At 42.6% G+C, this 57,671-nt stretch carries 44 protein-coding genes (2 of these 44 cut by a window edge); 8 read left to right on the top strand and 36 right to left on the bottom strand.

All coding sequences use genetic code 11. From position 1 onward, the window contains the following. Both T357_RS0107375 and T357_RS0107370 read right to left on the bottom strand, forming a co-directional pair. On the bottom strand, positions 1 to 1,816 hold the 5' portion of the coding sequence (locus tag T357_RS0107375) for a GLUG motif-containing protein (RefSeq protein ID WP_031550404.1). 1,445 nt of this gene lie to the left of the window's left edge; only the first 1,816 of its 3,261 coding nucleotides appear in the window; it begins with the start codon at positions 1,814 to 1,816; the stop codon falls past the left edge of the window. Next, positions 1,800 to 4,349, bottom strand: coding sequence for an MMPL family transporter (locus T357_RS0107370; RefSeq protein WP_031550402.1), 2,550 nt, complete (start codon positions 4,347 to 4,349; stop codon positions 1,800 to 1,802). Before T357_RS0107370 ends, T357_RS0107375 begins: the two co-directional genes overlap by 17 nt. Before the next feature lie 386 nt (positions 4,350 to 4,735). Here T357_RS0107370 and T357_RS0107365 point away from each other — a divergent pair, with 386 nt between their 5' ends. Continuing rightward, entirely contained in the window at positions 4,736 to 5,599 is an 864-nt protein-coding gene (locus tag T357_RS0107365; RefSeq protein ID WP_031550399.1) for a YitT family protein, read from the top strand. Between the two features lie 452 nt (positions 5,600 to 6,051). Here the strand turns inward: T357_RS0107365 and T357_RS0107355 are convergent, their stop codons facing one another. After that, a complete protein-coding gene (locus T357_RS0107355) occupies positions 6,052 to 6,999 on the bottom strand; it encodes a transketolase family protein (RefSeq protein ID WP_031550394.1) in 948 nt (315 codons plus the stop codon). 3 nt (positions 7,000 to 7,002) lie between these two features. Then, the gene (locus tag T357_RS0107350; RefSeq protein ID WP_031550391.1) at positions 7,003 to 7,854 is read right to left on the bottom strand and encodes a transketolase; all 852 of its coding nucleotides are present in this window, start codon (positions 7,852 to 7,854) and stop codon (positions 7,003 to 7,005) included. Between the two features lie 457 nt (positions 7,855 to 8,311). Between T357_RS0107350 and T357_RS0107345 the strand changes: the two genes are divergently transcribed. Further along, positions 8,312 to 10,051 (top strand): autotransporter outer membrane beta-barrel domain-containing protein, encoded by a 1,740-nt coding sequence (locus tag T357_RS0107345; protein WP_049962332.1) that lies wholly within the window; start codon positions 8,312 to 8,314, stop codon positions 10,049 to 10,051. Positions 10,052 to 10,149: 98 nt separating this feature from the next. Here the strand turns inward: T357_RS0107345 and T357_RS0107340 are convergent, their stop codons facing one another. The 7 genes from T357_RS0107340 to T357_RS0107310 all read right to left on the bottom strand — a co-directional run bounded on the left by T357_RS0107340 (position 10,150) and on the right by T357_RS0107310 (position 19,936). Beyond that, positions 10,150 to 11,367 carry a hypothetical protein gene (locus T357_RS0107340; protein ID WP_031550384.1) on the bottom strand — a complete coding sequence of 406 codons (1,218 nt, stop codon included), beginning with the start codon at positions 11,365 to 11,367 and terminating at the stop codon, positions 10,150 to 10,152. Between the two features lie 17 nt (positions 11,368 to 11,384). Beyond that, a complete protein-coding gene (locus tag T357_RS0107335) occupies positions 11,385 to 12,170 on the bottom strand; it encodes a response regulator (protein WP_049962331.1) in 786 nt (261 codons plus the stop codon). Positions 12,171 to 12,187: 17 nt separating this feature from the next. Continuing rightward, a complete protein-coding gene (locus T357_RS0107330; RefSeq protein ID WP_049962330.1) occupies positions 12,188 to 16,429 on the bottom strand; it encodes a hybrid sensor histidine kinase/response regulator in 4,242 nt (1,413 codons plus the stop codon). Next, positions 16,426 to 18,597, bottom strand: a complete 2,172-nt coding sequence (locus T357_RS0107325) for an HD-GYP domain-containing protein (RefSeq protein ID WP_031550376.1) — start codon at positions 18,595 to 18,597, stop codon at positions 16,426 to 16,428. Before T357_RS0107325 ends, T357_RS0107330 begins: the two co-directional genes overlap by 4 nt. A gap of 169 nt (positions 18,598 to 18,766) precedes the next feature. Then, positions 18,767 to 19,156 (bottom strand): C-GCAxxG-C-C family protein, encoded by a 390-nt coding sequence (locus tag T357_RS0107320; RefSeq protein ID WP_031550373.1) that lies wholly within the window; start codon positions 19,154 to 19,156, stop codon positions 18,767 to 18,769. Beyond that, the gene (locus tag T357_RS0107315) at positions 19,156 to 19,749 is read right to left on the bottom strand and encodes a 4Fe-4S binding protein (RefSeq protein WP_031550370.1); all 594 of its coding nucleotides are present in this window, start codon (positions 19,747 to 19,749) and stop codon (positions 19,156 to 19,158) included. Before T357_RS0107315 ends, T357_RS0107320 begins: the two co-directional genes overlap by 1 nt. Continuing rightward, positions 19,736 to 19,936 carry a 4Fe-4S binding protein gene (locus T357_RS0107310; RefSeq protein ID WP_029201945.1) on the bottom strand — a complete coding sequence of 67 codons (201 nt, stop codon included), beginning with the start codon at positions 19,934 to 19,936 and terminating at the stop codon, positions 19,736 to 19,738. The genes T357_RS0107315 and T357_RS0107310 overlap by 14 nt, the downstream gene beginning before the upstream one ends. A 152-nt stretch (positions 19,937 to 20,088) precedes the next feature. Between T357_RS0107310 and T357_RS20815 the strand changes: the two genes are divergently transcribed. Then, on the top strand, positions 20,089 to 20,433 hold the full coding sequence (locus T357_RS20815; RefSeq protein WP_081828083.1) for a winged helix-turn-helix transcriptional regulator: 345 nt from the start codon (positions 20,089 to 20,091) through the stop codon (positions 20,431 to 20,433). Here the strand turns inward: T357_RS20815 and T357_RS0107305 are convergent. Both T357_RS0107305 and T357_RS0107300 read right to left on the bottom strand, forming a co-directional pair. Beyond that, the gene (locus T357_RS0107305) at positions 20,362 to 20,829 is read right to left on the bottom strand and encodes a TetR/AcrR family transcriptional regulator (RefSeq protein WP_049962329.1); all 468 of its coding nucleotides are present in this window, start codon (positions 20,827 to 20,829) and stop codon (positions 20,362 to 20,364) included. The two genes, T357_RS20815 and T357_RS0107305, sit on opposite strands and share 72 nt — an antisense overlap. Next, positions 20,820 to 21,824, bottom strand: coding sequence for a Gfo/Idh/MocA family protein (locus T357_RS0107300; RefSeq protein WP_031550364.1), 1,005 nt, complete (start codon positions 21,822 to 21,824; stop codon positions 20,820 to 20,822). Before T357_RS0107300 ends, T357_RS0107305 begins: the two co-directional genes overlap by 10 nt. A gap of 348 nt (positions 21,825 to 22,172) precedes the next feature. On the opposite strand from T357_RS0107300, the gene T357_RS0107295 reads away from it, so the two are divergent. Both T357_RS0107295 and T357_RS0107290 read left to right on the top strand, forming a co-directional pair. After that, positions 22,173 to 24,137: an FAD-dependent oxidoreductase gene (locus T357_RS0107295; RefSeq protein WP_031550361.1), complete on the top strand. Its 1,965-nt coding sequence runs from the start codon at positions 22,173 to 22,175 to the stop codon at positions 24,135 to 24,137. A 171-nt stretch (positions 24,138 to 24,308) separates the two neighbouring features. Beyond that, positions 24,309 to 25,433: a helix-turn-helix domain-containing protein gene (locus T357_RS0107290; RefSeq protein WP_155991301.1), complete on the top strand. Its 1,125-nt coding sequence runs from the start codon at positions 24,309 to 24,311 to the stop codon at positions 25,431 to 25,433. A gap of 119 nt (positions 25,434 to 25,552) precedes the next feature. On the opposite strand, the gene T357_RS0107285 is transcribed toward T357_RS0107290, so the two are convergent. The 17 genes from T357_RS0107285 to yfbR form a co-directional block, all read right to left on the bottom strand. Continuing rightward, on the bottom strand, positions 25,553 to 25,900 hold the full coding sequence (locus tag T357_RS0107285) for a cupin domain-containing protein (RefSeq protein WP_031550356.1): 348 nt from the start codon (positions 25,898 to 25,900) through the stop codon (positions 25,553 to 25,555). A gap of 278 nt (positions 25,901 to 26,178) precedes the next feature. Further along, entirely contained in the window at positions 26,179 to 26,718 is a 540-nt protein-coding gene (locus T357_RS0107275; RefSeq protein WP_031550352.1) for a flavodoxin family protein, read from the bottom strand. 528 nt (positions 26,719 to 27,246) lie between these two features. Next, a complete protein-coding gene (locus T357_RS22325) occupies positions 27,247 to 28,182 on the bottom strand; it encodes an MBL fold metallo-hydrolase (RefSeq protein WP_031550346.1) in 936 nt (311 codons plus the stop codon). A 145-nt stretch (positions 28,183 to 28,327) separates the two neighbouring features. Further along, the gene (locus T357_RS0107260; RefSeq protein ID WP_197027312.1) at positions 28,328 to 28,471 is read right to left on the bottom strand and encodes a hypothetical protein; all 144 of its coding nucleotides are present in this window, start codon (positions 28,469 to 28,471) and stop codon (positions 28,328 to 28,330) included. A gap of 192 nt (positions 28,472 to 28,663) precedes the next feature. Then, positions 28,664 to 28,948 (bottom strand): hypothetical protein, encoded by a 285-nt coding sequence (locus tag T357_RS0107255; RefSeq protein WP_330373097.1) that lies wholly within the window; start codon positions 28,946 to 28,948, stop codon positions 28,664 to 28,666. A 388-nt stretch (positions 28,949 to 29,336) separates the two neighbouring features. Beyond that, positions 29,337 to 30,503, bottom strand: a complete 1,167-nt coding sequence (locus T357_RS0107250) for an iron-containing alcohol dehydrogenase (RefSeq protein WP_031550337.1) — start codon at positions 30,501 to 30,503, stop codon at positions 29,337 to 29,339. A 17-nt stretch (positions 30,504 to 30,520) separates the two neighbouring features. Continuing rightward, a complete protein-coding gene (locus T357_RS0107245) occupies positions 30,521 to 30,895 on the bottom strand; it encodes a MerR family transcriptional regulator (RefSeq protein ID WP_031550334.1) in 375 nt (124 codons plus the stop codon). 97 nt (positions 30,896 to 30,992) lie between these two features. Further along, the gene (locus tag T357_RS0107240) at positions 30,993 to 31,850 is read right to left on the bottom strand and encodes a DUF3737 family protein (RefSeq protein WP_031550330.1); all 858 of its coding nucleotides are present in this window, start codon (positions 31,848 to 31,850) and stop codon (positions 30,993 to 30,995) included. 282 nt (positions 31,851 to 32,132) lie between these two features. Continuing rightward, positions 32,133 to 32,624: a DUF6672 family protein gene (locus T357_RS0107235; protein WP_044916397.1), complete on the bottom strand. Its 492-nt coding sequence runs from the start codon at positions 32,622 to 32,624 to the stop codon at positions 32,133 to 32,135. Next, the gene (locus T357_RS0107230; RefSeq protein WP_031550322.1) at positions 32,617 to 33,720 is read right to left on the bottom strand and encodes an ABC transporter permease; all 1,104 of its coding nucleotides are present in this window, start codon (positions 33,718 to 33,720) and stop codon (positions 32,617 to 32,619) included. Before T357_RS0107230 ends, T357_RS0107235 begins: the two co-directional genes overlap by 8 nt. Beyond that, the gene (locus tag T357_RS0107225; protein WP_031550320.1) at positions 33,717 to 34,787 is read right to left on the bottom strand and encodes an ABC transporter permease; all 1,071 of its coding nucleotides are present in this window, start codon (positions 34,785 to 34,787) and stop codon (positions 33,717 to 33,719) included. The genes T357_RS0107230 and T357_RS0107225 overlap by 4 nt, the downstream gene beginning before the upstream one ends. 13 nt (positions 34,788 to 34,800) lie before the next feature. Further along, a complete protein-coding gene (locus T357_RS0107220) occupies positions 34,801 to 36,387 on the bottom strand; it encodes a sugar ABC transporter ATP-binding protein (protein WP_031550317.1) in 1,587 nt (528 codons plus the stop codon). A 163-nt stretch (positions 36,388 to 36,550) separates the two neighbouring features. Beyond that, the gene (locus T357_RS0107215) at positions 36,551 to 37,843 is read right to left on the bottom strand and encodes a DUF3798 domain-containing protein (protein WP_031550314.1); all 1,293 of its coding nucleotides are present in this window, start codon (positions 37,841 to 37,843) and stop codon (positions 36,551 to 36,553) included. A gap of 282 nt (positions 37,844 to 38,125) precedes the next feature. Continuing rightward, on the bottom strand, positions 38,126 to 39,220 hold the full coding sequence (locus T357_RS20140; protein WP_049962328.1) for a polysaccharide deacetylase family protein: 1,095 nt from the start codon (positions 39,218 to 39,220) through the stop codon (positions 38,126 to 38,128). Between the two features lie 67 nt (positions 39,221 to 39,287). Beyond that, positions 39,288 to 40,187 (bottom strand): L,D-transpeptidase, encoded by a 900-nt coding sequence (locus tag T357_RS20135; protein WP_049962327.1) that lies wholly within the window; start codon positions 40,185 to 40,187, stop codon positions 39,288 to 39,290. Positions 40,188 to 40,288: 101 nt separating this feature from the next. Then, entirely contained in the window at positions 40,289 to 42,763 is a 2,475-nt protein-coding gene (locus T357_RS0107195) for an amidohydrolase family protein (RefSeq protein ID WP_031550297.1), read from the bottom strand. 122 nt (positions 42,764 to 42,885) lie between these two features. After that, entirely contained in the window at positions 42,886 to 43,488 is a 603-nt protein-coding gene (gene yfbR / locus T357_RS0107190; RefSeq protein ID WP_031550294.1) for a 5'-deoxynucleotidase, read from the bottom strand. Positions 43,489 to 43,762: 274 nt separating this feature from the next. Here yfbR and T357_RS0107185 point away from each other — a divergent pair, with 274 nt between their 5' ends. Beyond that, positions 43,763 to 44,239 (top strand): hypothetical protein, encoded by a 477-nt coding sequence (locus tag T357_RS0107185; protein ID WP_031550291.1) that lies wholly within the window; start codon positions 43,763 to 43,765, stop codon positions 44,237 to 44,239. Positions 44,240 to 44,306: 67 nt separating this feature from the next. On the opposite strand, the gene T357_RS0107180 is transcribed toward T357_RS0107185, so the two are convergent. From T357_RS0107180 to T357_RS0107155, 6 genes are all read right to left on the bottom strand, one after another. Beyond that, on the bottom strand, positions 44,307 to 44,660 hold the full coding sequence (locus tag T357_RS0107180; protein WP_031550289.1) for a hypothetical protein: 354 nt from the start codon (positions 44,658 to 44,660) through the stop codon (positions 44,307 to 44,309). A gap of 1 nt (position 44,661) precedes the next feature. Further along, positions 44,662 to 45,951: a replication initiation protein gene (locus T357_RS0107175; RefSeq protein ID WP_031550286.1), complete on the bottom strand. Its 1,290-nt coding sequence runs from the start codon at positions 45,949 to 45,951 to the stop codon at positions 44,662 to 44,664. Positions 45,952 to 47,307: 1,356 nt separating this feature from the next. Beyond that, positions 47,308 to 48,528: a coiled-coil domain-containing protein gene (locus T357_RS0107170; protein ID WP_031550283.1), complete on the bottom strand. Its 1,221-nt coding sequence runs from the start codon at positions 48,526 to 48,528 to the stop codon at positions 47,308 to 47,310. Positions 48,529 to 48,642: 114 nt separating this feature from the next. Further along, complete coding sequence (locus T357_RS0107165) at positions 48,643 to 49,473, bottom strand: ParA family protein (RefSeq protein WP_031550280.1); 831 nt, start codon at positions 49,471 to 49,473, stop codon at positions 48,643 to 48,645. A gap of 1,234 nt (positions 49,474 to 50,707) precedes the next feature. Continuing rightward, on the bottom strand, positions 50,708 to 52,066 hold the full coding sequence (locus T357_RS0107160) for an MATE family efflux transporter (RefSeq protein WP_044916393.1): 1,359 nt from the start codon (positions 52,064 to 52,066) through the stop codon (positions 50,708 to 50,710). After that, positions 52,053 to 55,157 (bottom strand): amino acid adenylation domain-containing protein, encoded by a 3,105-nt coding sequence (locus T357_RS0107155; protein WP_031550273.1) that lies wholly within the window; start codon positions 55,155 to 55,157, stop codon positions 52,053 to 52,055. Before T357_RS0107155 ends, T357_RS0107160 begins: the two co-directional genes overlap by 14 nt. 265 nt (positions 55,158 to 55,422) lie before the next feature. Between T357_RS0107155 and T357_RS0107150 the strand changes: the two genes are divergently transcribed. Next, entirely contained in the window at positions 55,423 to 56,274 is an 852-nt protein-coding gene (locus T357_RS0107150) for an SDR family NAD(P)-dependent oxidoreductase (RefSeq protein WP_049962326.1), read from the top strand. Between the two features lie 3 nt (positions 56,275 to 56,277). Next, on the top strand, positions 56,278 to 57,671 hold the 5' portion of the coding sequence (locus T357_RS20130) for a carboxylesterase family protein (RefSeq protein ID WP_049962325.1). 532 nt of this gene lie beyond the right edge of the window; 1,394 of the gene's 1,926 nt are visible here — the first part of the coding sequence; it begins with the start codon at positions 56,278 to 56,280; its stop codon lies beyond the right edge, outside the window.

Below are 57,671 nucleotides of genomic sequence, written 5' to 3'. Positions count from 1 at the left end.
TTTTCACGTTTATGTTTATGCCGTTTGAAATGCCTGTAAGTGTTCCTCCCAAGGACGAACTGAACTTTGAAAGACCTGCGGAGGCATTATCCATATCCCCGAGAGAATCAAGAATATTGCTGACTGATGCATTGAGAGCTGCGCTCCTGCGATTAAAATCAGTCTGCACAGTTCCATTTGCAATCAGCTCCCGTTGCCTGCGGAGACCCTCAAGCATAGTGCGGGTGGCTCGTACATTACCCAAAAGACGGTTAATTCTGGTGGCACCTTCGTTAACCCTTGCCTGTCTTGCCTCCGGTACTTCGGGAAGAAGATGGTTCTGTGCTTCAGCTACAAATGCACTGCTGTAATTAAGATCCTCCCGGAGCTGGTTATTCTGGGCTATAAGTGCATTCTTTTCTGCATCAGACATTGAAAATGCATATGCAAGATCGTCGATGGAAGCGCTGAGATTATCTGACATCCGGCTTAAGTCATCCAGACTGTCATCCAGATAGTCCATATCACCGCCTATGTCTCCGACAGCATTAAGCAGTATATCGGTAGTCGAATTAATGGTTTCCGCAAGCTCGTCGAAACGCTCCAGGGAAGCATTGTACATAGTATTTGTTGAGTTCTTGACTTCCGTAAGGGTTCTGGAAATCCCGTTCAGGCGGTCATAGGTGCTGTTGGTCATACCCTCTGTTGTGTTCAGAGTATCTGTCACCAGGACGCTGATCTGATCTATCTCATCAGAAAGAGAAGTTAGCACATCCTTTGAGAAATCCACCGTGATCTCCGGCTGCTGTTGACCTGCGATTCCTCCGGTATCCTTACGCCCGAAGACGGATCCTTTGTTTACTGAGTTTTCGATGGCTCCGCCGTTTCGCCCGGTGATGCCACCGGTATTGTAGCCGATATGGCTATAGCCTGTGTCCCCGGTAGATTCACAGTTCCGTATGGTTCCTGTTCTCAGGTTATATCCCGCAATGCCTCCGGTATCCACCCTGTTCTTGAAATTCTCAACATTGTTAATGTTTTTGGTTATAAGGATATTTTCCAGGATATCCTTGATATCCTCCGTGGAAACGCTGCTCTCCCGAACCGAAGTATTGACTCTTGCGGAGCTGCTGCAATCCTCGATGAGTCCTTCGTTTCTTCCGGCTATAGCTCCTGTAGCATTGTCTCCCTCAAGGCTTCCGGAAACATGACACCCACGGATCACGCCTGTGTCGCCGTTTAATGCAGATAGTATACCGGTCGTGGTCTTTCCGCTCACGTTGCTTTTCACGGTAATGTTTTCCACGAGACCGTAATTCTCTGAAACAAAGGCCGCAGTTTTATCACGCTCCGAAGTGACAACAGAGGAGAGTTCCAGATTCTGTACTGTTCCTGCGGGACCGATAGTGCGGAGCATGGGATTTCCGGATCTTACATTTAAGATCTTATGGTCATTTCCCAGAAAGGTTCCGTTAAAGTAGGAAATCGTTGGAAAAGTCGTTTCATCCGAAAAATCCAGATCCGTGTTCAGGTTAACGGTTATACCGTTGGACCAGACATTAGCCCTGCACTTTTTTGCAAAGCTTTTGTAGTCCTCCATGGAATTTATGATGATGGTATCCTTATTCTCTGAGTCAGTATTTTCAGAGCCGGTACTTATGGAACCGTTGTTTATGGAGTCATCTTTATCGGAACCAGTATCAATGGAACTTACTTCCGTGGTCTCCGGAGCGACTGTCTCAGCCGCATATATCATTCCGGGTGTATTCATCAGCACCGCCGGGATCATCATACAGAGGAGGGCTGTCTTCATTATTTTTTTACTGTTTTTCTTCATGATCAAGATACTCCTCTAAATTCTGTCCTTCATTATCAGCAAGTTTCTGTATATCTCCGGAAATGATGTTGGCCCGCACATCTCCGCGAACGATGCCGTGTACCGTACCGAGGATCTGTCCGTCGATATGTCCATGTATACGACCGTCCACTCTGATGATGCCGCTCTCCTCCCTTGACTTTATCGGTCTCGCAACAGAGAACTTTGTCGCAGCGATGACCTTGTCACCCAAAAGAATGATTTGCGGAAGAACGAACAATACCAGGAACATTGAAAGCATTGTACCTCGTCCGAGACTCTGGCCGATGCCGGCGATGGCTCCGTCAGAGGTCAGGAATCCGATAACGGTTCCCGCAATTGCCAGGATGGAACCCGAAGTGATAATTGTCGGGAAAGCAAAGTTTACTGTTTCAATGATGGCTTCCTTACGTCCCATGGTCTTACGGTTCTCATCATAACGTGAGCCGATAACTATGGCGTAATCGATATTGGCACCCATCTGAATTGATGAAACGATAAGGTAGCTGATAAAGAAAATGTTTTCCTTCATAATGGTCGGGAAGGAGAAGTTAATGAAAATGGATCCCTCGATGACCATGATGAGAAGGATTGGCATGCCCACAGATTTGAATGTGAAAAGCAGGATCACTAAAACGAAGAGAAGTGAAACTACCGAGACGATAACATTATCCGTTTCAAACTGGGTGCCCAGATCCATCTCGGAGGTTGACTCTCCCACAACATATACATGGAGATCCGGGTTTTTATCCATTTCGTCTTCAAAAACGGGATCGATCTCTTTGTGAAGTCCCCGCAGGAAAGCGAAGGTTTCCGCACTTTCCTCCGGAAGATTCAGGAACACCAGCATTCGCTCATAATTCTCGCCCCTGAGCTGTTTCTTTGCCATAACCAGTGTATCGTAAGTATCGTCGATATCTGCCCGGTCTTTTTCATCGAGATCCACATAACCTTCGTCTATTTTGCCGTGAAGGAACGTGAACACATCCAGGAATGGAATCTTGTATTTGTCGATACCTCCTATGATGTGACCGTACTCGTCCTTGTCTGAAGCGTACATGCCGTAAACCATTGCAGCCACATCGTAGTCAAGATCCGCCATCTCCGAAAACTGTCTCGGAGTCAGAGGCTGGGAAACCATATAACCGCCCTTGGCCTCAGTGTTGGCAAGAGAAGTTACGCTCTTTACTTCAGGCATGGCTTCCAGAGAGGCCGCAATTCGGGAAATCTTGTAGTAGTCGTGGCTGGGAACATTGATGGCGATCATGTTGTCGCTGCCGAAGGTGTCCCTGATCATATCCTCAGTAATCTGGGCAGCACTACGGATAGGAGTCTTCAGATTGGAGTAACCGTAAACGTAGGGGCACTTTGAAGAAATGATATAGCCCACGATGATGACCACCAGGAATATGGGAGGTATAAATGCTTTTGTCGCATATGCAAATTTTCCCACGAAGGGTATCTTCGGAACCAGGTTTTTGTGTTTTGTCTTCATCATAATATCGGAAAACAGCACAAGAAGACCCGGCATCAGAGTGAATACCGCGAAAAGACTTATGATGATGGATTTTGTAAGAGTAAGTCCCAGATCTCTTCCGAGACCAAAGCCCATGAAAAGAAGCGCAAGGAGTCCTGAAACCGTAGTAAGGGAGCTGGAGGAAATCTCCGGGATGGAATGACTGAGGGCAATGATGACCGCATCGCGGGTATCATAATACTGCCTCTGTTCCTTAAAATGGTTACAGAAGATAATGGCATAGTCGATTGACAGTGCCAGCTGCAAAACGATGGCCACAGAATTGGAAACGAAGGAAATAGTTCCCATCATGTAGTTGGTTCCCTTATTGATAAAGGCCGCAGATCCAAATGTCAGAAGAAGCACCGGCACCTCTCCAAAGGTTTCCGAAGTCAGAATCAGAACCAGAACCACAACCGCCGCCACTATAACGATGATCAGTTTCATTTCCTCTTCGATGGCTTCAGCCTGCACATCTCCAAGGGTGGTTGAAATATGAAGGTCGTAGGAGCTTAGTTTTTCCTTTAGACTGTTCAGGGAATCCAGACATCGCTCATCAGTTTCCGGATATTTGAAGACAACACTGAAAAGTGCGGAGGAATCATTATAATGCTCCCTTATCTCATCTATGGTGAGTTCTTCATCTTCCTTTGCCACCTCTCCGGAAGCAGGATTCAGATATTCCGGCAGGAAGCCGGCTTCAAAAACACCGGGAGTCTCTTTTATGGTATCGCACACGGAAAAAGCCTCCCTGAGGGAGATGTTCGATACCATGATTTTGGCAGATCCAAAGGTGGTATACTCCTCCTCCATGAGATCCATGGCCTGCCTTGTTTCAGTATCTTTGCTAAGGTAGGCAGAAAGATCATTTTCCACCGACACCCAGTTCTGGGAGAAGAAGGAAAAGATCATGAGAATTGCATAGATCAGGAAAAACAGATTTCGCTTATCCACGATAAACGAACAGATCGTTACCAGGGGGGACTTATGATTCTCCATGGCAGTTACTCGCTTTCATAAAGATTTTTCATGAATTTTTATGTTTAATACGTCATGAATGAAACGCCCGCATGACAACATTAACATAAAAAATCACATGGTAACAGTATACCACTTTACCATGTGGTTTGAGTACGCCAAAGATAGCAATGCGTGTATTTTTTATACTTTATTCCTTATTGCAAAAATACGCAACGCCTGTATCGATATGGTGCAAAGTGGTGACAATGAAAAGATTTTTTAGCTTTTGGTTTTGTGATGATTTGGTGCTAGAATATACGAGCTGTAATTTGAAGTTATTGCTATGGCTATAGTTTCGGTCCCAACAGATCGGAATCTGTATGTCCGGAATTGATTATAAAATTATGTATTTACAGAGGTGCCCTATGAAAATATTTTCAACATTAAAGGAACTTTTTATCTTATCTTTTGCAACCGCCATCATTGCAGCTGCCGTATATTTCTTACTCATACCTACTCATGCATCCATCAGCAGCATATCCGGTCTTGCCATAGTACTGGTTAACTTTGTACCCTTCACCATGTCACAGATAACCATGTTTTTGAATGTCATCCTTCTCATCATAGGTTTCTTCACCTGTGGAAGTGAATTTGGATACAAAACAGTATATACATCTATCCTGCTTCCCATATATCTCTGGATTTTTGAAAAGTTTTTTCCTGCTATCTCCTCACTTACCGGGGATTCACTTCTTGATGTCATATGTTATACTTTCATGGTGAGCATTGGACTGGCCATCCTTTTTAACAGAAATGCTTCCTCCGGAGGACTTGATATCGTGGCAAAAATCCTGAACAAGTATTTCCGTATCGAAATGGGAAAGGCTTTGTCGGCTGCCGGAATCTGCATAGCATTATCCTCATATCTTGCATATGATGTAAAAACAGTAGTGCTAAGCCTCTTGGGAACATATCTCAATGGTATCGTGCTGGATCATTTTATATTTGACCATAATCTGAAACGTCGTGTCTGCATCGTTTCTCCAAAGAATGATGAAATAAGACAGTTTATTCTTAATGATCTTCACAGCGGTGCTACCATTTATAAAGCTATCGGTGCTTATCACCTCGATGAGCACGAAGAGATCATCACCATTGTGGACAAGCATGAGTTCCAGAAGCTTATGACATTTCTTGATACTGTGGATCCCCAGGCCTTTGTTACTGTATATCAGGTTAGTAATATCCAGTACAGACCCAAGAGTCTTCCGGAAAGAAAATTTGCCTAAAAAATCCGGCCGAAACAGAAGTCTCTGCAAATTTCTGTTTTGGCCTATAACAAGGAATTACATATGATGTTGACTATACTTAAAAAGAGCGCCTTAAACACACTAGGATTTGCAATCTGCTGCCTGCTTATATCCCTTATTTTTTATCATAATGTAGCCTGGGTGCGTTTTCTTCTTTGTAATGCAGTCTATTTTATGATCAACTGCGTTATGTACTGGTTTTCCTACAAGAACAGGAAAAAACGCAAACGTGCAGCAAGGGCGAAACGAATAACAAATACTGAAGACTAAAATCAACTATATCTGACAAGAGTCTCCATTTTACGTATATGTTTAACATACAGCTAAAATGGAGGCTCTAAATAATAAAAAGACGGTTCTCTATGTGATAGAGAGCCGTCTTTCATTTGGTTCATAGAATCCTGTTTAATAAAACATGATTCTGACTGTTATTATTTTGTTTTCTCAATAAGTGCCAGTGCCTGCTCAACTATATTATCTGCACATAAACCGAAAGCCTTGAGAAGCTCTCCGGCAGGTCCGGAATGTCCGAACTCATCATTAACACCTACACGCTTAACCGGTACAGGATGATTTTCTGCAAGTACGGAGCATACAGCCTCTCCGAGACCACCGATGATATTGTGCTCCTCTACGGTTACGATCTTTCCGCACTTCTCTGCTGCATCAAGGATAAGCTTTTCATCAATTGGCTTAATAGTAGGCATATTGATGAGATAAACAGATACGCCCTTATCCTGAAGAGCCTTGCATGCCTCGATAGCTTCAGGAACCATGATACCTGTAGCGATGATAGCCACATCAGTACCTTCATTAAGCACTTCACCCTTGCCGATCTCAAACTTATAGTCTTCACTGTGGAATACAGGTGTTGCGGCACGGCCGAAACGCATATAAACAGGGCCTTTCATTTCATAGGCAGCCTTAACCATCTTCCTTGCCTCAACATCATCTGAAGGGCACATAACAGTCATACCCGGGATGGTACGCATAAGGGCAAAGTCCTCACAGCACTGGTGTGAAGCGCCGTCCTCACCTACAGAAATTCCACCGTGTGTAGCACCGATCTTAACATTCAGATGAGGATAACCGATGGTGTTACGTACCTGCTCGTAAGCACGTCCTGCTGCAAACATTGCGAAAGTGGAAACGAATGGTACAAGTCCCATTGCCGCGAGACCGGCACCAACATCTGTCATATTACACTCGGCAATACCACAGTCGAAATGACGATCCGGAAAAGCTTTCTGGAATATGCCGGTCTTGGTAGCACCTGCAAGATCCGCATCGAGAACAACGAGATCTGATGCAGAAGCGCCGAGCTCTTTTAATGCATTACCGTAGCTGTCACGTGTAGCAACTTTCTTTATATCAGCCATGATTTACGCCTCCTCAATTTCTTTGCGGGCAGCTTCAAGTTCAGCCATACCCTGTTCATACTCTGCATCATTAGGAGCCTTGCCGTGCCATCCGGCCTGGTCTTCCATGTAGGAAACGCCCTTGCCCTTTGTAGTCTTCATAAGAATTACAGTCGGTTTCTCAGAGCCTGCATTTTTGTGGAATGCGTCAAATGCCTTTTCAATCTGCTCAAAATCGTCACCATCAATGGTGATAACATTGCAGCCAAATGCTTCGAATTTTGCATCAACAGGAGCTGTATTCATGACATCTTTGGTTCTGCCATCGATCTGCAAACCGTTAAGGTCAACGATGATGCAGAAATTGTCGAGTTTGTAGTGAGCAGCAAACATTGTTGCTTCCCAAACCTGTCCTTCAGCAAGCTCGCCATCACCGAGAAGTGTATAAACACGCATATCTTTTCCAAGATATTTTGCGCCCTTTGCCATTCCGGCTGCAGCTGAAATACCCTGTCCGAGAGAACCTGTCGACATATCAACGCCCGGTACAGTGTTCATGTTCGGGTGTCCCTGAAGATAAGAATCTATGTGACGAAGATTAGGAAGATCGCTTACAGGGAAGAAACCGCGAAGAGCGAGAGCCGAGTAAAGACCCGGTGCAGTATGACCTTTTGAAAGAACGAAACGGTCACGATCTTCCCATTTAGGGTTCTTAGGATCGATATTCATTTCCTTAAAATACAGATAGGTAAACATCTCTGCAGAGGAAAGACTTCCGCCGGGATGTCCGGACTTAGCACCGTGTGTGGCTGTAAGAATACCTTTTCTCACTTCAACAGCTTTGAGCTTCAATTCCTTTAATTCAGAAGCATTCATTTGTGTTGTCATCTCCTTTTTTTTCTGAAATCAGTAGCCGCCCTGTCCTTTCTTAGCAATGGATCCTATCCATCAGATGGTCCGGGGCTGGACCTACCTTCGGCTTAATTGTTTCTGTAGAGTTTACAAATCAGTTTTGCAGCAACTCCTTTATCCGGAAAGATTAACAGTCCGGAGGGGGACTTATGTACCTCTGATAAGTAAACCGTCTGTTACTTATTCTAATGCAAGTTTACTAAAATGTATAGATTTACTATCAAGAATGATATCCTGTTTTACCCACCGGAATTGATTTACAACCATTTGGAGAAATACCAAATGGTTTACCATAGCAAAAAACTTTTCACTTTATTTTTTTGTTTCAGCATAGTTTAAGCTTTCGGATATATAGTATGCCCATCGAAAGCAAAAACGCTTCGTCAGACAAATACACTCTATAACTATAAAGGATAAAAAAATGAAAAGAAAAAATATTGCTATCACAGCAACAACATTACTTACAGCATCTATAATGCTTAGCTCATGCGGCTCATCAGCTTCTTCAACAACAGCAACTACTGTTGAAGCAACACAGGATAACGCAGGAAATGCTATGCAGAGCAACAGACCTGATGGTCAGGGTGCGCAAAACGGTGAAAACGGTCACGGCGAAAACAGTCAAGGTGGTACCGACGGCAATTTTCAGGGCGGTCCGAATGGTGAAGGTGGTCAGGGCGCTCCGGATGGAAATGGCCACGATGGCCCCGGCGGCATAAATGGCGGCGGTGATTTTGATCCTGCTGACGGACACGGCGGTCCCGGAGGAAATGGTCAGGGCGGCCCCGGCGGAATGCCCGGCGGAAACGGCCAGGGCGGTCCCGGCGGAATGCCCGGCGGCGGATCTTCTAAACCCGAAAGCTATTCTTCTGTAAATGATATAACTTCAGACGCAGAGCTCACAGGAAACATCGAATCAACAGGAACAGATCAGAATGCAGTTCTCGTATCAAACGGTGCAACCGCCACCATCAGGAACGCAAACATCACAAGAAACTCCTCTGATTCAACCGGTGGTGACACAAGTTCCTTCTACGGTGTGGGTGCGGCTGTTCTTGCAACAGACGGCACAGCTTATGTTTCCAACTCAACCATCACAACCGATGCCAAGGGCGGTGCAGGTGTATTTGCCTACGATAGGGGTGTCAGCTACGTGGCTGATACAACCATCACTACAGCAAAGGACACATCCGGCGGTATCCACGTAGCCGGCGGCGGAACACTCTATGCTTGGAATGATACTGTAACCACAAACGGCGAGTCTTCAGCAGCCATCCGTTCTGACAGAGGCGGCGGAAAGATGGTTGTGGACGGCGGAACCTATGTTTCAAACGGAAGCGGTTCTCCGGCTGTATACTCAACTGCCGACATAAGCATTAACGGAGCAACCCTTACAGCAAACGGTTCAGAAGCCATCTGTATCGAAGGTGACAATGAGATCAGACTTTTCAACTGTGACCTTTCAGGTAACATGGCTGACCTTTCACAGAACAAGCTTACATGGAATGTCATCCTCTATCAGTCCATGTCCGGAGACTCAGAAGTAGGTAATTCCGTCTTCGAGATGGACGGCGGTACACTTACAGCAAAGAACGGCGGCATGTTCTACTCAACAAATACCCAGTCCACATTCACTTTGAAAGATGTAGACATTACCTATGCTGAAGACAATGACTTCTTCCTCAGAGTTACCGGAAACAGTAATGAGCGCGGATGGGGAAGCACAGGAGCAAACGGCGCAGACACAACATTTACAGCCATCTCTCAGGACATGGAGGGTAATGTCATCTGGGATTCCATCTCTCAGCTTGACTTCTACATGACTGAAGGCTCAGCCCTTAAGGGTGCCTTCGTGGACGATGAGTCTGATGCAGGTAACGGAGGAAACGGCTACGCTTCTGTTTACATCGACAGCACTTCAACCTGGACTGTTACAGATAACTCAACTGTTACAAATCTTTACTCAGAAGGTAAGATCGTTGATGCCTCCGGCAAGACTGTGACCATAGTAGATAAGGACGGAAATGTAATAGTTTCCGGCGATTCAAACTACATTGTGACAGTAACCGGCGACTATAAAGAAAGTGTAGATCTGTCAGGCGCTAACAAGCTTAGCAGCTGGTCAGATTACAAAGTAGAAAAGCCATCTCAGCTATCCTGACTCGCTTAACAATTATAAAAAACACACAACAAACGGAAGCTCTGTTCCATAACAGGACAGAGCTTCCGTTTTAAAATACCATCAAGATTTATATCTTTTTAAAGAATCCTTATATCTGTAAGTGCAACCTGATCGCCTGTCAAAGCCACATATATATCATCGCCTCGTTCCTGATAGGTGAGAATATTTTCCAGAATGATTCCGAGATTTTCCGTACCGAGCTTTACATATCCTTTTTTCTTTATAAAGGATATCGAACACTCTTTACCTCTTTTCATATCCGATTTCCATTTATCCCATCCTTGAAAATCCTTATCCTTTTTCATTGAGAACTTGTTATTTGCCGACTCATCTTCACTGGTGCATTCTCCGTTTATCTTTATGAGTACATGTTCCCTGTATCCGGCCCCATGAACTTTTCCGTCAGGAGAACTGTATAGTATGATTTGCGGGCAGTGCCAGATATCCGTGGCTGTCGGTAATGCCATAGCATGAAAATCTATTCTCAGTCCGTCCTCTATCTTTACTCCTTCTGTGAAAGCAGAATGAAAACGATCCACCTGAACATTGGGCAGATCTGATTCCATCCTGTCGATATAACTCACAGGTTCCATAATCTGATCTATAGAGGTTTCGTCAACGATCTCGCCGGTTTCATTTACCGATATATCTCTTATGAAACAGTTTTCTCCTGTAATCCCTACATAAGCCCATTTTGTTTTATCCTGAAGTGCGATCTTAAATTTAAATCTACGGCCACCCCTCTGAAGCTCCAGTGACATTCGATCCTCATATCTTTCGATGATAATCTCACAGCTTTCCTCTGATCCGGCTGAATCCGACAGGATTTCTTCCATGACTATGCCTCTGGCTCCGGCGGAAACAAAATGCCCGTCAAACCAAAACTCACCATATTCCACATAATGATGCTCCTCTACTGCTTTTGGATCATCATGTACATATCCGTCATTGGAATCAAACAGCACAAGAGAAGGTGCCGAGACGTGATCTCCATACTCACGTCTGAAAATCTCAAATCTTACGGATTTAACATTTTCAGTAGCAAGTATCCCGGCGGAAACCTGTTCTCTGTATCTGCCCACTTCGAGATTCTGCTCTATCACATTTTTAGATCCATCTTTTATCTTTGGTTTTTCTTCATCCATAAGCTTTACTGTATCGCTCTTTTCAGAGTCCCTGTTTGTTCCGGAATTTTTCATAAACCTTTCCGTGATCAGGTAGATGTTTAAACCGATGGATACAACTGCCAATGCCAACACTATATCCGGCCGATATGCACTTACCAGTTCAATCATTTATCCTACGCTCCTTATCACTTCCCCGCATGGATAACAAAAAAATCTTTAAGTCTCTCCAAAAGTTCATCCCTCTGTATGCTCTTCAAAATGTACCCTTCCGGCTTAAGCGCCATAACATCCATAACACTATCCTTATCACTTTTTCCGGTCAGAAAAAATACAGGAATGCGCTCGGTTCTCCCGTCATTTCTAAGCATACCAAGTACCTGTGCCCCGCTTGTCACGGGCATCTCGTAATCAAGAAGCACCAGATCTACCTTGTTTTTCTCCAGGAATTTGATGGCCTGAAGTCCGGAATTAACCATGGATACTTTGTAGTCTTCCTTAAGCCACTGTCTTACAAGCGACAGGTACTGAGGATCATCATCCACTACCAGAAGATGTTTTTTATCTTCTGTCGCTTCAATATAGTTTTCCTCAAAGTATTCACTGACAGTTTTTACAAATGATGCATTGTCTATGGGTTTCACCATAATCTTATAAATATGATCATCCGAAACATGAGAGGAAACATACTCTATATCCTCCTTCTCTCCGATGACTATCAGTTTTCCACCCTTTTTTTCCAGATTATCCGCCATAAAACTCAGCACAGTTTCCTTGGGCCAGGTATCATCCTCCATAAATACCGTTACAAGCTGTGCGTCCTTCCAGCCTTCCTCCATGTCACTGATGACAAATGGTACAAAAATGCAATCCACACCCGCAGCCTTTGCCTTACTTATAAGGATATGAGCTCTAAAGGATTCTCTGGTACTTAAAACAATCATTCGTTTCATTTCTGCACAATTCCCTTTCATTCGTATATCTCTATTGATCACTCATCGAACAGTTTCTCCAAACCATCCCAGTCAAAAGCCCGAAGCAGTCTTCCGACCTCCTTGATCTTTTCTGAGTCCTCTTCAGGAAGTTTATATTCCGATAGTTTCTCAAGTATTGATTCAACCGCATCATAGTCCATTTCCGGTATCACCTCTCTGAGAGCCTCATAAGCTTCATTCAGCTCATCCTTGGATATCTCTTCCCTATCCTCTCCGCTCTCGTTATCTCCCTTAAGACTGCTTAGCTTTTCCTTATACTCCGCATACTCCGTGAGAAGTCTTCCGGTATTGCCGTGTATAAAATCAAGGTCATTCCGGTTTCCGGCATTCTCCAATTGTTCACAAAGCTTTGACAGCTCATGTGCCCCGATTATCCTTGCGGAACTCTTAAGGGCATGTACCTTTATGGTATAAAGCCTGATGTTGTCATTCTCATATGCATCGCTGATGACCTGAGCATTGCCGTCGATGGTGTCCAAAAAGAGGTTCAATGCAAAGATGTAGTTGTTTATTCCTCCGGAATTCTTTATTCCGTCGTCTACATTGATTCCTTCCGTTTCGTATAGCCACTGCATATTTTCCGGAAGCTCTGTAAGCTCTTCATCCTCATGCTTCTTTTCCACCATCTTTATCATTTCTTCAGGAATATGCTTAAGGATCGTCTTTTCCAGTAATTCACTGTCCACGGGCTTGGAAAGATATCCGTTGAATCCTTTTTCCTTATAGAAATCCTCTCCCACGGAGGCATTTGCCGTTAATGCATACACCGGGACCTCAGCATTGATCTTTCTGATCTCCTGAAGAGTTTCGATTCCATCCATACCCGGCATCATATGATCCAGGAATACCACATCAAAGTGATTATCCCGTATCTTTCCGATAGCATCCTCTCCGCTTTCAGAAGTCGTAACAAAAACTTCGGTTGCTTTCAGAAGTCCCTTTATGACATTAAGATTCATAGGGGTATCATCCACAACAAGTATATCTGCGTCAGGCGCTATAAATTGAGGCACATAAGGTCCACTTGCAGAACCTTCCGAACGTTCAATGAAACTGCCCATCGGTGTCGCATCTATAATCTTCTGTTTTACGGTAAGGATGAATTCGGACCCTTCACCGTAGGTACTTTCACACCATAGATTTCCTTCCATCAGTTCCGCAAATCTTCTGGATATATCAAGCCCGAGACCGGTTCCCTGTATACTACTGTTTTTTTCCTCATCCAGCCTTTCATAGGCCATGAAGAGTTTCGGCATATCTTCCTCTTTTACGCCCAATCCCGTATCCTTTACTGAGAATCTCAGCGAAGCCGCATCACCTTCTCTTTCATCCATGGATACCGTGAGACAGAAGCCTCCTTTTTCAGTGTACTTTACCGCATTTGTCAGAAGATTCAGTACTATCTGTTTTATCTTTGCAACATCTCCGTACATCTTTACAGGAAGAAGTTCATCCACCACAACATCGAAGATAAGCTCTTTCTCCGTACTCTTTCCACGGATCATGGAAACTATGGATCTGAGCATCTCCCCGGTATCATAGCTCTGTTCGGTCAGGTGCATCTTTCCTGACTCTATCTTCGACATGTCTAGAAGATCATTTATCAAACTAAGGAGAGCCTCTGCTGCATTTCTAACATCAAAGGAGTAGTTCATCATTGAAAGAAAATAATTCTTCGGAACTCCTTTAGGATCTTCTCTGGTTATCATTTCATTCATGCCGATGATGGTGTTTATAGGCGTACGTATCTCGTGAGATATGTTTGCAAGAAATCTTGTTTTGGCCGAATTCGCTCTTTCAGCCTCATCCCTTGCTTTTCTGACTTCATCATACTGTTTTCTGACGGTTGTCGACCTCATAACCCACCATACAACAGAACCTATGACAACCGAGAAAAGTGTCAGGAGCAAAAACCTTACTATAAGAAGCTCCATGAACATCGGTGCCTTATTAAATAAATATTTATCATCGGATATGACCCGGTCAGTAGCATTATCCAAAATCTGAATATGAAGTACATAATCACCGTATCCGAGATCCGTATATTCCAGCGTTGAGATTTCATTTTTCAGCGCCGTGACTCCATCATCCTCTAAGCCCTCCAGAAAAACTCTGACCTTTGGATTCATCAGAGTATAATCCATAACAGACGGGGCTATCACTATTCTACCCTTTGATGAAGGCAGATGATACGTTCCTTGCTGATCCGGAAGAATCTTTACATTGTCGCAGGTGACACTTCTTACTGCTGTTTTTACTCTCATTTCATCTTCATAGAAATGAGTAAATTTAAGGCGGATAACACCTCCTATTCCTGCCATATAGAGATTTCCATCTTCATCACGATCAAAGTAAGCATTGGCAGTCAATGCAAAAGGAATTCCATTTTCCACTGTGTAAAGTCTATAGTCCTCCACACGGTCGCTTAGCATATCCTCTGCCTTCAGAACATATACTCCGTAAGAAGAAAGCACCCATGCGTTCCCGTTATCCTCAAAAGTGATGTCATAGTTGTTGTTATACGGGAAGCTTTTTATCTGGTTTAATTTTCCATCCTTAAGATACTGAATAGAGTTAGAAGTTATAACCCAGCAAAGGTCATGATCGGGATCATTTACAAGTCTCGTTATGACATCGCTGGTGAGGCCTTCTCTACGTCCAAGGTTCTTAACTTCTCTGTCCTTTATAATGTAAAGGCCGCCACCATCGGAACCTGCCATATAACTTCCGTCCTCCAGGACTTCCACCGTAACGATGACTGTATTGCTTAATCCGTTTTTAGTTCCGTAATACCGCTCCACCTTTCCATGATCAATGACAGCAAGACCTCCATTTGTTCCTGCCAGTACCTTGCCGCTATGATCAAAACATATACTTCTTATCTGATCTGACGGCATTCCGTTTTGAGTTGTGAAATCCTTTATGCTTTCGTCTTTGGAATAACATATGAGGCCCTTGCTCTCAGTAAAGGTACCCACCCAGATATTACCTTCAGGATCTTCCTTTATACAACGGACTCTTGCATTACCGACATATTCCGTAAGACTGTTTTCTAAACGTCCCCCCTCTTTACTTATAAGCCTGAGTCCATATTCCGTACCGATGTAAATATTGTCACCTGATACGCATACCGCATTTGTTACTTCATCGGGAAGACCAGCTTTTTTACTGATATCCACAAAATTGTTTGTTACCAGCTTCATGGCTCCCTGTGAAGAAGATGCCACCCAGAGGTTACCCTGATAATCCGAGGTTACCATCTCAATGTTCTTTGTCACAGGTATATCGGAAACAGCTCTGAACATATAGTTTTTGTCCAGATAACCCATGGCCAGTGTGGATGAAACCCAGACTCTTTCACAGTCATAATTAAGCCAGTGAATATTGCCAAGCGCCGGAGTAGGTATAACTTTCATCCGTTCCGCTGTATCGCCAAAATGGCCATAGTATATCTTCCCGGCATCCGTTCCGAGATAGACAGTTCCCTCATTTACAGGATCAGCAAGGATCGTAGTTATCATTTCCTGAATCAACTCTCCGCTCTTATGGATTTCATTCATGGAACTGTTTTCTATAGTGAACACAGTCCCCTCGAGAGTCTGGCCGTAAATTCTTCCTGCAGCATCGCGATCCAGCCTCAGCACTCTCTCTTCACCCAGACTGTCGTTGATCACCGAGTGAAGCTTCAGAGCTGAATCCGCATAGCAGATTCCCGCTGTGGTCCCTATGTAAACATTACCCTCATTGTCCTCAACAAATGCACGAATAGACGAAGAAGGTATGCCCTCCTCATAAGTTAACCGGGCAAATTTCCCACCATCCATAACCACAACGCCGTTATCATTGGTGCCAAACCATATCCTGTGTCTGCTATCCTCAAAGATGCATCTGGCACTTGTGATTCCCGTGGAAGGATCCACTCTCACAAAGCTTATTCCGTCATAACAGATAACTCCACTGTATCCGCCTATCCACACATGTCCGTCACTGTCTCCAAGTATATACATGGCATCCGATGTGGGAAGCCCGTTTGCCGCATCATAAATCGCGGAAGTATATGACACGCCTTCATACTGACCTGTTGCAGCATAGCCACCGCCATATTCTCTTCCGATATCCTGCAAATCAGAGCCCTGCGCAGAATCTTCAGCATATACATTTTCTTTATTTATAAATAAGCACAGTAGTAATAGTGCTGTCACAAAAAACAGACGATTTAAACTGAGGTTTTTTTTCATGGCGTAACTCCCTCATTGTACTTTCGCAGTATTACTCTGACCTCCGGCATCGATTCCAAAAATACTTCCACGCACTTAGGATCAAACTGGGTTCCGGCTCCCTCCTGAAGCATATCTACAACTTTATCAATCGGAAAAGCCGGTTTGTAAACTCTTGGTGATGACAATGCATCAAATACATCCGCCAAAGCCATGATCCTGGCAGATAATGGTATAACCTCACCGTACAACCCCTCCGGATATCCCTTTCCATCCCATCTTTCATGATGGAAGGCCGCCATATTCCTTGCTTCCTTCAGATAGCTTTCGCCGCCTACTCTTGTTATGGTTTTTTCGATAATGTTTTTGCCGGCAGTGGTATGTGTCTTTATTATCTCATATTCCTCATCTGTGAGCTTTCCCGGCTTTTTCAGGATCTCATCGGGAATGTTGATCTTTCCTATATCATGAAGAGGTGCACTTCGTACCACATCCGATATGAATTTAGGGGTTATCTTGCCCGCATAATATCCTTTCTTCTGAAGGCCTTCTACTATGATCTTCACATAAGCCGCGGTTTTCTGAATATGAGCTCCCGTATCCGAATCACGATTTTCAACGAGATCCGCCATGGTGATAATGAGACCGTCCTGCATCTTAAGCGTCGAATCGGAAAAACGTCTCAGACTCCTCATATTCTCAGTTTGGTCCGAAGCCATATTACAGATCGTATGATAAAGCATCTCTACTTCATCATCCGTACGGATATCTATACGTCGCATACTCCTTACAGCATTGTCAAGCAGGGACTGTTCTCCTCCTGCTGCTGCGAATTCCTCAACCATTGCAACTATAGAATTTATAGGATAGGTTATATGTATTCCGGTTGTCCATATAGCATACGAAATAATGAGTATCAAAAATCCCAAAAGGCTTAGTATCACTCTCAACATAAAATCCTGCATGTAATCTGCTATATAATCTATAGACACATCTGCAAATGCATAGCAAGCACAGTTCCCTTCCTCATCCATGATAGGAAGCGAAACTGTTGCCGTCCAGTTCGTAGGACTTTTCATTTCTATGACAGGAATCCTCTCCCCTTTCAAAAGCTGTTCATGATATGGCACAAAATCCTCATACAATGGTACAAATTTTCCCGGTTCCTTTGCTTTTAATAACTCGAGATCTGTACGAGCTTCATATTCCTTCTTTTCATCCAGATCAAAAACTGATATAAGAACGTCCTTATCGACCTTTGAGATGTGTAGATATCTCACGCCCGGAGCATTATCCCTTATGTGATACAAAAGCTCTTCTGTTTCAAGGTATCCCGGTGCATCCTTACCATCTCTGATATATTCATCAATCATTTCAGGATTCACGACATATGATGCAAACTCTGCGGCATGGTATGCATTCTCCGTTTTTTCCTTGATAGCATTGCTAAAGTACTGCCTTATACCTATAAAACCAAGGGTAGATGACACCGCAAGAGAAACCAGGACAAAAGTTATGGCAATCCTGTTTCTCATGGAAAAATTTATTTTATCGCTCAGGGAATCCATCCGGGTTATTTCATTCGATGTCAGAGGCTTTTGACGCCATCCACCGTTTTTGATCCTCACCCTTAAGTCTTCCGGAAATACAGAAAGAACGAGCCTTACTATCGTCAGAGATATAGCACTGCCGAAAGTACCAAACATTATCTCTATGATCACAAACAGCGCAAATCTTGCATATTCCTGAGAAACTCCAAGTTTTTCCAATATAAGAATCGTAGACTGGTTCTGTGGTCCTCCCAAAAGCACCCATTGGGTAAAAGAACTGACCAGGCCCAGGATGATTCCCATCATCATAACAAAGATAAGACAGTCTTTTACCTGTTTTATGTTTCTGTTTCTTGCAAACCATGCGCCGTACATGGCGATAATGGCATTTACAAAGGCAAAGTAAATTGCATTTTCATTAAATGCCAGGCACAATGTATCCGTCAGAACGCCTGTCACTATACCAGGAAAAATCCCGGCCACCATGGAAACCCAGATTGTCCCCAAGGTATCAAGATATATAGGCAGTCCCGATTTATATAGTACATATGACAGAAGCACATTGATCGCGATACCTATGATGACTGTCACTATACGGAACATCCTGTCCTTTGAAGTTTTATGAGAGTATCCCTTCACTATGAACCCCTCCGCTTAAGAGAATATATCGACATGTTTAATAAAGCTCATATAGTAGAAATGTCGGCGTAAATTCTGGTTTTATGACAGTATTGCAGACAAAAAAATAAGTCGGTTCTCATAAAATGAGAACCGGCCTTATTTCTTCGGCTGAATGTATTTTTCCCAATTATAATCCCATAAACTCGCCATAGATCATGACTGCATTCCTCACACAATCATCACAGGCGCATAACGGTTTTCCGTCTGTTATGGCTTTAAGATCTCTGCATTTTAGAGCTCCGCATCTTCTTTGGAACTCTTCCTGAATTTTCTTTGTTGCCATAACAGCACCTTTACCTTCTGTTTTGAGGCCTGCTATCATTGCTGCACCTATCATGGCTCCGCATGTGGCTTCCATATTGCCCATTCCCGCAGCAAATCCGGAGGATATCTGTCGAAGCTGCTCTTCAGTAAGTGTAGTTTGGTCAGCTAATACTTTTGTCACTGCCTGCGAACAGTTGCATACTCCTGAGCCCTTTAATTCCGCAGCTAATTCTGCTCTTTCTTCTAATGTCATTATTTTAAACCTTCCTTTGCCTTAATCTTACAAATACCCTGAGTCATCGTTCCCATAGGACAGAACGAACACCAGGTTCTCTCTTTGTACAGGGCCATTACTATAAGTCCTATAAGTGTAGATGTGAGCATCAGACTGTAGAATCCAAATCCAAACTGAGCTACCCAGTCAGGGAATACGCTTCCGTTATAAGCCCATTGCCATGGTACTCTGAATGTCCAGAAAAGCTTTATTGCTTTTCTTAGTGTCCCTGCTCCGGAAAACACCAGATATGTCTGGAATACCATGGTTCCGAACATAGTGAGGAAGAATAACAGAAATCCATACCTGAACCATTTTGATGATAGCCATTTGGGTGCAGGCTTTCCTCTTGAACATTTAAAATTCCTGCCAAGCACCCAGAAAAGCTGTCCTCTTCCACACATGTGGTTGCAGAACCATTTATTACCGCCGACAGCTGCAAAAATAAGCGGCAAAATAAAATCTATCATTCCGAGCCATGCAAATAGGATGTTGAAAAATCCAAGAGCAAAATAGATTATTGACCAGATCCAAAGGTAGTCATACCAGTGTTTTTTCTTATTTACTGCCATTTTCCACCTCCGTAACCTTTATTGAACCCGCAGGACATGCCTTTTCACATAAACCACAGCCCACGCATTTACCGGTATCAACTACCGCATAACAGCCTTTATAAATAGATATGGCATTTCGTGGGCACTGCAGGGCACATACCCCGCAGGCAACACATCTGTCTATATCATTAACAGCTTTTCTCATTTTCAATATCCTCTTTCTGCATTCGTATCTTATGCTATTTCCTTTAACTTTATTTGACTACTTGTGTTTCTCAGTTGATAACCTTATTATATGTGGTATAGAAAATATATCAAGTACACAGTTTTTATTTACCTGGTAAGGAAAAGTATACCATGAGAAAAAAAGAGAACCATGAACCATTATGCGAAGATATAGCCGGACAGAATTGCGGTCTAAAAAGAATAATTGATAAGATTGGCGGAAAGTGGAAAATAATGATCCTTTGCGTCATTGATAAGAATGAAGTAGTGAGATACGGGGAATTGAACCGCTCCATACATGGGATCACTAACACCATGCTCGCTAACTCATTGAAAGAGCTGGAGGCAGACGGGCTTGTCGAAAGAAAACAATATGACGAGATGCCTGTCCGGGTAGAATACAATCTAACCGAAAAAGCAAAAAGCCTCATCCCCATCCTTCTTGAACTGAAGAAATGGGGTGAGGATAATCTGTAAAAACTCATCTTCCTTTATCATGGCACTTAATAAATCTTCCGAATACTTCACCGGCCCTTCGCAGATCATTTCCTGATACTGCTTCATCTTTTCAGGACTTTTATACTGCTCCAGCATAAGCATCTTTCGGAAAGCCACGGCGAATTCATTTTTTGTCCAGAAATCAAACTGATTAACAGCAAAACAGCAGAACTCATGAAAGCTGCGGTTTTCATACGAATCAGCCTGAGCCCTTTCGGCATCAAGCTCTGTCATTTCTTCCAATATCTTATCGTATATCTCCTGCTTACTGACAAAATGTCTATAGAGAGCTCCTTTTGTGATGCCAATCTCTTCCGCGATCATGCTGATAGAAACCGCATCATAACCGCGTTCAGCAAAAAGTCTTAGTGACACCGGTCAAGAACACTCATCACATCCAGCGTTTCCCTGGCATACCTTTCCCATTCCCTGTAATCTTTCTCATCTATGATCCGGGCAAAATCAATGAATTCCCGGGTCATTCTGTGATGAGTCTCCGACGGGATAAATTCTTCTATTATTGTTTTCCGTGTCATGGCACCTGCTGCATCCTTTACAAGTTCACCGCTGTCATCAACAGTCACGATAGTAAGATTCGGTGCAACATTCGGCTTTCCATCAATCTTCATATAACCCTTTTCACCCTGAACAGTCACAAAACAGGGACTGTCAGAATCTTTGGCGCCGGTGCATACAGCAGAGAATCCGTCATATTCCATCACCAGAGTTCCTGAGGTGTCCACCCCGTTAAATCCTCTGTTCGGATGATACGAAACCTTTTCAGGTCTTCCGAACAGCTCCGCGGCATAATGGATGTTGTAGACATTGATATCCCTAATAGCACCGCTCAGGCATGCAGGATCAAAGGCAGGGTCAACATCTCCGGCAAGATATCTGTCATATCGGCTGGAATACTGAGAATAATTGGCCGTCATCATGCGGATCCGTCCGAGTTTTGGCAATGCCTCTTTCATCTTAAGGATCACATCATTGTGAAGGACCGTAATTGCTTCGAAAACAAAACAGCCCTTCTCTTTTGCAATGTCGATCAGTTCTTTTGCCTCCTGATAATTTCCGACAAAAGGCTTTTCAAGTATTACATTTATACCTTTTTCCAGTGCCTTCTTTGCATATTCAAAATGAACCATGTTTACCAGTCCGATATAAACCGTATCCACATGACCACTATCAAGCATCTCATCATAATCAGTGAAGACTTCAGTAATACCATATTTCTTTGCAAGCTCTACTCCCTTTTCACGGCTTCGAGGTCTTGCAAATATCGACATTAGATTTATATCTTTGACCGGCTGCATGGCAAACAATGCATCAACTACAATTTTACCTGTTCCAACTATACCTAAATTCATAATGATTCCTCCTGCAAGGTTCACTAGAGCCTTTTTTCCTTGACTAAATTTTTTATAGCGGTCTTTACACCATCAAATAATACCCCGATGCGAATAAAAAATATCATTGCTGTCCTGTCATCATAACACTATAGCTATGATTTTTATATATAATACTTCTCTTCTACACTAGGAATCAGGTCAATGCCAAGTCTCGGTTCATTGTGATAACCATTAGCCGCCATGATGATTTTTCAATAACCCGTTTGTCCGAAACAGACATATCGTTTTTTATTAAGCTATGCGATTATAAGTACATGTTAATTTTTTAACGTTATTTATTGTAGTATGAAATACGGGAGAAATATCATGAAGAGAAAAATCATATCAACTGTTCTCATCGCAGGAATGGTTATGACAGGATGCGCTGCCACAGGAACTCCTGAGGCAACAACAGCAAGTACAACAGAAGCTGCAGGCGAAACCACAGTAGCCGCTGAGACAAGCGAAGAAACTCAGGCAGATGGCACTGAAGCCGACGGCGATCTTAAGGACGGAAGCTACGACATCACTGTTGACGGACGTAACGGAAAAATGACAGTTACCACAGTTATCAAGGATGGAGCTATAGCTGAAGTAACCATCGGCGACAACACAGAAACCCCTGAAGTTGCTACTACAGCATTGGAGCAGCTTCCCAAGGCTATCGTTGATGCCGGCACACCTTTTGTTGATGCCGTTACCGGAGCAACCATTACCTCAGATGCCATCATGGAGGCCGTAAAGGGTGCCATTACCGCAGCCGGCGGAAATCCTGACAGTTTTTCAAAGGATACAGGCACCAACAAGTCAACTGCGGTAAAGGAACTTGAGGCAGATGTAGTTGTAGTTGGAGCAGGTGCAACCGGTGTTTCCGCAGCTCTTACCGCACAGCAGAACGGTGCTAATGTAATCCTCCTGGAGAAAGCCGCAACTCCCGGTGGTGTATCCATCATTGCAGGTGGTCCTATGGGTATCGATTCAAAGGATCAGCAGGAGGCAGGTGTTGCAGGAACATTTACAACCGCTGATGTTCTTAAATACTGGCAGGATTATAACTGCTGGATGGATGACGGACAGCTCTTCTATAACATTTCCAACCGCTCCGGAGAGACCATCGACTGGCTCGAGGAGAACGGAATGGAATTCACCTTTATGGGTACAGAGCAGGCTGCTCACGCTGACGGTTTCCAGACCTATCACATCTACAAGGATCAGGAGAACAAAGCAGGCTACTACACAACTCTTATCGATAAGTTTACAGAGGCCGGCGGCCAGGTTTACTTCGAGACACCGGCAACCGAACTCAAGGCTGAGAATGATGCCATCACAGGTGTTATCGCAACTGCAAAGGACGGCACAACCTACGATATTTCCTGTAAGGCAGTTGTTCTCGGAACAGGCGGATTCGGTGCCAATGCCGAGATGATCGAGGAAGAGGTTGGATTCCCTCTTGAGACATTTACAACAGGTACTCAGACCGGTGACGGCGCTACCATGTCACGTGCCATCGGTGCAGGAAAGGGCAAGACTATCCAGCAGTATCACGGTGTAACCTCTTATTCAGGTATCCAGACCGGTCAGGGCAAGGATGAGATCGCAAAGGCTATCTACATGCCTACAAGCGTTTGGGTAAACAGACGTGCTGCAAGATTCTGTCCTGAAGACCTCAACTATGACACAGCTCTCTGCTCAAATGCGGCAGCTACACAGGGTGAATATTTCTATTCCATCATTTCAGAGGATATGGTAAAGGCTCTCGAAGAGGGCGGCGCAAAGGCACTGGATGTTGATACAGCAGTAGCTTATGAGCCTACCATCCCTATGTTCTCAATTGATGAAGGATGGACCGAGTTCCGTGCAGCTCTCGAGGACGGAGTTTCAAAGGGCATCGTATTTAAGGGTGCAAATGTTTCCGAGCTCGCAGCAAACATGGGCATCGATGCTGAGACTCTTGAGAAGACATTGGCAGACTACAACGCATCCTGCGAGAATGGCGTAGATCCTGTATACGGAAAGGCTTCTAAGTATTTGAAGAGCCTTGGAGACGGAACACTTTACGCAGTAAAGGCAAGACCTGTTTCACTTGGTGGTATCGGCGGAGTTCTTGTTAACTCAAACCTTCAGGTAATCAAGGATGACGGAACTGTCATCAAGGGACTTTATGCAGCCGGAAATGATGTTGCAGAAATGTTCAACAATTCTTATCCTTTAGTTGAGGGTGTAACTATGATGAATGCACTCTCAGGCGGAAGAATCTGCGGTGAGGAAGCTGCACTCTACGCTAAAGGCTGATTGAATGATCACCTTAAAAGAAAATTAAACCCTACTGTTCCTGAAACATTGGTCAAATCTTAGCTAACCATCACCGGCGGATTGAGCAATAAATTGTGGGCAGAAAAGATTAGACGGAAAAAAGCACATGCCAAATGCTTTTTCTCCGTCTTTTTTGTTATAATCATCCTTATGAATAAACAGGAATTATTTGAAATAATAACAAAATCAAAGGATCTGCAGAGTTTCGTGGATGCCTGCGCCTTAAACATTAAAAATCCTTTTTGGATAATGGATGGCTCTTACAGGGTTCTGGCCCAATCACATGATCCGGATGCCAGGGATTATCTCATCGATTTTGACGCCGGCAAAACCATGGAAAGAGTTAATGCCTGGGTTGATAACGGACTTCTGGAAAAAGTAAGCGGAAATCGAAAACCCGTTTTCTTACATGATGATCATATAGATGAAGACATTGTGATCATGGATATCATTTACGAGAGACGACCCATAGGAAAACTCACCATTGTTCTCCATGAAAATATGACTGAAGACGAAGTCATCAATATAAGCAATGCCGCTGCCGTGTATCTGAGGGTCTCATCGGAAACACCGGGAACCACCTATGAGCAGGCATTGGCATTACTCTTACAAGACACACCGGAATCAGAACACACCGGACGAAAAATCCTTGAGAATGTAGGATACCTGGGAAAGCCGCCCTATCATATAGTTAAGGCTGATGTTAAGGACAAAGAACGCATCGAGATACTCCGGGCATTCCTTGTGGATATAAGAAGCTCCGACCCAACGCTTGTCGGTGCCATAATCAGCAACCAATGCTATATTCTTCTATGCAATGGGCATGATATACCTGACCGGCTTATCAGAAAAAAAGTACGGCTTGGATACAGCCTTCCCTTTGCGAAATTACATTTGGTAAAATCCTATGCGATCCAGGCAGCCATAGCTCTTCTAAACGGAAACGGTAAAGCCGAATACTTCACAGACCACTATGATGCCTTTCTTCAGGAATGCATACGCCTTGGTTCCGGTGATAAAGCGGGAACCTTCATCATGCCGGAAATGCTTGAAATACTGAAGTATGACGCGGAATATAAAACAGAATATTTCGAGACATTAAAACACTATGTTCAGCTTAACTGCTCCAAACAAAAAACCGCAGACGTCATGAACCTCCATCTCAATACTGTAAAATACAGGATCAATCAGCTGGAAAAGACCTTCGGGATTGACTTCACTAAGATGGATGCAATATATGTGTCATTAGCTGCTGCGAAGATATGGATCGGATAAACAATGCCGACATTTTCAGGTGATACCCAAACTTTTCTCGATGGGTTAATAGTTTAAGCTTGAGAGAGAAAAAATGGCTCATCCGACAAAAACGGATGAGCCATTTTTTCTTTAATTTATTAATCTTTTACGAATTCATCTCTCATTGGATTAAAGCAATCAAGCAGTATACCCTCCTCAAGACACACGCATCCATGCTCAATTCCGTTCTTCTTTAAAAGAGTATCTCCCGCACTTACTATCTTCTTTTCTTCACCTATTGTGAATTCAAACTTACCACTGACTATGTAGGTGATCTGGGTATGTGGATGAGAATGCATGGCACCGATACCGCCTTTTTCAAAATGATTCTCAACCACCATCATTTCGTCGGTATAACTGAGAATCTTTCTCTTTACGCCTTTACCGCACTCTTCAAAATCTATATCCTTATTGAATGTCCATATTGCATTTTTGGTATTTTTCATGTGAGCCTCCTTAAGGTTTCTTTTTTATAATCATATCCGAATCCTGAGCCACCTGCAAAATCTTTTTTTCCTTTAGCTTTATCTTTTTCTTTTTATTCATCTTTCAACCTCATCAATCCATCTATTTCCTTATAAAATCGGTATCCTTCTCAGGCATTCCGTCATCAGATATGTAGCGCTCTAACCTTGTCCTCAAACTTTATTATTTCAAATTATACTCAAAGAAATCCTTAATCTTATCAAAAGGTATGGCTTTCTTATCATCTCAGATACTCTCCTTATACGGATCTGCCCATTTCATAAGCTTCCTTTAATGCTTTGTGTCCTTCGATATCGCCTTGGTCATTTACACCGCCGGCAAAAACCTTTCCTTTGAACTCTGCCTTTTCAAAACAGTTTACCCAGCCCTGTACGCCACCAACAGCATGCTCGTCTACATAATCCTCATCTTCCGCAGCCACAGACAGCAGGTAAACATCTCTAAATTTATAATCTCTTGGGTAAAGAGAATTTGCACGGTCTATCATGGTCTTCATCTGTCCGCTCATCTCGTAGTAATAGATAGGTGTAGACCATACAACCACGTCTGCTTCCAAAATCTTTTCAGTGACCTCATTTGCATCGTCTTTGATAGTACAATATCCCAGCTTCTGACAGGCAAAACATCCGGTACAGAAACCGATATTCTTTCCTTTTAACGAAACAACTTCCACTTCGTTTCCGGCATCCTTTGCCCCAATCGAAAAGCTATCTGCAAGTTTGTCAGAATTGCTATCTTGTCTTAAACTTGTTTCAATTATCAATACTTTCTTTGCCATAAGTCCTCCTAATTTATGCCTAATGTGATAGTGACATCACCATTGCTTAGCAATTTTTCAAGTTCTTCCTGTGATAAATTAATCTTTCCAAGTCTTGTATACGCCCATGAATTAGAAGCGTTTGCTGTGCCATTTCCACATGCCGTAAAAATACATATAAGAATCAGCCACAGGACCAAACTGATATTTTTTCTTAGCATATAATCCTCTCTTATTCGGAGAAAGCTTTACTGTCTTCAAAACTTTTCGACATCTTCACTATACATCCTGGAGTTTACTCCAGGTCAATAGGCTTTCTTCATTTTATTTCTAAAAAAATTCTAAAATAAAAGTGAGTGGCAAACACGTATGCCACCCACTTCTGCACCTGATATATTATGTATTTCTTTCCTTCACTTCAAGCTCCAGCCGTTTGATTTAAATAAAGATGATTGAGCCCATATTATCTGATCATCGGTTTCCACAGGATTACCGAATATTTTATACTGATTATCTGATCAAAGCCTGTAGCAGAAAGCAAAGCTTAAATCACGCTTTGTTGAATTTTTCTTTGCCCTGCCTGCATTTTGGACATTTCCAATCATCCGGTAAATCCTCAAAAGCTATACCGTCATTTTCAGCAGGATCGTAAATATATCCGCAAACCGTGCAAACGTACTTACCAGTTGCCTTACCGACCGAAATCTCACCTACAGGCTTACTCTCCGGAGGATTATCGAGATCGATAACCTTCTTCTCTTCGAGGTTCTCATATCCCAGCGGTGTATGTGTAGAGAGATATACCGTAGGGTTGTTCTTTATAAATTCCCGTACCGCATCCAGAGTATCCCTTGCAGCTTTAACATCCTCAAACACAATGGAAAGCTTGTTTTCATAAAGTGCTTCATCTGTATAGGTTACATCCCCATGGATCATGTAAAACAGATTACCGTCCTCCACGATCACAATGCTGTTGCCTGTTGTATGTCCCTTCGCCTCAATAAACCAGACCCCGTCGGCAATCTTCTTTGAGGCTTTAAAGTTCTTATAGGCTCCATCCGTAAAGTCCACGGGCACAACATTTGAAAATGTTTTAAGTTCATCTGCCTTGCATTCTTCTCTTGCAGCATAAATCGTTGCATTTGGAAAAGCGCGCAATTCTCCGGTATGATCGGCATGTTTATGGGTTATCAGAATTTTGCTGATCTGCTCAGGCTTATACCCGGCATCAGCAAGTGCATCCACATAATTTGCCACTTTCTTTCCCATATAAATCATGGTTTTCTCATCCGGCACCTGTTCCGGCATTTCAGAAGGCACACCAGTATCTACAAGTATGACTTCACTTCCGGTATCGATCACATAGTTCTGAAGGCTCGACCGATATTTTTTGCCCGGGTCTATACCCTCTTTTCCTTCTCCGCCAAATGCAAGGAACTGTGTCATGAATCCATTTTCAAATAGTTTTACAGCTTTAATGATCATTCTGTTTCCTCCTGCGAAAAGCATTTTTCTCCTATAAGTCAACTAAATATATAGTCGGCCCAATTATCAGAACACATAAGCTGACTTGCCCATTAATGAGTCATGATCACCTGGTCAGAATATTTATCATTTATTTCTTTAAGCTTTAGGTGTTTTTGTCACTGCTTATTATGTCAGGTGTGAAACCCTGAGCCAAGGCTTCCTTACACACGTCAAGATCGAAGTTGCTGCGACCATTGCAGGCATCAAATAAAACGCCTCTTTCTTTCGCCTTCCAAAGTCCTTTCAATACCTTTCCGTCATTTCCCAGACCTTTCCAAACTTGAAAATAATGTTGGGGCAAGTCTGTTTTTACGTAAAAACAGAAAGATGATTCCTACAGCGGCAGGACAAATATATTTGAGATTTGCTCATCAGGTTGCGGAGCTGGAAAATAACGCTTTGCTTCAGATACAGGATTTAGATTCACATAGTTCCGTAATTATTGTTTATCATCTTTCATCTTATTGAGCTCATCGTAATAAGTCTTGTATCTGTAAGCTGTCCTACGGCTGCATAAACCGGTATCTACAATCTCCATTATGGTCTTTCCACTTTCATACTGGACAACGAAGTCGTTATAGCCCTGCATCCACTGCTCGTCATGTTTCTTTCTTCCGCCGATTTTTCTATTTTTGTAGTATTCAAGTTCTTCTTTGAGCCTTGCGTTTTCGTCTTCCAACTCTTTGATTCTTTTTAAAGCATCTTCAATTGTCATTTTTTTCATGATATCGCCCCTTTCTGTGCCATATGCACTGTGACACAAGCATAGCATTGAGTGAATTTTGTGTCAATATATTTATGGCATATCTCCTGAAAAACATAGCGCATTGCTTTTTTTAATGTCATTCCCGAATGCCTACCATATAAAACCCCGCTGCAGAACATTATTATAGCCGGTTTGTTTATTATATAAAGATGATAGAGTGCATATTATCTGATCATCGGTTTTCAGAGGGTTGCCGGCAGATTTGGGGGCTGCCGGCTTTAGAGTAGTAGTATGAAAAACTTCTATAGGGTTCAGATGTATCTCATCTGATGGTCATATATTATCACCATTAGCTGAAAGGAAACTGAAACAAGACAGCTTTATCATCGAGAGAACTACTTCTACGTTACAGACTCTCTTTCAGAATCTGTACAATCTCATCTCGGGTAAGTACTTTGTATCCGCCTTCAAGAATAAATGTACCGTCAGCGATACCTTCGATCATATCCTCTGTAGCTCCGAGTTCAGAAAGACTCATGGCTACACCAAGTTTCTTCATCCAGTTTTCCATTGCTTCGAGACCTGCCTTTGCAACTTCCTCATCAGACTTGCCTTCTGCGCATATATCCCAAACTTCCATTGCAAATCGTTTAAACTTCTGAAGTCCATAAGGCATGATGAATCTGTAATATGGCAGTGATACTGCGGAAAGTGTCATTCCATGTGTTGCATCGGTATATCCTCCGGCAGACTGTCCGAGCATATGCACCATCCAGTCAGTGGTCTTTCCTCTTGAAATAAGCGTGTTCAGAGCCCAGGTTGCAGTCCACATAATATTTGATCTTGCTTCATAATCTTCAGGATTCTCGATAGCGATCAATGAAGAATGAACAACTGACTTCATCAGAGCCTCAGCAATGTAATCGCTGGTATTGTCGTCTTCCCCTGAGAAGTACTGCTCGCAGATGTGATTGAAAATATCATATATACCTGCCACCATCTGTCTCTTCGGAAGACTCATGGTGTATTTCGGATTAAGGATGGAGAATTTTGGCATGACCTCCTCACCGAATACATGCCCTATCTTTTGATGAGTCTCATGATTAGTGATAACAGAACCGGCATTCATTTCCGAACCGGTACCTGCCATTGTGAGGATACAGCCTACAGGAACGATCTCGCAGGTCGGCTCCTCAAATCGGATATAATATTTCTCCCATGGATCTTCATCACAGTGGACTGACACTGACACTGCTTTTGCATAGTCACAGCATGAACCACCGCCAATTGCCAAAAGCAGGTCAACATTATTCTCTTTGGCAAGCTTAACACCTTCGCGAAGCTTAGCTACTGTAGGGTTAGGCATTACCCCGGAATCTTCAATGATATTTTTCCCATTTGCTTTAAGAATTTCAACAACAGCATCATAGATACCGTTCTTCTTTACAGATCCTCCACCGTAAATGAGCTGTACATTTTTCCCGTATTTTGGAAGTTCCTCATTTAAATACTTTAAAGAATCATCTCCAAAATAGAGCTTTGTTGCATTCTTGTAACTGAAATTTCCTAACATTTTTTATCCTCCTAAATTTATTCCCAGGTCAGTTTTCCTGTTTTTTGTGCTATTTCGTATCTGCCTATCTTGTATTCAAGTTTTTCCAGTGCAATATCATACTTCTTCCTGTTTTCTAGGATCTGCTCTCTTACTTCCTTAAGCAGATTTGTTCTGGCATCTATGGTGTTATCGCCTTCCCGGAATAACTTCACATATTCTATCAGCATTTCCACCGGAACTCCGGCATCACGCATACAGACGGCATTCTCCACCCATCCGATGTCAACTTCCTGATAATCCCTGATTCCCCCGGCCGTTCTTGTAACCTCAGGGATAACACCGACTCTCTCATAATAACGGAGCGTATCCGGAGTCAGATTGTATTTTTCACATACTTCTTTGATGGTCATGGTTTTTCTCCTCGTCTATTGATGCTGTTTTTGAGTCTTAATATCTGACATACAGTTGCCTTTCTGATTGTCTCCTGTATTTCCTTGTGTCCTCTGGTCAGGCACACTTTTCCTTTCCGCCTACTATGATCTTTCCGTTGGAATTCTCATCATCCCTGATGATCTCTGAAACCTCGGGAACCGATATGGAACCCGAAAGAGGATTCTTGATACTGATCATCGGAGTAGTTATGGTTGCTTCAACATCTGACTTTTCAAAAGCAAGATCTGTGTCAACCATCCTGCAGTTTATAAGCTTTAGTCCCTTGCAGTAGCAAAGGGGCTGAGTCCCGATGATGGTGCAGTTTTCAAAAGTGACATTTTCACAGTACCAAGCTAGGTATTCACCCTTTACCACACTGTTTCTCACAACAACATTTTTCGCATGCCAGAAAGCATCTTTTGTATCAAAATTGCAGTTCTCAAAAAGAGAATCCGTGATGTACTGGAAAGAATATTTGCCCTTGAGAGTCACATTCGAAAAATCAAGCCGCTCTGATCTCATCATGAAATATTCACTCTGAACTTCAGTATCCTTCATACTGATATTCTTCACAGACCAGCCAAACTCAGGAGAAATGATGTCACAGTTTTCAATATTTATATCGGAACATTCTCTCAGTGCCTTTATTCCGTGCATTTTTGAATTTCTTATGTTCGCATCATTTGTATACCAAAGAGCTGCCCTGCAGCTTTCAGTCATTTCAATGCCATCAAGCTCTAGCCCATCATCATGCCAAAACGGATATCTGAGGTTGAAATAGCTATCCTTCACCACAACTTTTCTGCTCTCTTTAAAAGCACTCTCTCCATCTGCGGGGCCGTCAAACCTGCAGCCCTCCACAATGATATCTCTGCTCCCATAAAGGGCTCTCTCTTCATCAAAAGTTTCGTTCTTTATAACCATATCTCTCATTTATTTCTTCTTACCTCTATATAAATGTCCTCATTTGTTACTGTTTCATATCGGTGTCTGTAAGGTCATACTACACCTTAGAGTTCACTCCAGGTCAATAGGCTTTCTGATTTTTAATTCTAAAAAAAATCTAAAATGAGAATAAGCCTTCCGAAGAAGGATGACTCTGCGTCGTCTTCTTCGGAAGGCTTTTATTTACTGAGATATCGAAGCCGGTAATTATTCGCCGCCGCTTCTTTAAATATATTAAATTGTCAAAACAAAGCTCCGGCTCCGGTCTTTTTAACCCTGTGATGCTTCGCTCTCTTCACCGAAATCCATAAGTCCGGCTGTATCATCCGTTACAACAACTTCTTCCGCTGCATCAGACTCAGAAGGTACGGAAATAAACTCTGAAACGTACTGATCCTGAGAAGCCCCTTTAAGCATGGCGGGAATGTTTAAGATGATACCATCCATATTGTACGGAAGAGGCTGAGTAACCTTCATCTGTACTGTATCGCCACCCTTCTCTTCTGTAACCACAAGCTCCATGGTCAGCTTCTGTCCCATTACATCAACCATACCACGCTCGTTCTTCTTCAGAGAAGCAACCTTCTTTCCATCCACCTTGACCTCGATTTTGTAAGGAACTTCGGCTACCAGATCAGAAGATTTATTATCAAAGTAAACCGTGTGACCTCTTCCGATAACAAACATAACAGCTGCTATCGCCATGATAACCAGAAAGGCTGCAATACGATATATCAATGTCTTCTTTTTTGAATTATTCATTTGCTTCCTCCTGAGCCAGTGCCAGCTGCTCACCGGCCTTTGACTTGTTCTTTCTCTTATTGGTCTCATACATGATAAGAGCCACTGTAATAACCGCATAAGATACAAATACACGGAAGTACTCACCGATCATTGAGTCACCGGTTATAACAGTTCCTGCCTTCGGCGCCACGATAAACATGGTGTGGAAGAGAATGATTCCGAGGAAAACATTACCGATGGATGCCTTTTCGACTGACGCACCACCAACCAGAAGTGCAGCGATACAGAACATACCGATCTGAGAGTGTGAACTGTAGGTTGCGATGTTACCCATGTTCTGGAGGTAAATGATCATTCCGATTCCCGCAAATACTGTTGAGAGAACCATGGATATGATTCTGGTACGTTCAACATCGATACCTGAATCTCTGGCAACACCCATATCCTGACCTACTGCTCTCATATCCTGACCAAGCTTTGTCTTTCTAAACCAGATGATAACGAGGCAAAGAAGGAATATGATGATAAATGTTGCCACAGGGATCTTAACACCCCCGATGTTAAGCGGTATAAGGTTATCAAGCTTCTGTCTCATGGAAAGAAGTGAAACTGTGTTTCTGATACCATAGCCTCTTGGAAGCTTGATGTTGCTGTGCTTAATCGGGATAACAGGTCCCATGAGATAAAGCACGATAAGCTGGTAGATACCATTGATGAAAAAGCTGATGATGTAACTGGTTATCATCTCACGACCCTTAGCCATATTGAGAACCTTTCCGCAGAAAAGTCCGAGGAGAGCTGAGATAGGAACAGAAACTATCATAGCCAGTATCATTCCGGGGATGCCCACTATCTGCCAGTCGCTAACCAGGATAAGTCCGATTTCTCCTGCCATGGCACCAAGTGTCATAGAGAAGTTAAGTCCCATTCCGGCCATGATAGGAATGAGAAGACTCAGTATAAGAAATGCATTTCTTCCCATTCTTGTAACTATCTCATTGCAAAGATAGCTTGGGGAAAGTCCCGAAATAGGTGCACACACAGCACAAATGATAACAAACATGAGTGGAACGGAAAAACGTCTTAATAAATCACCATAATTTATCTTATTCATTTTGTTTCCTCCGTTTTTCTTGTAAGTGCATACAGAATCATTCCGTTGGAAACAATTATTCTGATAACCTCACTCATATCAAGATGAATCATATTATTCATAACTGTCGGTGTCATGGTAACGATACCCTGGAAAAGGATGGTTCCGATGATAACATTCATAACTGATGCCTTATTAACGGAAGCACCTCCGATGAGAATCGCAGAAACCGCCGGAAGGGCCATGTAGAATGGCGCCATATAAAGCTGAATGAATCCGAAGCCCTGCTCATATACAAGGATTCCGATAGCTGCCAGCCATGTAGACATTACAACAGAAATAAGTCTTATCTTGTCAACATTTACACCTGAAGATCTTGCAAATTCCGGATTTGAACCTACGGCAGTCATTGCAGTTCCTGTTTTAGTATGAAGGAAAGCCCACATACCGAAAGCCAGAAGTGCAAAGAAAAGAATTGAACCGGTCGGAATAGAGAGATTTCCGATGTTTATCTGAAGAATCTTTGCAAGTGCCTGTGTGTAGTAACCCTCAAGGGAAATAGTTGTTCTCAGACCCTTTCCTGCCATACCCCAAACCATGTTAGGACTGTGGTAAGGAAGAAGCAGCCACATCATACACATAAGAGAAACCGATGAAAAACCAACATAGGTCGCGATCATCATTTCTCCGCCCTTGATCTTATTGAGAAGCCATCCGTAAATGCATCCAAACACAAGTGCAAAAGGTGTTGCAAGAAGGATTGCCATAAGGAAAGAAAATGCTCCTGTGAATCCAAGCTCAATGGACAGTGTAGCTCCCAAAAGTCCTGAAATGATTCCGAGAGGCAATCCGAAATTAAGACCGCAGCCCGAATGAACCATAGGTACCATCGCAAGCACCAGGATTCCATTCCAGCTGAAACGATTTATGATATTTGAGATCTGTGTAGGAAGATCAGCTCCTACAAAAGGTGAAACCACAAGAAGGAGTACCAGAAATCCGGTAATGATCAGTCTCGGAAGTCCAAAATCCTTTGCTATATCCTTCACCCTGTCACCAAGAGTGACCGTATTAGTTTTTTCAGTCATCACAATTTACTCCTTAACAGTTTTTCAGCATGAGCTCACCGAATTTTTCAAGTTGCTCTCCTGCCGGAAGTATGCCTGCCACCTTACCACCGGATACGATGGCTATTCTGTCACAGGTTCTTCTCAGCTCTTCAAGTTCCGAAGAAACCATGACGATGGTGACACCCTGCTCCTTATTAAACTTCTTTAATGCATCAAGAACCAGTGCCTTGGCTCCAACGTCGATACCTCTTGTAGGTTCGCTTACAAAAAGAAGTTTGGGTTCAAGTGCAAATGCCTTGGCAAGACAGATTTTCTGCTGGTTTCCACCTGACAGCTCTTTTGCTTTCTGTGTTGAACCGGTGCACTTTATCTTGAACTCTTCTATATACTTATCGGTAACTTCTCTGATGGCTGCATCATCTCTCCACTTGAGAAGTCCGCCAAGATACTTTTTGAGGAATTTATCCTGTATCTGCATGGCAGGGAAGGAAACATTCCACTCCAGTGATTCATCCAGCAGAAGTCCAACGCCTCGTCTGTCTTCCGATACAAATGCGAAAGAAGAATCGAGACATTTTCTCGGATTGTTAAGAGGTATATCCTTACCCTCAAAGGTTACCGATCCGCCTGACTGATAAAGTCCCATAACTCCGTTGGGGATACCCAGCTTACCTTGTCCTGCAAGTCCTCCGATTCCGAGGATTTCTCCCTCTCTTACATCAAGGCTTACATTCCTTACAGTCTCTCCCGGCATATCTACCCAAAGATTTTTTATGGACATGATAATGTTTTTGTCCGCACCGGTATCCTCAGTTACATAAGATACATCTGAATCCGCAACATCACGTCCAACCATCCATTTAGTGATGTCCTGAACGCTGGTGTCCTTTGTAGCTGATTCATTTACTACGTAACCGTCTCTCATAGTTACTACTTTGTCACATACCGCGAGGATCTCTCCAAGTCTGTGTGTGATAAAGATGACGGCAATGCCTCTCTTGGACATTCCCCTTATAGAATCAAGAAGAGCTTCCGCTTCCTTTTCTGTAAGAACTGCTGTAGGCTCATCGAGTATAAGCAGCTTCAACTGTTCTTTTGAAAGCTCTCTTGCAATTTCCGTAAACTGTTTGTGTCCCACAGGCATGTTGCTTATAAGCATATTCTTATCTATGGTGACACCCATTTTTTCAATGGATTCGATGGCACGTCTGTCCATATCCTTTCTGTCCAGTGTATCCATACGGTCACTGAAAAGGTCTGACAGCACGCTCTTTTTCTTTGATTCTCTGTTCAGTAATATGTTTTCTGTTGCAGTAAAACCCGGAATAAGTGAAAATTCCTGATGAACCATGCCGATTCCGGCAGCAATGGCGTCAAAGGGTGATTGAAATGACACCTTTTGGGAATCCAGTATAATCTCTCCCCCGTATCCTCCGGTTTCACGGATCACATCCGCTCCGAAGAGTATCTTCATCAGCGTAGACTTACCTGCACCATTTTCTCCGCAAAGACCTACAACCTCACCTTCTTCTATTGTAAGGTTAATGTCTGAAAGAACCTGATTCCCGAAAAAGTCCTTCTTAATGTTTTTCATTTCAAGTAGTGGTGCTTTACTCATTGTTATAATACCTTTCTAAAATGAGATTTCTATCAGCTTTTCTCAATATGCTTTCTTATTGGAATACTGATATGGTTTAGCCCAAAAATGTGGGGAGATATCCATATCTCCCCACAATGGTCTAACCTATTTGCGACGCAATCTGAAAGCATCCTTTGAATAATTACTTAGTAGTAAAGTACTTCTCAGGAACCTCAATCTCTGTTGATCCCATGTACTTACCAGGATCGCCCATGATGTATGTATCCTGATAGATAAGGAATGTATTGTCAGCCTTAACACCTGTATCAGCATTTGTATAGTTTGAACCGTTCCAAGCTGCTCCGGGTGAGAACTCCTCATAAGCCTTTGAGATATCGTCGATATCTGTAAGCTCGCTGTTTCCGTCTATAACGTTCATAGCATGCTGTGCAAGACCTGCAGAAACTGTGTAGCCATATGAATAAGCCCATGTTCCGAATCTGCCTGCACCGCCTTTTTCAACAACTGCACTCTCAACCTTTGCAAGGATCTTTGTGAAATCTCCTGCTTCCTCTGTAAGGTCAAGTCCAAGTGCTCCCGGATATCCCATAAGAGGTGATGGAAGATCAGCCTCGATGAAGTATCCGCCGTTCTCAAGAAGTCCTCTGAGAAGCGGCTCTGTGTGAGCATCGTTTGTACAGAAGTATGCTGAATTCTGACCATACTTCTCAACCCACTCAGGAACGTGCTCAGCGATGTAAGCCTGGGCACCAGGTACACCAACGTCAGTTGTAGGATCCGGAGCGGACTCCATTACGAAATTCATACCAAACTCTTCACAAGCAGCCTTCATGATAGCAACACGACGGCTCATGGTCTCGTATGAAAGGTGACGAGGGAATGAGATGTGAACGAAAGTATCGCAGCCAAGCTCGTGAGCTGTACGGATAATGAGATATCCACGTGCTACGAAATCGTTGTTACATACAAGGTCTGCCGCGCTTCCGATCTCAGGAAGATCCTCATGTGACTCACCTGCGATACAGATGATGTCAGGTCTTCTTTCCTTGATCTGACGGAATGCCTCTGTTGTTCCCGGGATAGCCTGGTTAACAATGATTGCCTTCATTTCAGGATCATCAGAAAGGTTAACGATGGTCTGAACAGTTGTCTCAAGCTCCTCTGTGAAGTTATCAGGATATGTAGCAAGGATAACTCTGTCCTCACCATACTTAGCCTGGAATGCTTCAGCTCCTCTTCTGTCATCCTCTGACTGTGAAACTGAACCGGTTACGATACCGATGTGGTAGTCTGAATCTGCTTCTGCAGCTTCAGTTGCAGCTTCAGTCTCTGCCTTGTCATCCTTGGCAGCCTCTGTTGCAGCCTCTGTCTTTGCTACTGTCTCAATAGTTGCTCCTCCGTTACTGCTTCCGCAGGCTGTGAGAACTGTTGAGAGCAAAAGAACAGATGCCATGACTTTTGCAATTCTTTTCATACAATTTCCTCCTTCTTTTGTGAATAGATACTATATATAGTCATATTTAAGCCATATGTAGTATCCACACGCACTTTAGCACTTTTATGCTTTAACGCCGCATAACACGAGTATAGCAAACTATATTTCCTCAAACAATATAAAGTATTACAATTAGTTATTTTTAACATAAAAATTTTTTTATTAATAACCTCAACGAATATCTTACTGATTTCATAAAATAAAAAAGATGGCCACAAATTTGACCACCTTTTCTGCTTAACTTAAATATATGGGATAATGTTATCCCCTCATATGATATACTTCAGTACCTGGAACCATATCATATCCTTTTGCCTTAGCCATTTCACTTACAGTCACAAGCTGGAACCCCTTCTCCTGAAGAGCAGGAATGAGATACTCGGCTGCTGTGGCCGTTTCAGCATAGGTGTCATGCATGAGTACAATGTCTCCGTCCTTAGCCTGTTCAAGCACTACCTTTATGGTGTTATCCGGGTCCTTGGTTGAATAATCAAGCGTATCCACTGACCATATGATCATGGGAAGTCCCAGCTCTCCTACCTTGGCATTGATCTCAGCGGTACGGTTTCCTCCCGGTGGTCTGAAAACTGTGGGCGCGACTTTCACGGTCTCCTCCACCATATAGTCACATTGCCGGATGACGGTTCTTATATCCTCAAGAGGGATGGTATCAAGGTAATTATGTGTATAGGTATGGTTTCCGAGCTCGCATCCAAGCTCCACCATCCTCTTTACACAGTCATTGTTTTCACCCACAACTCTGCTTCCCTGCATAAAGAAAGTCACATGACCTCCGTTATTCTGAATGGAATCCAGTATGCGGTTTGTAACATCAGCTTTGGGTCCGTCATCAAAGGTCAGAGCTATCATAGGCTTTGAGGGATCGATCCAGCTTATATCCACCGGTGACTCCAGGAACTGATTGTTCATGGCCACATACTGATCAGGTATCAGATATTTCTTAAGAACATATCCGGTTTTTCCGTCAAAACTGAACTGTTCCCAACCTTCGATATTTCGCTCTACCACCACTTCAGCGTTTTCATCAAGTATTCCCAGAACTTCAGAATCACTTTCGGAATCAGCGTGAACGTTTACAGCCGTCAGTACTCTCGAAGTATAAGGGAACTCAAATTTTGCTCTCTCTATCTTATCGCTCTCGATTACGATCTTATCCTGCTCGCCTGAAGCTCCGTCAGATGTTCCATCAGACTCTTCCGAAATATCAGCCGTCTCCTCAGCCGCTGTTTCTGTATTCCCATTTACCTCAGGAATCCCCGCTGCATTGCAGGCGGCAGCTTCTGCCATCAGTGCTCCCGCTGCTGCCAAAATCAAAAAAATGTTCAGCCTCTTCATACTTATTCCATTACCCCTTTGTTTTTTAATCTGACATACAGATGTCTCTGTTTTTAACTCTTTCCTGTCACTCAACTATATAAACTCTGTCCCCAAGCTCCATCACATCATAGATGTCTCTGACCCACTCGTTCTTAACTCCGATACACCCCCGGGTGGCATCCATGAGCTGGCCGTTACCATGGATCTCGATACCTCCACCGAGTCCTGTCTTTCCGGAAGGTTTCTCCAGATTCCGGTTTTCATTCAGGAGCTCAGTAAATGTTGACTGCCCTATGATGCCTTTTTTCAGTCCATTCTCTGCATCCACTATGTTCGGATAGTTTACCTTCATTTCCTCTTTCAGGGCATCAGACACTTTCATTTCACATATGTAATAGTATCCCACAGGAGTTTTATAATCCCCCTGTTTTTCCTTGTTGCCTTCACCCGCCCCCGCAGTTGCCATATAGGATTTTATAACATTTCCGTTTTCCCAAACCTCCAGGTAGTGGGAAGACTTGTCATAGGCAATAGCTCTTCTTCCATGGCTGGCATATTTCATAAAGGTCTTGTTAATGTTATTGTCCTGAGGATTAAGCTTTACACCGTCAATGTCAACATAGGCAGTTCTGTCCGGAACGAGACGGTCTCTCACCATCTCCCCGTTCTCATCAAAATACCTTTCAATCCCATCAGGACATATCATGTATCTGTTTCTTACTCCATGCAAAACCGCAGCTTCCTGTGCTTCCAGGATGCCCGCGGCATGTGCAGGATTAGACACCGGGCTGCCGAATCTGGCTGCACCGCCCAGCGCCGCTACATCTACGACTCCGTCATAATTTGGATCATCCTCGTCCTCCACAGCGTATGATGACAATGTCATACATCCGGAAATGATGGTCAGGGAAAGAAGGGCAGCTAACATATGAAACCGGGATTTCTTTCTTTTTTTGTTTTTAGCACACGCAAGATGCCTGATCATACTATCACCCCTTTTAACCGTAAATTCACTCAACCTTCACAATCACTGCTAAATGATCAATATATTCTGAAGGTTGAGCATTCATACTTCCATTTTAAGCCTTAATCTAATTCTTCCAATGCTCCCAGATACCTGTCTACATATCCAAGTATCTCGTCAGCATTATCACCATCTTTAATATAGGTAATGTATCCTTGCAGCGAATCTGCCTTTGCCTTCAGGACTTTGGCACGTGAATCAACAAATATCCTGCTTTCATACTTGCTGTTTCTCGCATCCTGCATGAGATTGCATGCTGCACTGTTTCCATCCAGAGCTATCATAACGGACTGACGTCGTTTGAATATTTCATAGGCAAAGCTCTTGTAGGTACCAAGCGGAGATGATTCTATGGACACCCGGATTCCGACATTGGCTTCCCTCAGCTTATTCATCTCTTCTTCGGTGGTCGTAGCAGGCACAAAAACAAAAATCTGATATCTGTCACCGGCTTGTTCCAGCACATACTTTTCATAGCCAGTCATGGAAGGTCCCACAACGAAAAACATCTTGCCGGGATCTCCCTTATTTATAAGGTCATCAAGAAAGGCGCATTCCTGTTCACGGAGCTTTGTCACGTGGTGTGCATTATTGAAACTTCCTCCGGCAATAACTACAGGAATGAGGTCCTCCGGCATCTCCTTTATCTTATCCTTGAATTCAAGGGCGCTGTCATATTTTCTTTCTCCGCCGTCAAGGTCCATAAACGACTCTGACTCGGCATCGATCCTTTCCTTCAGGAATTCTTCCGGTGACATACCCTTGCACATTGCATAGAATTTCTGGATCTTTTCATTAAACTCAAACATAGACTTACTGAGTATGGCATCCTCCGCCTTACGCATCTTTAAAAAGTCCTTATGGTTAAGGTCCAGCATACGCTCAAGAGACAGCTGTTCGTCAATGGAATCCGTTCCGTAAAGTGCTCCGCCGTCTGTTCCCTGTATGCAGGAAATGCCGCTGTTTAAGTATTGTTTGAGCGGGTGGGTATCAAGTGTTGAAAGGTTATTGAGACGAACGTTGGAAGTGATCTGGAATTCCAGCACAACCTTCAGCTCACACAGCTTTCTGATAAGCTCCCTTCCCTTTTCCGTATCAAGATCCGCAGTATAAAGTCCGTGACCTATTCTCATATGAGGAAAATTCTGATCCTCTGCCAATGCTTCCTCAACGCATTTAATACTGTTGAAAACATTATCCGGAAGGGAGTCATTTTCACCGGCATGGATCCTGACAACATAGGACGGAATATCCTTCGCGATTTTAACGATGGCTCCGATAACCGATTTCAGTTCAAGGATATCATTGATCTCCTCGCCTACAAAATCGCTGCCCGCAATATACGGATCCACAGCCACGGCCTTCAGCACCTGAAGATTCTCAGTGAAATAATTACCGCGGGCTACCTGGTCCTTCAAAATAGTAAGAGGGATACGCCTGAGAGCGGCAAGGAATCTCAGTGTTACGCCGGTTTCTCTGGTGATCTTCGGCATAACCTCATGTATCTGCTGTAAGGTCTCTGCCGCTTCCTCTTTCTTCACAAGGGCGGTATCCGAAATTTCGGCATAAACGATTCCGTTTTTCTGGTAAGCTCTTGCAGTCCAGAGAAGCTTATCCTGATACAGAGTGTTGTCAGCGTAATCCGGATTTCTCCTGTCCTGCTCCATCTGCTTAAGAGCATTAACGATATCTTTATCCGGTACAGACTCAATATCCTTTATCTTTATTTTCTTCCGGGCTTCCACTCCCTTTGTGAATACATATCTGTAAATATATACTTTCTCAAGATTAGTGAAAACCGCCTGACCATCCTTCATCACCGCAAGGGATGCTCTTATCTTCGGAATGTTATAACGGCTTCCGGAAATATTGTTAAGGATCAGATCAGCAAAATTGATCTCTGTGTTGTCATCTATTTTTCTTTCGAGATATTTGCCCTGAAGTCCGCTGTTTTTAAATTTTACGGCGACCTTCTTTCTCTGCTCCTCCAGAGCTTCACGCTGCTCGGGAGTGATCTTAAGTCCCAGCTTTTTGATGTAATAGTACGGATACCTTATCTGATGATGGATGCCCATGGCGATGAGAATATCCGGGCTCAGGTTTGCACTTCTGTGGGTATGAAGATCCGTATGGAATTTCACATCCTCTCTGATGTAGGTCTTTACCAGAGTCTTCCTGATGTCCAGAAGATATCCCTTTGTCTGACTCATTAGAGTTTTGGCGATTGCAGGCACATAGGCCTTTCTCTCGATAGTCCCGTCGGGATAGATATTGGCAACCTTGGTATCTCCCATCCTGAGTATGTAGACCTTTTCATTTTCTCCATTAAAATAACAAGGGACCATGCCTTCGATCACCTTAAGTCCCTCTGAATTATAAGTAATGGGAAGATCACACACCTTGGCAAAATTTGTTATCAGATTTCCGGTGCCGTGGTTTGGTGTCTCAAGTATGTAGGACATCACATCGTCATTCATACTTAAAGTTACGATAACATCCTTTTCCTTATCCAGATAAAATTTTCCAAAATATGCCATATCAGATACCTTTTTAATGTGAAAACTACAGTTTGGATCCCCATGCCTGCCGTTGAAACTTCACACGACTAAAACCTCGATGATGTATCGCCGCAAAGCTTAAACACGGGAAATGTCATCACTCACAGTGCCAGTTCATCCAGTGTATTGCCATAGGAATTCAAAAATTCATCCATAAAATCCTTTACTTCAGGACACTCTTCCTTCATTTTATCCAGGGCTTTCAATGTTGACTTCTGTGCTGTAATGAACTCTTTATTGCCGGATCTTTCTTCTTCAATGCACTTGATCAGTGCCGATAATTTATCGGCTGCTTTCACCAGCTTACGCATATACATTTCATCTTCATCATCTTTATTTGGCTTGAAAATGCTGCTGAACGCCGGTCTCAAATCATCGGGAAGTCTTTCCAGAAGATGATCCTCTGCTATACGTTCAACCGATTTGTAAGCATGCTTTATTTCTTCATTATAATACTTTACAGGAGTGGGCATATCTCCGGTAATGATCTCAGAGGCATCGTGATAGATGCCGATTAGTGCAGCTCTTTCGCCGTCAAGATGTCTCCCGTATCTTACATTACCTATTATACATAATGCATGGGCGATCATAGAAACTTCGACTGCATGTTCACTGAGATTTTCCGGACGGGAGTTCCTCATAAGTGCCCATCTCTCGATATATTTCATTCTGGATATAGTTGCAAAAAAAGTATAATTATTCATTGTTACTCCGATAATCAGATGTTTTTGTATTTTTATTATTTTTTATCCCTGATTTTCCGTTCTTAATACCGATCTCCCGAATATCCCCGAAAATGATAAACGAGAGATTATATTATTATGAAATTTTTCTAATTTCGTAATATTTCGTTTGGTTTTGACGCTATTATAAATATACTTCATTTCTATGCATTATTCGTTTTATTTTTAACGATTATGCATTCTATGATTTATGATTTGTCACCTTTAGGATCGGTTTTTGGGAGGGGGATAACATATGCAACTACAGATCAACGCCGAACAACGAAACCAGCTTTATAAAAAATGGAAAGAAGAGTACAAAGTCCGTACCGACATGCACAAAGAATTTCATAAGATTAAAAAGCGTTACCTTTGTGCCTATGCTTTTATTCTCCTGATGATGTACGGAGCCTACCAGATTTCCCTTAATTATGAGAAGTTCAGATTCTTTGAGGCTTATGATCTGTATCAGTTTTTTTTCACTGCCTGTCCTTTCTTCATCCTGCTTCTGGCTATTCATGAGCTTGTTTTGTATAAAAGCATTCCGGATCCCGAAAAGATGGAAATTGATGACTTCTTTGTATTTCTTTCCTACAACGAATTCAGCAAAACCACAAAGATCATGGCCATGCCGCTAAGCGAACACTTCAAGATCAAGGATGATCCTGAAGCCATCAGCAAAACAGAAAATTCAGAGAATTGCGTGATCATCGGTCAGGTAAATGATCAGTAGAAAGATTCCATACAGTTTTTATAATCTAGACCCGATAATTGAGAAGGGGAGCAAGCTCCCCTTCTTTTTATATAGCCATTTTCTTAGCTTTTCTATTTCTTATTGTTTCAACTATGGAAAGCTTTCTTTTTTCTTCCTTCGGCATCACCTTGCCATCCCAGGTATTAAAAATCTCCATCATCTTTCCGGTAAGCTGCCCTATGGTCATCTGTGACGCATCATCAATATACTTCAGAAGTTCATCATCCGCAGTAATCTTTTCAATCCTCCACTCGGCATCCCCGACACTGGCAAAACCACTTTCTATTAAGTTTTTTTCCTTGTCTATGATGTCAAAGGATACTCCATCACCTGACACAACATAGTAAATTCCATGTCTTTTTCCGACTATTCCGTTTTTATATTCTTTAAACTTTGCCATTTTATCCCTTCTTATCCCACATTGTTGGCTTCTGTGCTATCTGTTCGTAATCATTTACAAGGCTTGCCAGCAGCCGCTTATAGGTTGTAGTTTTTGTATCATCCGGTGTTGCTTTTATCCAGTCAAAGTAGTGAGACATGTAGTCTGTAGCCCAGGCATCATAAGCATCAACCCGGATTTGTCCCGGCTCAAGATTCTTTATACATGCATGATAAAGATTTTCAATCTGGGCCTCTGTAAAATCCTTGTAAGTTGCCATGTAAAAGATCGGATAAACCGTCTCATCAGCTCTCTTTTCGGCAAGCTCTTCAGCATTAGCGGCTTCTTCTACCACTTCATCAACGGTAAAGACCTCTTCTTCCTTATCCATCTCCATGATATCCTGAGAGAAAAATGACTCTTCAAGGGTCATCTGATGAGGTTCTGTATCATCGATGATGTTGTCAAAGTTACCATTATACTCTGAATCCAGTATGCTCTGGGTTTCCTTCAACTCTCCACTGGTCTTTGCAAGCATCAGGAATTTAATACGCACAGGACGACGGTATTTTTTTCCCATGGCATCGGTTTTCAACGCTTCGTACGCAATTTTTATATCTGTATAATGATTTATCTCTTCCCTCGCAGGAGCAAGTACATCTCTTTCAAAAAATGAGAACTTAGACCAGCTCTTAGGGATCTTCGCTACATTTTTTCCTTTTTTATTCGGATCCGGTTCCCAATCCGCTATCTTCCTCATAAAGTCATTGTCCGTACCTGTTCCAAGCTCAAATGTCCAGGTCTTATTATTGAACTGATAGGATCTCAAAAGATCAAAGATTCTCGGACTGTACTTATGTGTCATAAGAGAAGTCTCTTCAAGACGGGGGGCAATGTAATACTTTTCCTTGTCTGTCATAAGGTTATAGAGAAACGGAAACATATCCTCATGGAACTTTATCTCAACATCACCGCTTCCGGGATCCATATGCACAACATTAAGCCAGTGGACCATTGCTTCCTTACCGCTTTCCAATGTTATCCACCAGGTTTTCTGTCCTATATCATTGAGTATTGCCTTTGTATTGGTATAGCTCAGCTTATTGGCTGATGCACTGCGATGTATGATCTGCTGAAACTCGCTGCAGTTAAAGGTATATACCGTGTTGATATCATCCGTGGGTTTTATCTTGGAGATGAGGTAATTTACGGCTTTACTTTCAACCAATGTAAGCGAGAATTTTCCCTCCTGAACCATCTTTGTGCTTTTGGCAACCTTTTGCTTTCGAGCTTTTTCTATACTGTGACCCATAAAAATAAAAACTCCTGTAATTCGTTGAATTCCTGAACGGAATTTTACTCAACCTTCGTTTAACATACCATTAGTGTACTTCTCGGAAAGTTGAGTGATCGTACGGATTATTCTCTCTTATTAATTAAATTCTATTGTAAAGTAAGATAAAGTGTATTTCAATGATTCTGATACCGTAAGTTAACTCAACTTTTACGTATTTTTGCTCAACCTTCCGTAATTTCACTCACTTTTCGGCAGGCTTTTTACGTAAATTCTCTATAATTTCCGTATGCGAACTCAACTTTCACTTGATGCAGTACTCTTAAAGGCGTATCTTCTCCGTATATTTACTCAACCTTCAGAATTTCGAGCGCTGCGGATATTATTTACCGTAAATTTACTATACTTTCATCAGTTCAAAAACACTATTGCCGTATAATAACTCAACTTTTGCTATAAATCTACCGTCAAATCTCTCAATTTCAGGCAGGGTATTCCGTAATATTTACCAACACTTCCGTAAAATCACTCAACTTTTTATACCGGGTTTATTCTGATTCACCGTAAACTTAATCAATCTTCTATTTAATTCCCGTAAATTCACTCAACTTTTCTAATGATTTCAGACCTTTTGGTTACTTCCTGACTATGGAAGATACCGTACATTTACTCAACTTCAGACATATTCTTTATCTGAAAAACCCTTGATTTTACGTGCTTTTTTCTTATAGTTTAATGAACCGTATAATCACTCAACCTTTTTTATCTGTCTTTTACAGGTTTACCGTAAAACAAATCACATTTCATAATATGTTTCCGTAAATTTACTCACCTTTTATATTGATGTCCGGCTTTTCAGCTGCTTTATATATAGAAAAGATACCGTATAATTCCTCAACTTTACCGTAATTTCAAGCTTTTTACCGTATAAAAACTCAATATTTACGTACTATCACTCACTGTTTAACGTATTTATACTCTCTTTTCTCCGTATATCTACTCTCTTTTCAACGTACGTATACTCAACTCTGACGGTATTTCTTCTATAAGATAATAAAATAAATAAAATATATATATATTAATATTATCTACTACTACAATATGGTTCTCAGACCGTAAATTTACTTAACTTTCAAGTCTATGTAGTTGTAGTAGTTGTCTTACACGTATATTGTTTCTTTAAATTCTGTAATCGAACAAGGATTATGTTGTTTTGACTCAATCCTCTGATTAAAAAAACACCAATGAACGAAGTCTGTCTTCTTTCATTGGTGTTCTATGTTTTGAAACTTCTGTACCTGAATCAATTATTTTGTGAATTCGGGTAATGCATAAACCTGAACCTGAACCTCATCATGGCCGGAATACAAATTCCTATACATCAGAAATCAGGGACTGCAGATCATCAATTATGGTTCTGATCTTTTGCACATCATTCTTACTGAACTGATATCCTCTCTTCTCTTTTCGTTTAACCAGCTTTATGACATTGTCATTTATCTTGGATATCATTTCATTTACAGCTATTGGAGCTGAAATACCTATGGATTTATTGAGCTGTTCCTCATCGGCTTCTTTGGCTTCTTTAAGGATCTTATGGTATTTATCAGCTTTTTCCTTAGCTCTTCTCAGCTGTGCCTGAGTATTGATAAGTTCAAGTGAAGAGCTTTCGTCGGTTTCCTGATCGCTGTTAACCAGAGATTCTAGTTCCAGGGTTTTGTTCTTCAACCTCAGGATTTCGTTCTCCTGTTCCTTGAGCTTTTGCTCATTTTCGCGAAGTTTTTCTTCTGTAGCTTTCTGTGCGGCCTGACGTTCTTCATCCTGAGATTTTAACTGCTGATATTCGTCTTCGGTTACTGCTTCGCCATGTTCATTAATATAATTCAATATATAGTTCTGAACATCTATGCTTCGTGATGCATACTGGTTTGCTTGATTAATAGAAATCTTTTCTTCATCAAGCAATGTCTGGAGACCGACGATGAGATTCTTGTTGATGGAATCATACTTTCTTATCTGTCTTGAAGAAATGGAAAGTTTCTCTGCTATCCTGTCATACAGCTTTTTTTCGATGCCTCTGCTCTGAAGGAGTTCCATAAGTCTGGAAACTCTTTTTCTCATATCTCCGGGATGTGAAGACTCTGATACAGCATCATAGTTCATAAGGAGATTTAACTCCTCAAGTTCTGTCCAGGGGATATCGTCCCTAAGGATCAATGCCGGAAGCTTTCTGTGCATGAAAGAAGGATTTCTTTCAAGTATCAGAGAAAATGCTGCATATCTTCTGTGTCCGGAAATGATTATATAGTTACCGGTTGCCTTACCTGTTCTTTCCTCTCCGCCGTCAAACTCTCTCGCTACAACGATGGCTGACTGAAATCCGTTTCTTTCGATGTTTTCCGAGAATATATCAATATCTGTATCGTCAATATCTCTGTTGTTAGGGAAGGTGACCAGTTTTTCGTACTGGATCATTTCAATCTTTGAACCGTTACCGAGGTCAAGACTTACTGTATCAAGCTTCTTTTGTGTATTTTGAAATAATATAGCCGCGTTGTTATATCCAAGGGGTGCGGCATCTTTTTTTGCTGCCATTTAACTCCTCCTAATTTGTAAATACTTTTTTTTGAGCCTTAATATCCGAAACTAAGATGCAGATGCGATCAACCTTGTTAAAGACTGTAATACCATTCTTGTTTCGAAGAATTTTTAACGCTTATCCATCTCAAATCTTGTTTTGGCATTTGAGTATTTTCTGAGGAGTTTCTTGTAGTCATCCAGGTCGATCAAAGACAACTGCTGAGCGACATTTATGTAGTCGGTTCCTGCATTGGTCTTTTTATCGTAATAGTAAATAGGCATATATCTGGAAAGTGATTCTGCGATATTGTTATCGTCTCTTATAACTGATTTTAATGCTATATTCTGGAACATTGCATCATATGCTGAATACTTCTGACGTACCAGAGTGGTTCTTGCCTTTACATGGGCAAGGAGTACACCTATGATCTGTAATTCACTGTTGTAATCTGCCTGTATTCTGTAATAGTCCTGTATTACATCTGCTATTCCATCGTAAGAGAAATTCGCAGAGTCAACCGGGATAAGTACGTAATCAGATGCTATCAATGACATATCAGAAAAGCTGTCGGCTGCAGGGTTATTGTCAATGATTATGGTGTCATAGTCTCCTTTTACCTTATCCAGAACTTCTTTAAGTCTGAAAAGATCCTTTTCCTGATAGCCGTTTGAATAAAAGAACTGGTCCGGTCTTTTTACATGCTTGTTATTGGGAAGTACATCTACTCCGAATTCTGAATGTACCAGCACTTCTTCAAGTGTGGCATCACCGAAAAGCAAATCTGTTATGTCAGGATTTTCTTCGTTAAAAGCTCTGTATACCTGGCTTGAATTACCCTGGCAGTCCATATCGACTATGAGGGATTTTTTACCTACCAGTGTAGGTACACATGCAAGTTCTACGCAGCTGGTTGTCTTACCTACGCCGCCCTTTTTATTGAATGCACAAATAATGCTCATTTATTCCTCCGCACAAACGTTCTATAAAATAACATATCACATTTATTATACTGTATTTTTTGCATAAATGAAATATTTTTGGTATAAATATTTTGATTGTTCTATTTCTGTTGAGATTTAGTCCTATACCAGTTTATATACAATTATTTTTTTTCTAGATATTCTGCAGGAATAGATTTTGATTATAAACGTTTCTGATTTTCATTTTTGAATATAGTCATTATATTGATTTGTATTTATCTGGATTTATTTGTGATTATATTATTTTGTTTTGATATGTTTGTATTTAATCTTAGGTTGTATTAAATCTTAAGTGGATAACAATAAAGGTCTGAATGTATTAATATTAAATTGTTGGTTTTAAAAACCGATTAATATTTAGTTTAAAGATAAGCGTTTTTGTTTTCTTATTATCCTGATGTTGTTTTACATAATTGCTGTTTAAGAGTGATTTGATTTTTGTGTGATGATTTAATTATATTTCGGGATGAGTGAAGGTAGGTGATCGACTAAACTATGTGAACCGAGTTCAAGAACATGCGTTCGTGAACTCGGTTCACACTCGGTTTGCCGGATATTGAGTCAAAACAACTTTAACACAAAAATGAATTCGAAATTGATCAATATAAATATGATAAGTTTAGATTAAATAAACACTGAATGACGATGTGATTATTTCACCTTTAATCTCTATGTCTGCAACATAATATTCGAATAATATATTACAAACAGATTTTGTTCGAATAAATATATTAGTAATATAAATGTATAGTGATCAAATAAATATATATAATAATAGAGAAGAGAGGTGTGACAAGTTTGAACCGGGTTCACAAACGAGCGTTCAGAATATAATTAAACACATATGGTATAAATGTAAAATAATTATAAAGTTTATAAAATATTTAGCGTAAAATGATGGATGACAGTAGCGTGAAACATAGAAATATTGAAGAGAATAAGTAGAATCAAAGCACAATATAATGATATTAATAAGGTTAATGATACAATATATAGTATTTAAGAAAACTGTGAAACATTTTTATCCATTGCGTGAAACAAAGGTTATGACTGCGCTGTAGGAGCCATCAAAATGGTTAATGTGATGGGGCAGATCTGATGAGCCTGGGGGACGGAAAAGTCATATCAAATAGCATTTTTCCGTCTCCCTGGTCCATTGTCAAATAAGAATACCACAATTTTGTTTTTATGAGCAGCAAGTTTACATACTCAGTTAACGATTCTTCGATAGCTCATGTGAGGGGCCGCAGTATTCGCTTTTGCGTGTGATGAAGAAAAAAATCGCAATCATAGATGCCAAAAGCTCTGTAACCGCCTGAGCAAGCCATAAGCCGTCTGTACCGAGAAACTCAGGCAGGACTAAAATCAACACTGTCTGAATAATAAAGGTTCTGAAAAAAGCCAGGAGCCCGGATACTAATCCATTATTGAGTCCGGTAAAATAAGCGGAAGCATATTCGTTGAAGCCCTGGAGCAGAAAAGCAAAGGCATACATACTCAGTGCGTGGATTGACAGTCTATAGACCGTCTCATCATAGCCGACGTAAATTTTGGAGATCGCAGGCGCGGTGACCCGTGCCAGGACAAACATCAACATGCCGAAAACAATGTTCAGTATGAGTCCCTTTTTCAGCAGGTTTTTCAGTTCCGGGTAATTTTGCGCGCCAAAGTGGTAACCTACGATGGAGGTGGTTTGCATTGCCAGACCATAAAATACAGAGGCGAAAATCCCCTCGACAAAGATTGTCACACCATAAGCTGCAACACCATCCTCGCCCAGCATTCTGAGCAGCTGAAAATTGTAAAGGGCAAAAATCAGCGATGTCGACATGTCATTAACCATCTCGGAGGATCCGTTTCCATAGGCTTTCAAAAGCGGTTTAAGCTGAACTCGTCCCTTGCAAAAGTGAATGGAACTCGAATTCGGTCTTGCAAAGTAAATCAGGGGAATCAGGCCGTTCAGACAGGCACCGATTCCGGTGGCTACGGCAGCACCTACCATTCCCCAATGAAAAACGGCCACAAAGAGCCAATCGAACAACAGATTGCTGAACAGGTTCCCAAGAGAGATGTAAAATCCTAGTTTCGGCTTTTCAGCTGTGATCAGGATGCTCTGAAAGGTGTAACCTAAAATCATGATGGGCAGAAACAGGAAGAGGGTATGGCCGTAAGGAAGTCCGTATTCCAGAATCTCCGGTGTTGCGCCGATCAGCACTGCTACCGGGCGCAAAAACCATATGCCGAGCACGGTCATCAAGATACCTATTATGACCGCTGTCTTAATGATTGCGGTGAAATAACGATTGGCGTTCTCCGGCTTTCCGTTGCCCAGCTCAGCTGCAATCAGCGCGCTTCCTCCCGAACCGAACATATAGCCGACCATGGACAGAAGCAGCTGAAATGGATAGATGATATTTATAGCGGAAAAACCCGTCTTGCCTATGTAGTTTGAGACAAAGTAACCGTCAACCACATCATAGGTTATGGAGATCAAGATCATGCCGATGGTCGGCATGGCAAAGAGCAGCAGCTTTGTGTAGGTAAAATGATCGGATAGCTTAATCTCTTTCATCTTTTTCCTCCCACTCGTCTGCACCTTCCAGCACTATACGTTCAAAATGGTCTATATAACGGTCATGGAAATCTCGTATTTTTTCTTTTGAGAAGCAATTGGCAGCCCATTCTATTTCGGAATCAAAAAGGCCGCTGTTATCGTCGTTTTCCAGGAATTCCAACTCCAGACGCGCACCGGGAGCATGGTGACGGTTTTCCAGTTCAATCTGCAATGGATACAGAGATGCAAGCTCGTCGGCATTCATGTTCTGCTGGTAGTTAACCTCCATAGGATCGTTGTAAAATGCGGAATCCTGAGCGGCAAAATAGTCATAGCTGCAGTGGGAGATACCATCCGCTACCTGCCGTTTTATTTCGACAATCAGCTCCTCCAGGCTGTGTATCTGATTCATGTGGACACCAACCGGCAGATTTTTTATCAGCATTCCTACGGAATCGGACGCAAAGCTGCCGAGACGATTGTTGAAGATCCAGTTGGTCATGATGTCATTCCTGCCGCTGGTCTCATGCAGGGTTAAAATGGCCGCAGCAATAGCTATGACACTTCTTGTGGTGTTCAGCCGTTTTTCAGCCTCCTCAAGATCAGAAGCGTCAAAGGGGAAACGGATTACGCGGCCTGCCGCCGTGGGAACGGATTCCTCCCTATCCGGTTCGGGAATATGGCACCAGTCATATCCGTCGTACTTTTTCTCAAAATAATCCTTGTCCTCCAGATACTTCGGCGACTTGCGAATATTGTCTTCATTGTTAAGGTATGCACAGTAATAGTCGGGGGGAAGCGGCTCGCCGTGATAAGCTTTGACTATACTGGACATGATTAGACCGATACAGGCCCCGTCCATTGCCAGGTGGTGGACATCATAGAAGAGATAGCTGTATCGTCCGGTAAGGAACATGCGTACCCGCAGCAGTGGTGAGTTGAACATAGGGAAGGGCTTAACCAATTCGTCCTTCATGCGGATAATGTCCATATCGGTGCACGTTTCAAACTGAATTTCGGGAAGCATCTCAGGGCAATAGGTCTGGACCAGTTCCCCTTGCTCGTCAAATCCAATTTTCATCGACAGAGCAGGATGATGATGAATGGCCTGATTGACCGCTTTCCGCAAGCGTTCAGGATCTATCTTTCTATTAAAGCGGAACAGATAGTACATATTGTTCCACATAGTGGAATGGGTCTTTGCAAACTGATAATCAATAAGCTTTGTCTGCATGGCGCTGAGATAGTGAGGTTTTTTCCGCGCCTGTGCTTCGATTTCATCCAGACTTATCCCTTTTTCCGTTTTCAGAAGCATGGCGGCGATGCGTTCGATGCTTCGCAGCGAATAGATGTCTGCACTGGTCACGCCGTAATCCATAAGTTTTGAAGTCAGGACCATGCTTCGCAGCGAATCTCCGCCCAGCTCAAAGAAATCATCTTCTACACTGATCTGATCAGGCTTCAGATTCAGAACCTCAGCAAAGGTATCCAGCAGCATGCGCTCAGTATCATTCCGCGGAGCGGTCACATTCCGTTCATTCTGAGTTGGCTGTGGATCGGGAAGAGCCTTTTTGTCTACCTTACCGTTTACAGTCTCCGGGAGTCTGTCCATCTGTATAATGACCGACGGGATCATGTAATCTGGCAGTCGTTTGCCCATAAAGGCCTTTAGCTCGTCCAGATTGACTGAATCCGCAGAGGTAATATAACCCGCAAGGTAATCCGTGTCGCCATGGCAGAGCTTAACGGCACTACTCTTGATATCGGGGTAGCTGCCCATGACACGTTCGATTTCGTCAAGCTCGATGCGAAAGCCTCTCAGCTTAACTTGATTGTCGATTCGACCCAAGATACAGATACGTCCGTCCTCCGTCCATGAGGCGAGATCACCACTGTGATAGGCGCGCATACCTCGATAGGTAAAAAATGCCTTAGCTGTTTTGTCAGGCAGATTTACATAGCCGCGCCCGACGCAGGCTCCGCAGATAATCAGCTCTCCCTTCTCACCGACGTCAAGGCTGTTTCCATCGGCATCCATGACAAAGAATTGTGTGTTAACGATGGGTCCACCAATGGTAACCTCTTCATCCGGCCTCATTACGACGGCCGCACACCCCATGGCACACTCGGTCGGTCCGTATACGTTCATAATCACGCTGTCTTCCCGCAGGGCGCGCAGCTTCATGTACAGATTCTTCGGGAAGGCCTCCGAACCGACATCGTAGAACTCAATCTGTCTGAGCGCCTGAGCGCACGCAGGTATCCCCACGATATTGGAGAGAAACGTTGGGGTGCAGGTGATGCCGTTGACGTGGTTGTCTTGGATTGTCTTTGCCAGAAGGAAGGGATCATGGATTTCCTCTGATGTCGCAAGGCACACGGTATTCCCATTGCATAGCGGTACAAATTGTTCCACGATCGAAACATCAAAGGAGAATGCGGCCATCGCCAGTGTGATGCGGCCGGGTTGGGCGTAGTGCATGATTTCAACGGATTTTTCGTTTCGATGCACGTAATTAGCAAGATTTCCCTGTTCGATCATGACGCCCTTGGGACGTCCAGTGGAGCCGGAGGTATAGATGCAGTAGGCCAGATCGCCGGACGTGATTCCCTCCGCCGAGGGATAGGTGTCATCGGTCTGTGTTTCAAGGATGTCCTCCACAGCCAGGACTTCAAAGCTGCCTTCGGACAGAGCCGTCCGTTCTTCGCACAGGTTTCTGCTTGTCAGCAGAATGGTGGCGGAGGCATCTTCCATGCTAAACAGAATTCGTTCATCCGGATAGGAAACAGTAAAGGGAAGAAAAGCCCCGTGTGCCTTCAACACGCCTTGCTCCGCTACATAGGCAAATTCTGTACGTTCCAGCAATATGCCTACCAGAACGTCACGGCCAACACCTTTTTTGATAAGTAAATTGGCTACTATGTTGGAGAGACAATCCAGCCTGCCATAGCTGAGTGCTTTTCCCATGCAGATAACTGCAGTTTTATCAGGCGAGAGAAGCGCGTGAGCATGGATCTGTTCGGATACCGGAATAAAAGGAAAAACCAGATCTGTCTGATTTGTCCGTTCAATAAGGGACTGTGTTTCATTCTTTTTTATGGTTGTCATAGTGAAACTAATTCCTTTCTGATTTCAACACGCACAATGCTTCAAGGCTATTTAGCCCGAGATAATAACATGATACCAATGTGGTCAACCTTCCGTCAATTTTACAGGAGAGCATTATTCTTATAATTATCTAAAGAGACAGCCCATAAGGGAGTTTGAAGATGCCATTTTTTTAAAAAGGGTATTTTCTTATAGCTTTAATGATAACCGGAGGATTTATCCGGTCAGGAAAAATCTGTGATATTATAGTGTTGTTAAAAGAGTTATGGCATATATAGAAAACGTGGTTTCCAGAGGTGACAATATGGTAGATTACGGCCTAAAAGACAGAGTAGCAATAATTACCGGAGCCAATAACCCATGGGGAATCGGAGCGACGACTGCGCTTGCATTTGCCCGTGAAGAGGCAAAGCTTGTCCTGGTTTATAAAAAAGTCTTCAGACCATTTGATGCGACAAAGATGGATAAAAACGGCGCAGACAGATACTACGGAGCAAATGCAGGAACCGCAGAAGCGGTGGAAGATAGACTTAAGGAAATGAATGCTGACTACCTTGTTTTGGAAAGTGATATTTCAAATGAGGAAGCGGTAAAGGATATCTATTCTGCAGCCATAGAAAAATATGGCCGGGTAGATATTTTGCTGAATAATGCTGCAACTGATGATGAAACCGGATGTGACACGATCGAAACGATTACACAAAATGTGATTGATGATACATTTGCAGTTAACGTTCGTGGAAGTATTTTGATGATCCGGGAATTTGTAAGGCACCATGGTGATTATGGAAGAATCATCAATATCTCTACCGATGCCGCCCAGATTTTTGCAGGTCAGATCACTTATGGTGCAAGTAAGGCAACATTGGAAGCTCTGACCAGAAGCATTGCTCTTGAAGTAGCAAAATATGGAATCACAGTAAACTGTGTTGCTCCTGGACCCTCTCAAACCGGATGGATAGATGAGGATTTTGAAAAGGTGGTCATTCCTCTGATTCCTATGGGAAAACTTATACAGCCACAGGATATTGCGGAAACCATACTGTTTCTTTCAAGCGAACAGGCACGAATGATCACTGGACAGGTGATAAAGGTGTCCGGTGGAAAAGCACTGTAATTTATGATTATTATGAAAAGATTATTTACTATTGATGATTTCATGGTCGCATTCATTGCTGCGCTTGGTTATGGCTTTGGCGAAAACATCGCATACCTTCTTGGCTGGCCGCAACCCGCATGTATAGCGGCATGCTTTGTTCTGGGAATTGCTCTTGAAGAGCTCATAAGCGCAATCGTCTTCAGTAAGGCTGTCCAGAAAAAGCCAATAAACCGTGTCATTACTTTTGCAGTGATCTTTCTGATTGTTGTGGCTGCCCAGTGTATTTCTGTAAGGTGGATGGGCGTATCAATGCTTGCTTACATAATGGAAGAGTCCGCATTTGTCATCGGGCTTCCCGTTATCGGCTTTGTAATAAATCTTATCTTGCGTGCATACCACATACGGAAGATCCGAAAGCTTTACGGGGATGGAAGTGAAGGATTTATATTCGATGTAAAAAAAGAAGATATCGAAGAAACAAACATGCAGAACCGGGCTATCACTGGTGAATACGATAAAGACTGCGCAGTAAAGACAAGAACCGGTATCTTCGTCGGAGAAAAGCAAAAGAACGTAATCCGATATCTTGGGATTCCGTATGCAAAGCCACCGGTTGGTGAACTCAGATGGAAGGCTCCCGAACCGCTTACTTCATCGGAGAATGTATTTGAAGCTGTAAATTTCGGAGCTTCGGCCATACAGGTCGAGCATAGTGGAGTGATCTTAAAGCTTCACAGGCAGAGTGAAGACTGTCTTTATTTAAATATCTTTACCGGAGCAAAAAAGACGGAAGAAAAAAAGCCTGTTCTTGTGATGTTCCACCATGGTGATTTTACTTGTGGAGGATCTGCCAATCCACTGCTTGATGGTTACAACTATGCCGGATCCCATCCGGATGTTGTATTTATCAGCTTCAATTACCGCCTTGGTATATTCGGATTTATTGATTTTTCAACTGTCCCGGGAGGAGAGGCTTACCCTGACGCATTAAATCTGGGGCTTCTTGATCAGATTGCGGCACTTAAATGGATCAAAGAAAATATAGCTGCATTCGGAGGTGATCCTGAAAAGATTTCGGTAATTGGATTTGAGTCCGGAGCGGCATCTATCTGTATGCTCACAGCTGATAAGCGTGTTACGGGGCTGTTTAATAAAGCTTTTGTATTTTTTGGCAGTCCTGAAATGGTATATGACACGCCGGACGGATCACGAATCCTGGCAGAGAATCTGTTAAAAGAGACAAGTACAAAGACGATGGATGAGCTTGTCCGGCTTGATACGAGATCATTGAAGGATGCATCACAAAAGCTTTGGAAGGACTTTTGCGGACCTGTCTGCGACGGAACATGTTTTCCTGCTGATCTGTACCATGCCTACCGGGAAGGATATGCTTCAGACATAGATTTCATCATTGG

It is taken from the genome of Oribacterium sp. FC2011, from assembly GCF_000701645.1.
In the GTDB taxonomy this organism is placed as follows: Bacteria; Bacillota; Clostridia; order Lachnospirales; family Lachnospiraceae; genus Oribacterium.
The sequence above is the reverse complement of the archived record's forward strand: the minus strand, read 5'-3'. Positions and strand labels throughout refer to the sequence as shown.

Coding starts and splice junctions, on each gene's coding strand:
- T357_RS0107370 (WP_031550402.1), bottom strand. CDS start 4,349: ATGGAGAATCATAAGTCCCCCCTGGTAACGATCTGTTCGTTTATCGTG.
- T357_RS0107365 (WP_031550399.1), top strand. CDS start 4,736: ATGAAAATATTTTCAACATTAAAGGAACTTTTTATCTTATCTTTTGCA.
- T357_RS0107355 (WP_031550394.1), bottom strand. CDS start 6,999: ATGGCTGATATAAAGAAAGTTGCTACACGTGACAGCTACGGTAATGCA.
- T357_RS0107350 (WP_031550391.1), bottom strand. CDS start 7,854: ATGAATGCTTCTGAATTAAAGGAATTGAAGCTCAAAGCTGTTGAAGTG.
- T357_RS0107345 (WP_049962332.1), top strand. CDS start 8,312: ATGAAAAGAAAAAATATTGCTATCACAGCAACAACATTACTTACAGCA.
- T357_RS0107340 (WP_031550384.1), bottom strand. CDS start 11,367: ATGATTGAACTGGTAAGTGCATATCGGCCGGATATAGTGTTGGCATTG.
- T357_RS0107335 (WP_049962331.1), bottom strand. CDS start 12,170: ATGAAAGGGAATTGTGCAGAAATGAAACGAATGATTGTTTTAAGTACC.
- T357_RS0107330 (WP_049962330.1), bottom strand. CDS start 16,429: ATGAAAAAAAACCTCAGTTTAAATCGTCTGTTTTTTGTGACAGCACTA.
- T357_RS0107320 (WP_031550373.1), bottom strand. CDS start 19,156: ATGACATTAGAAGAAAGAGCAGAATTAGCTGCGGAATTAAAGGGCTCA.
- T357_RS0107315 (WP_031550370.1), bottom strand. CDS start 19,749: ATGGCAGTAAATAAGAAAAAACACTGGTATGACTACCTTTGGATCTGG.
- T357_RS0107310 (WP_029201945.1), bottom strand. CDS start 19,936: ATGAGAAAAGCTGTTAATGATATAGACAGATGTGTTGCCTGCGGGGTA.
- T357_RS20815 (WP_081828083.1), top strand. CDS start 20,089: ATGAGAAAAAAAGAGAACCATGAACCATTATGCGAAGATATAGCCGGA.
- T357_RS0107300 (WP_031550364.1), bottom strand. CDS start 21,824: ATGAATTTAGGTATAGTTGGAACAGGTAAAATTGTAGTTGATGCATTG.
- T357_RS0107295 (WP_031550361.1), top strand. CDS start 22,173: ATGAAGAGAAAAATCATATCAACTGTTCTCATCGCAGGAATGGTTATG.
- T357_RS0107290 (WP_155991301.1), top strand. CDS start 24,309: ATGAATAAACAGGAATTATTTGAAATAATAACAAAATCAAAGGATCTG.
- T357_RS0107285 (WP_031550356.1), bottom strand. CDS start 25,900: ATGAAAAATACCAAAAATGCAATATGGACATTCAATAAGGATATAGAT.
- T357_RS0107275 (WP_031550352.1), bottom strand. CDS start 26,718: ATGGCAAAGAAAGTATTGATAATTGAAACAAGTTTAAGACAAGATAGC.
- T357_RS22325 (WP_031550346.1), bottom strand. CDS start 28,182: ATGATCATTAAAGCTGTAAAACTATTTGAAAATGGATTCATGACACAG.
- T357_RS0107255 (WP_330373097.1), bottom strand. CDS start 28,948: ATGAAAAAAATGACAATTGAAGATGCTTTAAAAAGAATCAAAGAGTTG.
- T357_RS0107250 (WP_031550337.1), bottom strand. CDS start 30,503: ATGTTAGGAAATTTCAGTTACAAGAATGCAACAAAGCTCTATTTTGGA.
- T357_RS0107245 (WP_031550334.1), bottom strand. CDS start 30,895: ATGACCATCAAAGAAGTATGTGAAAAATACAATCTGACTCCGGATACG.
- T357_RS0107240 (WP_031550330.1), bottom strand. CDS start 31,850: ATGAGAGATATGGTTATAAAGAACGAAACTTTTGATGAAGAGAGAGCC.
- T357_RS0107235 (WP_044916397.1), bottom strand. CDS start 32,624: ATGAATAATTCAAAAAAGAAGACATTGATATATCGTATTGCAGCCTTT.
- T357_RS0107230 (WP_031550322.1), bottom strand. CDS start 33,720: ATGAATAAGATAAATTATGGTGATTTATTAAGACGTTTTTCCGTTCCA.
- T357_RS0107225 (WP_031550320.1), bottom strand. CDS start 34,787: ATGACTGAAAAAACTAATACGGTCACTCTTGGTGACAGGGTGAAGGAT.
- T357_RS0107220 (WP_031550317.1), bottom strand. CDS start 36,387: ATGAGTAAAGCACCACTACTTGAAATGAAAAACATTAAGAAGGACTTT.
- T357_RS0107215 (WP_031550314.1), bottom strand. CDS start 37,843: ATGAAAAGAATTGCAAAAGTCATGGCATCTGTTCTTTTGCTCTCAACA.
- T357_RS20140 (WP_049962328.1), bottom strand. CDS start 39,220: ATGAAGAGGCTGAACATTTTTTTGATTTTGGCAGCAGCGGGAGCACTG.
- T357_RS20135 (WP_049962327.1), bottom strand. CDS start 40,187: ATGATCAGGCATCTTGCGTGTGCTAAAAACAAAAAAAGAAAGAAATCC.
- T357_RS0107195 (WP_031550297.1), bottom strand. CDS start 42,763: ATGGCATATTTTGGAAAATTTTATCTGGATAAGGAAAAGGATGTTATC.
- yfbR (WP_031550294.1), bottom strand. CDS start 43,488: ATGAATAATTATACTTTTTTTGCAACTATATCCAGAATGAAATATATC.
- T357_RS0107185 (WP_031550291.1), top strand. CDS start 43,763: ATGCAACTACAGATCAACGCCGAACAACGAAACCAGCTTTATAAAAAA.
- T357_RS0107180 (WP_031550289.1), bottom strand. CDS start 44,660: ATGGCAAAGTTTAAAGAATATAAAAACGGAATAGTCGGAAAAAGACAT.
- T357_RS0107175 (WP_031550286.1), bottom strand. CDS start 45,951: ATGGGTCACAGTATAGAAAAAGCTCGAAAGCAAAAGGTTGCCAAAAGC.
- T357_RS0107170 (WP_031550283.1), bottom strand. CDS start 48,528: ATGGCAGCAAAAAAAGATGCCGCACCCCTTGGATATAACAACGCGGCT.
- T357_RS0107165 (WP_031550280.1), bottom strand. CDS start 49,473: ATGAGCATTATTTGTGCATTCAATAAAAAGGGCGGCGTAGGTAAGACA.
- T357_RS0107160 (WP_044916393.1), bottom strand. CDS start 52,066: ATGAAAGAGATTAAGCTATCCGATCATTTTACCTACACAAAGCTGCTG.
- T357_RS0107155 (WP_031550273.1), bottom strand. CDS start 55,157: ATGACAACCATAAAAAAGAATGAAACACAGTCCCTTATTGAACGGACA.
- T357_RS0107150 (WP_049962326.1), top strand. CDS start 55,423: ATGGCATATATAGAAAACGTGGTTTCCAGAGGTGACAATATGGTAGAT.